The sequence below is a fragment of the Pseudooceanicola marinus genome (assembly GCF_020177265.1).
In the GTDB taxonomy this organism is placed as follows: Bacteria; Pseudomonadota; Alphaproteobacteria; order Rhodobacterales; family Rhodobacteraceae; genus Pseudooceanicola; species Pseudooceanicola marinus_A.
This window is the reverse complement of the sequence record NZ_JAIVMC010000001.1, coordinates 624,453-680,859: the sequence shown is the minus strand read 5'-3', so window position 1 is coordinate 680,859 and position 56,407 is coordinate 624,453. Positions and strand designations below refer to the sequence as shown.

The window sequence follows — 56,407 nt, the reverse complement described above, 5'->3', positions numbered from 1 at the left end:
CTGGGGAAGGGACGACATGGGATCTCCTCTCGAATCGCGTAATGATATAACATGACGTGACTTAGAGGGAGAACGCGGGACGGGCAAGTCGATTGCACTCGCCGGCCTGGCGCGGGCGGCAGGGCGTCCGTCCCGTTTCACCGGCCCGCCGGAGGGGTGGGAAAGGAAATGGACCAAGGGCGGCGCCCGGAACTGCCTGAGATCGTCCCAAGAGGGAGACAGGACCCACCATTGTGAATGGCTGCAGATTAATGTTTCCTTAATGTTCTCATTTTCTCCTTGGACAGCCGTGCTGTCTCCCCTATCTCTAGCCGCAGTGGTTTTCCCGGGGGCGAATATGGCCGAGCAGAAGTTTATCGAGGTCCGCGGCGCGCGCGAACACAACCTCAAGGGCATCGACGTGGACATCCCCCGCGACCAGCTGGTGGTGATCACCGGCCTGTCAGGGTCGGGCAAGTCGTCTTTGGCCTTCGACACGATCTATGCCGAGGGCCAGCGGCGCTACGTCGAAAGCCTGTCGGCCTACGCGCGGCAGTTCCTCGACATGATGGAAAAGCCCGACGTGGATCACATCTCGGGCCTCAGCCCGGCGATCTCGATCGAGCAGAAGACCACGTCGAAGAACCCGCGCTCCACCGTTGGCACGGTGACCGAGATCTACGACTACCTGCGCCTGCTCTTCGCCCGTTCCGGTACCCCCTACAGTCCCGCAACCGGCCTGCCCATCGAGGCGCAGCAGGTGCAGGACATGGTAGACCGGGTCATGGGCATGGAGGAGGGCACGCGCGGCTACCTGCTGGCTCCGATGATCCGCGACCGGAAGGGCGAGTACCGCAAGGAATTCCTCGACCTCCGCAAGCAGGGCTTCCAGCGGGTGAAGGTGGATGGCGCGTTTTACGAGCTGGACGAGCCGCCGACGCTGGACAAGAAATTCCGCCATGACATCGACGTGGTGGTCGACCGGATCGTGGTGCGCGAGGGCATGGAAACCCGGCTGGCCGACAGTTTCCGCACCGCGCTGGACCTGGCCAACGGCATCGCCGTGCTGGAAACTGCACCGAAGGAGGGCGAGCCGGAACGCATCACCTTCTCCGAGAACTTCGCCTGCCCGGTCTCCGGCTTCTCGATCCCGGAAATCGAACCGCGCCTGTTTTCCTTCAATGCCCCCGACGGCGCCTGCCCCCATTGCGACGGCCTGGGGATGGAGCTGTTCTTCGACGAGCGGCTGGTGGTGCCCGATGCCCAGCTGAAAGTGGCCGATGGCGCCATTGCCCCCTGGCGGAAGGGCAAGTCGCCTTATTTCCTGCAGACCATCGACGCCATCGCCCGGCATTACGAGTTCGACAAGAACAGCCGCTGGAAGGACCTGCCGAAGAAGGTGCAGAACGTCTTCCTCTACGGCTCCGGCAAGGAGGAGATCGCGTTTCGCTATGACGAGGGCGGGCGTGTCTACAACATCACCCGCGCGTTTGAGGGCGTCATCCCCAACATGGAACGGCGCTATCGCGAGACCGACAGCAACTGGGTCCGCGAGGAATTTGAACGCTATCAGAACAACCGTCCCTGCGGCGTCTGCAACGGTTACCGGCTGAAACCCGAACCGCTGGCGGTGAAGATCGACGGCCATCACATCGGCAACGTGGTGGAGAAGTCCATCCGCGAGGCGCTGGATTGGGTCGGGGCCGCAGGGGACACCCTGTCGAAACAGAAGGCGGAAATTGCCCGGCCGATCATCAAGGAGATCCGCGAGCGGCTTGGCTTCCTCAACAACGTCGGGCTGGAATACCTGACCCTGGCGCGGGCCTCGGGCACGCTGTCGGGCGGCGAAAGCCAGCGGATCCGGCTGGCCAGCCAGATCGGCTCGGGTCTGACCGGGGTGCTCTACGTGCTGGACGAACCCTCCATCGGGTTGCATCAGCGTGACAACGGGCGGCTTCTGTCCACGCTGAAGGGGCTGCGCGATCAGGGCAACTCCGTGCTGGTGGTGGAACACGACGAGGAGGCGATCCGCGAGGCCGATTACGTCTTCGACATCGGGCCCGGCGCCGGTGTGCATGGCGGCCAGGTGATCGCCAAGGGCAAGCCCGAAGAGATCGCCGCCGATGCCGCCAGCCTGACCGGCCAGTATCTGTCGGGCACCCGTGAGATCGCCGTGCCCGCCGTCCGGCGAGATGGCAATGGCAAGTCCATCCAGGTGGTGAAGGCCAGCGGCAACAACCTGAAGGATGTGACCGTGGACTTCCCGCTGGGCAAGTTCATCTGCGTCTCGGGCGTGTCGGGGGGCGGCAAGTCGACCCTGACCATCGAGACCCTGTTCAAGACGGCATCCATGCGGCTGAACGGCGCCCGCCAGACGCCCGCCCCCTGCGAGAGCATCAAGGGGCTGGAACACCTCGACAAGGTGATCGACATCGACCAGCGTCCCATCGGACGCACGCCCCGGTCGAACCCGGCCACCTATACCGGCGCGTTCACCCCGATCCGCGACTGGTTCGCTGGTCTGCCGGAATCGAAAGCGCGCGGCTACAAGCCGGGGCGCTTCAGCTTCAACATCAAGGGCGGGCGGTGTGAGGCCTGCCAGGGCGACGGCGTCATCAAGATCGAGATGCACTTCCTGCCCGACGTTTATGTCGAATGCGAAACCTGCAAGGGCCAGCGCTACAATCGCGAAACGCTGGAGATCAAGTTCAAGGGCAAGTCCATTGCCGATGTCCTCGACATGACGGTCGAGGACGCGCAGGAGTTCTTCCAGGCGGTGCCCTCGATCCGGTCGAAGATGGACGCGCTGGTGCGGGTCGGGTTGGGCTATATCAAGGTGGGTCAGCAGGCCACGACCCTGTCGGGCGGCGAGGCACAGCGGGTGAAGCTGTCGAAGGAGCTGTCGCGCCAGTCTACCGGCCGGACCCTCTATATCCTCGACGAGCCGACCACGGGTCTGCATTTCGAGGATGTTCGCAAGCTGCTGGAAGTGCTGCACGAGCTGGTCGAGCAGGGCAACACCGTGGTGGTGATCGAACATAACCTCGACGTCATCAAGACCGCCGACCACATCGTCGACATCGGCCCCGAAGGCGGCGATGGCGGTGGCGAAGTGGTGGCGATCGGCACGCCTGAGGACGTGGCCGAGGTCGAGCGCAGCCACACCGGGCGCTATCTCAAGGACATGCTGAAAGGCGCGAAGGTCGCTGCCGAATAGGGCAGGGCACGCCGCAGGGAAACAGGGGCCGGGCGGAGGCGTCCGGCCCGTCGCGTTTCAGGCGGCGGCGAAGGCCAGCGACAGGCGGTTCTCCAGCCGCTTGTACTTGCCTTGCAGGAAGGGGCTTTCGGCGTGGCGTGCCGCGTCGATGTGCAGCCAGTCGATCAGCAATTGCGCGCGCAGCAAGAACGACAGCAGGTCCTCATTCACGGGCTGTCCATAGCCCTGCAACAGCGCGGCGCGCACCTGGCGCCGCACGCCGCCGGCATCGATCTCTGCCTCTGGCGCATCGGCGCGGATGTCGCCTTTGAGGAAATCCACCATGTCGTAAACCGCCAGCTTTCGCTTCTCCTCGAAGAGATCGAGGCCCAGCAGGCGTTTCTCCTCGACCAGCAGGTTGCCGGCATGGAAGTCCCCGTGGCACAGCACGCGGGGCGCCGGGCAGCCACGCAGCCCTTCGACCTGCCGCCGCAGTGCACGGATCAGGGGCTGGAAATCGGCGGCGGGCGCCTGCGGCCCCCGCGCCCGAAGCTCCTCCAGCCGGGCGAAGATCCACTTGGGCCAGAACCGGGCCTCCTCCGCGGGGCTTTGCCCATGCAGCACGGCCAACCAGCGGCCCGCCTGGCGGCAGAGCGGCAGCGGATCGGCGCCCTCGTCCATCTGTTCCAGAAGCGTGGGCACATCGTGGAACCGCGTCACCATGAAGGTTTCACCGGGGGACAGGTAGAGGGCCTCGATCACGCCCAGGTCCGGATGCGGGGCGAAGACCCGTGCCGCCTGCCGCAGGGCCCGGTATTCCTCGGCGATGCGCCCGGCCTGCTTCGGCACCTGATTCAACTTCAGCACGAAACTGCCGCCCCCGATCTCCATCCGCAGCACGCTGCGGTCGAGGTCAGGCGCCTTCGCCCCGTCGAGGCGCAGGAAATCCGGCCGCCCCGTGGCGCCCCCGGGCAGGGCCGCGCGCCCGGCGTCGGAGGCCAGGAACTCTGCCGCGCAGGCCTCGGCCAGGTCGCGGTCGAAATCCAGAAATCTCAGCATTGTCGGTCCCTTGCCCGATCCCTTGCCCCCCGGCAAAGCCTAGTGGGGGCAGGGGAGGGAGACAAGGTCAGGCGCCGTTGAGGCGTGAGAAGCGGGGCAGCATGGCGGAGAAGTCCTTGTCGCCGCCGCCTTCCTCCTCGACGAAACGGGAATAGAGCGCCTCTGCCGCGGCCCCCATGGGCGTCTCGGCGCCGCTGCTTTGCGCCGCCAGCTGCGACAGGCGCAGGTCCTTCAGCATCAGGGCGGCGGCGAAGCCGGGGGTGTAGTCGTTGTCGGCGGGCGACTTTGGCCCGACGCCCGGCGCCGGGCAATAGGCGTTCATCGACCAGCTGTAGCCCGAGGAGGTCGAAACGACGTCGAACATCGCCTGCCGGTCCAGCCCCAGCTGATCGGCCAGGGCGAAGGCCTCGCAGGTGGCGATCATGGTCACGCCGAGGATCATGTTGTTGCAGATCTTGGCCGCCTGGCCGTTGCCGGCACCGCCGCAATGCACGGCCTTCTGGCCCATGATCTCGAAGAGCGGCGAGACGAGCGTGAAGGCTTCCTCCGGCCCGCCCGCCATGAAGGTCAGCGTGCCCGCATCGGCGCCGCCCGTGCCGCCCGAGACCGGCGCGTCCATGGCCAACAGGCCGCGGTCGCTTGCGCTGGCTGCGACGGCGCGGGCGCTGTCCACGTCGACGGTGGAACAATCCAGGTGGCAGGCGCCCGCCTTCATCGCCGGCTGGATCTGTTCCGACACCTGGCGCAGGATCTCGCCATTGGGCAGCATGGTGATCACCACCTCGGCGCCCTGGGCCGCATCCGCGGCGGTATTGGCCAGCGGAACGCCCGGCACGCGGACTGGTGACATATCATAGCCCGTGACGTCGTGGCCTGCGGCGGCCAGGTTGCGGGCCATGTGCGACCCCATGTTGCCCAGACCGATGAACCCGATCTTCATGATGTTCTCCTCCCTCTTGTCCTTGTCTCGCGGGCTCAGGGCCCGTCGAAGCTCAGTTCCGCGTCCAGCGGGGCCAGCATCGTCGAAACCTCCTCCTCGGCGATGTCGAGGCCGTGGCTCCATTTCGGCTTGCGGTCGCGGTCGATGATCTGGGCGCGGACGCCCTCGATGAAATCGCCCTCGCTCATCGAGCGGTAGGTGAAGCGATATTCCAGCGACAGCGCGGCGCGGATGTCGGCCTCGTCATGCAGGCGGCGCAGCATCTCCAGCGTGGCGGCCATCGACAAGGGACAGCCCGCGCGAATGGCCTTCAGCGCCTTGTCGGCCAGTTCCTCCCCGTCCTCGGCGGCCAGCTCCTCCACGATCTCGGGCAGGTTGTCACCGGCGAAGAGCGCATCAAGGTAGGCCTGGTTCTCCGCCAGGCGGGAGGCGGGGGCGTAATGACCGGCCTCTTCCAGGGCCTCGACGCTGCCGCTGGCGCAGAGCTCCGCCTTGGCGGCCTCCCATTCCTCCTCCGCCAGGAAGAGATCGGCAAATCCCGCGTGGATCGCGTCGCCCGGGCCCATGCGGGCGCCGGTCAGGCCAAGGTAGGCGCCAAGCCGTCCGGGTGCGCGCGCCAGCAGGAGCGATCCGCCCACGTCCGGCACCAGGCCGATGCCGCATTCGGGCATCGCAATCCGCGCGCTTTCGCCGACGACCCGGGTGGCGACATGACAGCCGACGCCCACGCCGCCGCCCATGACGAAGCCATGCAGGAAGCTGACGATGGGCTTGGGATATTCTGCCAGAAGGGCGTTCATCCGGTATTCGTCGCGCCAGAAGCGGCGACCATAGTCGAAATCGCCGGCGCGTCCGGTCACGTACATCTCGCGGATGTCGCCACCGGCACAGAAGGCCTTCTCGCCCGCGGCGTCGATCAGCACCAAGGCGACCTCGGGGTCGTCCCGCCAGGCCAGCAGCGCCTTTTCGATCTCCAGCGCCATGTCATGCGACAGCGCGTTCAACGCCTTTTCCCGCGTCAGGGTGATGCGCCCGGCGCGTCCGTCGCGCCGGATGGAAAGATCGTTCATGTGGACAGAAGGCTCCTTGCCGTGATGAGGCGCATGATCTCGTTCGTGCCTTCGAGGATCTCGTGCACGCGCAGATCCCGCACCAGTTTCTCGATTCCGTAATCGGCAAGGTAACCGTAGCCGCCGTGAAGTTGCAGGCACTGATTGACGATCTTCGATCCGGCCTCGGTGACGAATTTCTTGGCCATCGCGCAATGCTTGGTCGCATCCGGCGCGCCCTGGTCCAGTTTCCAGGCGGCCTGGCGCAGGAAGACGCGGGCGGCCTGCAACTCGATCTCCAGGTCGGCCAGGCGGAACTGCAGGGCCTGGAACTCGGACAGGGATTTGCCGAAGGCCCGGCGTTCGCCCATGTAGGCGATGGTGGCGTCCAGCGCGGCCTGGGCGGCACCCAGGGAGCACGACGCGATGTTCAGGCGTCCGCCGTCGAGGCCCATCATCGCGTAGGCGAAGCCGCGACCCTCTTCGCCCAGCAGGTTGCTGGCGGGCACCTCGCAGCCGTCGAATTGCACCTGCCGGGTCGGCTGGCTCTTCCAGCCCATCTTGCGTTCCAGCCCGCCGAAGCTGAGGCCGGGGGTGCCGTCGGGCACGTAGAGGGTGGAGATGCCCTTGGGGCCATCGCCGCCGGTGCGGGCCATCACCATGTAGCCATCGGAATAGCCCCCGCCGGAGATGAAGGCCTTGGTGCCGGTCAGGGCATAGCCCCCCTCGGTCGCCGCGGCCCGGGTTTTCAGCGCGGCGGCGTCAGATCCGCTGCCGGGTTCGGTCAGGCAGTAGGACAGGACGCGCTGCATCGACAGGACGTCGGGCAGCAGTTCGGCCTTCAGGGCGTCACTGCCGAAGGCGTCCAGCATCTTGGCGCACATGTTGTGAATCGACAGGAAGGCCGCGACGGACGGGCAGGCCATCGACAGCGCCTCGAAGACCAGCGTGGCGTCCAGCCGGGTCAGCCCCGCGCCGCCGCTCTCCTCACTGACGTAAAGCCCGCCGAAGCCCAGCTCGCCCACCTCGGGCCAGAGGTCCTTCGGGATGTCCCCGGCCTCTTCCCAGGCCAGCGCATTGGGCGCGATGCGATCCTGGCCAAAACTGCGGGCCATGTCGAAAATGGCCTGTTGTTCCTCGCTGAGCGCGAAATCCATGGGTTCTCCTCCCCCTTAGTTCCAGCCCTGTCCGCGGTTGGCGCCGCGCCTCTCCTCAGGCGCGTTGCTGCTGGATCAGGGCCTCAATCGTTCTCTGTCTCAATCCCAGGATGTCCAGCGCCTGCTCTTCATCCGGGACGATCCTGTGGGTGATGCCGGGCACCTTGTCCCAGCTCTTCACCACATAGCCTGCCACCTTTCGGGCGATCGGGGTATCCGCGAGATGCACGAACAGCCGGTCATGTTCAGACGGCGCGAAGATCTCTGCCTTGCGGGCATGCATCCGCAGAAGGTCCAGCACGTCCAGTTTCATCCCCGTCACGTCGCGCATGTCGATCAGCTGGTTCAGGTCCGGCGTGGCCTCGGGATCGCGCGCGAACCGGGTGAGGGATCGCAGGCTGTCACCGGGGCGGACGATGCCGGCCAGACGGATATAGGCCAGTCCGAAGGACGTCAGGATCGTGTAGTCACAGGACATGCAGGCTACCTCAAGTACAAGTCAGCGTGCCCGAAGTCTGTATCATCGCGGCCGTGCCCGTCTACGATGCCGCATGGTCGCATGGCGTCGATTTCGGCCGACTTGCCAACCTTGGTGGCGATTTGTGCTGGTCCTCCTCCCTGTGTCCGGCCGGGTCCGGGCCGGCAAACCAAATGGGGCGGCCCGAAAGCCGCCCCCTTGGATCAGTCCATTGCCTTGAAGTTGAACTCGCCACCTTCCTTGATGCCCGAGAACCAGCGCGCCGTGACGGTCTTGGTCTTCGTGTAGAAGCGGAAGGCGTCGGGGCCGTACTGGTTCAGGTCGCCGAAGGCCGACTTCTTCCAGCCGCCGAAGGTGAAGTAGGACAGCGGAACCGGGATCGGGAAGTTGATGCCGACCATGCCCACGTTCACCCGGTTGGCGAAGTCGCGTGCGGTGTCGCCATCGGCAGTGAAGATCGAGGTGCCGTTGCCGTACTGGTTGTCCATCGTCAGCTTCAGCGCCTCCTCGTAGGTCTCGGCGCGCACCTGGCTCAGGACGGGGCCGAAGACCTCTTCCTTGTAGATGTCCATGTCGGCGGTGACGTTGTCGAACAGCGTCGGGCCCACGTAGAAGCCGTCTTCGTAGCCCTGAAGGGAGAAGCCGCGGCCGTCCTTCACCAGGGTCGCGCCCTGGTCCACGCCGGAGGAGATCAGCCCCTCGATCCTCTCCTTCGCGGCGGCGGTGATGACGGGGCCGTAGTCCACCTCATCCTCGGAGGTGTAGGGGCCAACCTTCAGTTTTTCGATCCGCGGGATCAGCTTCTCGATCAGGGTGTCGGCGGTCTTCTCGCCCACGGGCACGGCGACGGAGATCGCCATGCAACGTTCGCCGGCCGCGCCGAAGCCCGCACCGACCAGCGCGTCGGCGGCCTTGTCCATGTCCGCGTCGGGCATGATGATCATGTGGTTCTTGGCGCCGCCGAAGCACTGGGCGCGCTTGCCGTTGGTGGCGGCCCGGCCGTAGATGTACTGGGCGATCGGGGTCGACCCGACGAAGCCGACGGCCTGCACCGTCTCGTTGTCCAGGATCGCGTCGACCACTTCCTTGTCACCGTTGACGACCTGCAGCACGCCGTCGGGCAGGCCCGCTTCCTTGATCAGCTCCGCCAGGCGCAGCGAGGTGGAGGGGCAGCGTTCCGAGGGCTTCAGGATCATCGCGTTGCCGGCGGCCAGGGCGGGCGCCATCTTCCACAGCGGGATCATGGCGGGGAAGTTGAACGGCGTGATGCCAGCCACGACGCCAAGCGGCTGACGCATCGAATAGAGGTCGATGCCCGGCCCGCCGTCGTTCATGTATTCGCCCTTCAGCATGTGCGGCGCGCCCATGCAGACCTCGACCACTTCCAGGCCACGCTGCACGTCGCCCCGGCCATCGGGCAGGGTCTTGCCGTGCTCTTTCGAGACAAGCTCGGCCAGCTCGTCCATGTGCTCGTTGATCAGGGCGCCGAACTTCATCATCACCCGGGCGCGGCGCTGCGGGTTGGTGGCGCCCCATTTGACCTGCGCCTCGGCGGCGCGTTCCACGGCGTGGTTCAGCTCTTCCACGGTGGCCAGCGGCACCTTGGCGATCACTTCGCCGGTCGCGGGGTTCATGACGTTGGTGAAGCGGCCCGAGGTGCCCTTCACATGGGCGCCGTCGATGAAATGGGTCAGTTCCTGCATAGGATCCTCCTGAGAATTTGCGGCCAGGTTACCCTTGCGCAAATGCCGGTTGAAGAGGAAAATCGGCAAAGAGGTTTTGCAGAAATGCAGGTATGAAAGGTGGGTGGCGATGAACTGGGATGATCTGCGGGTGTTCCTGGCCGTGGCCCGCCGCGAAAGCCTGTCGGCGGCGGCGCGCGGGCTGCGCATCGACCCGGCAACGGTCAGTCGCCGCATCGCCCGGCTGGAGGAGGAAACCGGCGCCGCGCTCTTTGCGAAATCACCCCAGGGCTATGCGCTGACCGAGGCGGGCGCGCGCCTAATGGCCCATGCGGTGCAGGCCGAGGCCGCGCTGCTGGCCGGGCAGGCGGAGGTGGCCGGGCAGGGGGCGCAGGGCCTGTCGGGGCAGATCCGCATCGGCGCGCCCGACGGGGTGGCGAACTTCCTGCTGCCCGATGTCTGTGCGCGCATCCTCGACGATAACCCGGACCTGGAAATCCAGATCGTCGCCCTGCCACGGCTGTTCAACCTCTCCCGCCGCGAGGCCGACATGGCGGTAACCGTCAGCGCGCCGACCGCCGGGCGGCTGCTGGTGCAGAAGGTGTCGGATTATCACCTGACGCTGGCGGCGACACGCGGCTATCTCGACCGGCATCCGCCGATCCGCAGCCTGGATGATCTGCGCGGTCACCGCATGGTCGGCTACATCCCCGACATGATCTTCGACAAGGAGTTGGACTACCTCGAAGAGATCGGGGTGGACCGGGTGAAACTGGCCTCGAACTCCGTCTCGGTGCAGTACCACTGGGTCGCGGGCGGAGCGGGCCTGGGCGTGCTGCACGACTTCTCTCTTCCGCACCACCCGGACCTCTGCCGCATCCTGCCCGATCTGACCCGCCTGACACGCAGCTTCTACCTGGTGCGGCACCAGGACGATGCGCGCCTGGAACGGCTCAACCGCTTCGCCGCACTGCTGTCCGAGCGGCTGCGGGCCGAGATTAACCGCAAGGAAGGGCTCTCTTGACAGGTTGGGGCAACCGGGGGACGCTTGAGGGTGAGGAGACAGGTTCAACCCAGGGAGGAGACCCGATGCTGGTTCAGCAGATTCTCAAGGCCAAGGACACCGAAGGCGTTTTCACTGTGAAGCCGGAGGTGACGATCAGCGAAGTGACACAGATCCTGCGGGAGAAGCGGATCGGTGGCGTGGTGGTCAGCAGCGACGGAGAGGCCGCCGAGGGGATCCTGTCGGAGCGCGACATCGTGCGGGCGCTGGCCAGCCGGGGCGAAGGCCTGATGGAACTGACGGCGGCGGACCTGATGACCAAGCATCCCATTTGCTGCTCGCTGGAGATGAACTCGGACGAGGTGCTGACCAAGATGACCGAGGGCCGGTTCCGCCACATGCCCGTGGTGCAGGACGGCATGCTGGTCGGCATCGTCACCATCGGGGATGTCGTGAAGGCGCGGCTGTCGCAGCTGGCGGCCGAGAAGGATGCGCTGGAAGGCATGATCATGGGTCACTGACGGCCGGGCACCGTTGCCGATGTTTGCGCGTGCAGCATCGGCGCGGACCGGCGTTCGGGCCAGAAATCACTTGCTTCCCGCTTGCATTCCCGGACGCAATATTGTTGCGTGCGCTGCAAGTGCAAGCGGAGGAGCAGCCACATGCGTATCGGTCTTTACCCTGGGACGTTCGACCCCGTCACGCTGGGCCATATCGACATCATCCGGCGGGCGACGCTGCTGGTCGACCGGCTGGTAATTGGCGTGGCGATCAACCGCGACAAGGGGCCGCTGTTCTCGCTGGAGGAGCGGGTGGAGATGATCGAGGCCGAGATCGGCCCGCTGGCCCGCGAAAGCGGCACCGAGATCGTGGTACATCCCTTCGAGAACCTGCTGATCCACTGCGCCCATGACGTCGGCGCCTCGCTGATCATCCGCGGCCTGCGCGCCGTCACCGATTTCGAATACGAATACCAGATGGTCGGCATGAACCGGGCGCTGGACGCCTCGGTCGAGACGGTCTTCCTGATGGCCGACGCAGGCCATCAGGCGATCGCGTCCAAGCTGGTGAAGGAGATCTGCCGGCTGGAAGGGGACGTGTCGAAATTTGTCACCCCCAACGTCAACGATAGACTTCGGGCGAAGCTCTTCTGATCGTCAGGCTGCCGCGCATCTTGTCGGAGGCGTCGCGGATAAACTCCGCGCAGACCTTCGGCTGGGTCAGCGGCAGCATATGCCCCCCCGGCACCAGTTTCAGACCCATCTGCGGGTGACGCCCGACCAGTTTGGCACCGTGGATCTGCGGATCGAGGATGCGATCCTCGGTGCCGTAGAGCAGGCGCACGGGCACGGTCAGCCCGGCATACTTGCGCGACATTTCGTCCAGGCCATCGCCGGACTGCATGTAGTCGCGGCTGGTGTTGTAGAAATGGCTGGGGCGCAGGGTCAGCATGGCGCCCCCCTGGGTGGGGGCGTTCGGCGGCATCTCCTCGGGGCCGTAAACCTGGTCGATCACGGCGTCCGCCTGGCGCAGCGATGCCGGGGTAGCGACGGTCCAGGCGGTCAGCCAGCGCAGGAAGTCCGAGCGGATCCGCAGCCCGTCGAAGACCTCGGCGGGGGTGCCAGCGCGCAGAGTCAGCGGCGCCAGAAGAGCCAGACCGCGCAGGCGCTCGGCGTCCTGCACCGCCATCGCCAGGGCGATCGCGCCGCCCAGGGAATGCCCGACGACCAGCGGGTTGTGGATCTCCAGCTTGTCCATGATCTCGAACATCAGTTCGGCGTGGTCCGCCAGGGCGCAGGGGTGCGTCATCGGCCGGTCGGAATAGCCCATGCCGGGGCGGTCGATGGCGATGACCCGGTGGTCGCGCGCCAGGTCGTCGATCAGCCCGCAATCGAAATTGCCCATCTGGCCGCCGAGGCCGTGGATCAGAAGGATCTCGGGGCCGGCGCCGACGTCGAGGTAATGCAGGCGGCCGGTGGAAATACGGGTGAAGGCCCCGCGCGGCGGCACGGTCTGCTCGGCGCGACGCTTCCACAGGAGGGTGTTCAGGGCCAGGCCCAGACCGCAAAGGATAAGAAGGCTCAGAAGCCCCAGAAAAACGTACATTTCTCAGACCCAGGTTGCGGCAGGGCCACCCATCCCCGCCGAATGCGACGCCTCAGCGCCAGAAGGCTAGCCACTCTACGAAATCTGCGAGCTTGCGCATCAGGAACAAGGTATTGTTCCCCTCTCCGACACCGTTGTCCAGCACCAGGAGCGTCACGATGATAACGCCAATGATAATCGCGATGCGGTTGGTCACGCTGGCTCCTCCGCTGCGACGACTTCGGTTTCCTATGCCCGAGGATGCCCTGCGTTTCAAGGGTTTGCGGGGCGCCTGCGGTCCACTGTGATGCCCGGGCGCGTCAGGTGGCGTTTTGTCGCCGGTGGATGCGGAAAGGGCCGCGCGGAGATCCGCGCGGCCCTTTGCCGGTCTGCTATCCTGGGGCGTGCCTCAGAGGGTCTTGCCGATGGTGGCCGCCATGTCGGCCATGCGGCTGGAGAAGCCCCATTCGTTGTCATACCAGGTCAGGATCCGGACCATGGTGCCGTCCATGACCTTGGTCTGGTCCAGCGCCATGGTGGAGCTGTGGCTGTCATGGTTGAAGTCGATCGAGACATTGGGCGCCGAGGTGTAACCCAGCACGCCCTTCATCGGGCCATCGGCGGCGGCGGTGATGGCGGCGTTGATCTCTTCCACCGTCGTCGCGCGCTTCGCCGTGAAGGTCAGGTCGACGCAGGAGACGTTGGGGGTGGGCACGCGGATCGCCACGCCATCCAGCTTGCCCTTCAGTTCCGGCAGCACCAGACCCACGGCCTTGGCGGCGCCGGTCGAGGTCGGGATCATAGACATCGCGGCGGCGCGGGCGCGGTAGAGGTCCTTGTGCAGCGTGTCCAGCGTCGGCTGGTCGCCGGTATAGCTGTGGATCGTGGTCATGAAGCCCTTCTCGATGCCGATGGCATCGTTGAGGACCTTGGCCACCGGGGACAGGCAGTTGGTGGTGCAGGACGCGTTGGAGATCACCTTGTGCTCGTCGGTGATCGCATCATGGTTCACACCGTAGACGGCGGTCACGTCCGCCTCCGCGCAGGGCGCGGAGACCAGCACGCGCGAGGAGCCGTTTTCGAGGTGGCGCGCCGCGGTTTCCCGCTTGGTGAAGATGCCGGTGCATTCCAGCGCGATGTCCACGCCGGACCAGGGCAGTTCCTCTGGGTTGCGGATCGCGGTGACCTTCATCCGGCCCATGCCCACGTCCATCCAGTCCTCGCCCGTGATCACCTCGCCGTTGTAGCGGCCATGCACGCTGTCGAAGCGGAAGAGGTGGGCGTTGGTCTCGACGGGGCCGAGATCGTTGATGGCGACGACTTCGACGTCGGTGCGACCGCTTTCGGCGATGGCACGCAGGACGTTGCGGCCGATGCGTCCGAAACCGTTGATGGCGACTGTGGTTACCATGATCCGGGATCCTTTGCTGGGAAGCGTGACGCCAGGGTCACGAAAGGTCGTTGGAGCGTCAGGAATGTTTGCGCTAACTTCCCCTGTAAACTCTACCTCCCCGTCGAAAAGGTCAAGGGAAGGGATGCGACAATGCGAAAAACCCGCCGGATTTCTCCGACGGGTTCGATGCGATGATCGCGGCCCTTGCGGGCGCCGATGTTACTTCTGCAGGCGGCCCAGGGCGGCGGCCACGTCCGCCATGCGCGCGGAGAAGCCCCATTCGTTGTCGTACCAGGCCAGCACGCGCACCAGGCGCTTGCCGGTGACCTTGGTCTGGTCGGGGGCGAAGATCGAGGACTGCTCGGTGTGGCAGAAGTCGATGGAGACCTTGGGTTCCGGATCGTAGCCCAGGACCTGCCCCATGTGACCGGCGGCGGCTTCGCGGACCACCTCGTTCACGTCCTCGACGGTCACGTCCTTCTTGGCGATGAAGGTCAGGTCGACGGCGGACACATTGGGGGTGGGGACGCGGATGGCCGAGCCGTCCAGCTTGCCCTTCAGTTCGGGCAGGACCTCTCCAAGGGCCTTGGCGGCGCCGGTGGAGGTGGGGATCTGGCTCATCGCGGCGGCACGGGCGCGGTAGAGATCGCCATGGCGCCGGTCCAGCGTCGGCTGGTCGCCGGTGTAGGAATGGATCGTGGTCATGATGCCGCTGTCGATGCCGATCCCGTCGTTCAGCACCTTGGCCAGGGGCGCCAGGCAGTTGGTGGTGCAGGACCCGTTGGAGATCATCGTGTCGCCGGCCACCAGGTCGCGGTGGTTGACGCCGTAGACGATGGTCTTCTGCACGTTCTTCGCCGGGGCGGAGATCAGCACGGCCTTGGCGCCGCGTTCCATGTGGACCTTGGCCTTCTCGCCGTCGTTGAACTTGCCGGTGCATTCCAGAACGACGTCAACGCCTTCCCAGTCCAGCTCCTGCGGATCATAGGTCGACATGACCTCCATCGGGCCGCGGCCGATGTCCATGGTGTTGCCGGCGATCTTCACCTCGTTGCCGAAGCGACCGTGCACGCTGTCGTACTTCAGGAGATGGGCATTGGTTTCGATCGGGCCGGTGGCGTTCATCTTCACGACCTGAACGTCATTGCGGGCGGCCTCGGCAATATGGGCGAGCGTGCAACGCCCGATGCGACCGAAACCGTTGATGCCGAGCGTGACCGTCATGCCGATATCTCCTGATAGAAAACCTGCGCTGTCCTTAGCCGAAGCTAGATCGCAGGGGTAGGGAGAAAAGTGTTTTCAGCCAGTATGTTAGCGAAAACATTCGGGAGCCTGCCCGTGGTTGCGCTAACCGGGGTTCGGGTTCGCGCTAACAGGTTCTGCGGTGCAGCGTCAGCCCGATGGGAGAGGGAATCGCCCGTGGGAGGACGGGGAGGGGGCGCTGCCCCCCGCGCGTGCCGCGCGTCCCCCGGAGTATTTTTGGCCAACGTATAGGATCAGAGGGCGGGAGCGCCCCGTTTTGACACCTGCACCTGGGTGTCGGGGCGGGAGCTGTCGCATGGGCAAAAAAAAGGCCGGGCGCCACGGGGGCGTCCGGCCTTCGCAATCAGTCTCGTAGGGTTCAGAGCAGCGACTTGACCTTCTCGGCCACGGCCTGGGCGGTGATGCCGAACTTCTCGTAGAGCTCGTCCGCCGGGGCGGAGCCGCCGAAGGAGGACATGCCAACGAAGCCGGCCTTGGCTTCGCGGCCACGCTCGCCAAGCAGCCACTTGTCCCAGCCCTGGCGCACGCCCGCCTCGACCGCCACGCGGACGGGGCCAGCGGGCAGGACGCGCTTGCGGATCTTCTCGTCCTGCTCCTCGAACAGCTCCCAGCAGGGCATCGAGACGACGCGGGTGCCGATGCCTTCGGCCTCCAGCAGGGCCTTGGCTTCCATCGCGATGGCAACCTCGGAGCCGGTGGCCAGCAGGATCGCCTGGCGCTTGCCCTCGGCGTCGGCCATCACGTAGGCGCCCTGGGCGACCAGGTTCTTCGACTTGTGCTCGGTCCGCAGGGTCGGCAGGCCCTGGCGGGTCAGCGACAGCACGGAGGGCGTGCCCTTCTGGCTCAGCGCAATTTCCCAGGCTTCGGCAGTTTCCACCGCGTCGGCGGGGCGGAAGACCAGGGTGTTGGGCGTGGCGCGGCACATGGCCAGGTGTTCCACCGGCTGGTGCGTCGGGCCGTCTTCACCCAGGCCGATGCTGTCATGGGTCATGACGTAGACCGGCGAGATCTGCATCAGGGCCGACAGGCGCATCGCGGGGCGGGCGTAGTCGGTGAAGCAGAAGAAGGTGCCGGAGTAGGGTTTGATCCCACCGTGCAGGGCCAGGCCGTTCATCGCGGCGGCCATGCCGTGTTCGCGGATGCCCCAGTGTACGAAGCGACCCTTGCGGTTGTCGGTGTCGAAGATGCCCAGGTCCCCGGTCAGGGTGTTGTTCGACCCGGTGAGGTCGGCCGAGCCGCCGATGGTTTCGGGCAGCACGGGGTTGATGACCTCCAGTGCCATTTCCGACGCCTTGCGTGTCGCGACCTTGGGCTGGGTTTCCGAGACCTGCTTCTTCAGCGCGCGGATCACGGCCGAGAGCTTCTTCGGCGTCTCGCCGTCGATGCGGCGCTGGAACTCCTGCTGGCGGCGTTCGCTCTGGTTGCCCAGGCGGCCTTCCCAGGCAAAGCGTTCCTCGGCGCCGCGGCGGCCGATCTCTTCCCAGGCGGATTTCACGTCTGCCGGGATCTCGAAGGCACCGTACTCCCAGCCGTAGGCGGCCTTGGCGGCGGCCAGCTGGTCGGCGTCGGTCAGGGCGCCGTGACCCTTCGAGGTGTCCTGCGCGGCGTGGCCCAGGGCGATGTGGGTCTTGCAGGCGATCATCGAGGGCTTGCCCGCCTTCTTGGCGGCGGTGATCGCCTCGTCGATGGCCGCGGGGTCGTGGCCGTCGATTTCCTGCACGTGCCAGCCGTTCGCCTTGAACCGGGCGACCTGGTCGGTGGTGGAGGACAGCTCGACCTTGCCGTCGATGGTGATGCTGTTGTTGTCCCAGAAGACGATCAGCTTCGACAGCTGGTGGCGCCCGGCGAGCGAGATCGCCTCTTCGGAGACGCCTTCCATCAGGCAGCCGTCACCGGCGATGACGTAGGTGTGGTGATCGACCAGCTTTTTGCCGAACTGGGCGCGCAGCATTTCCTCGGCCATGGCGAAGCCGACGGAGTTGGCGATGCCCTGACCCAGCGGGCCGGTGGTGGTCTCGATCCCCTTGGCGAGGAAGTTTTCCGGGTGGCCAGCGGTGCGGGCGCCCCACTGGCGGAAGTTCTTGATCTCCTCGATCGGGAACTCCTCGTAGCCGGTCAGGTGCAGCAGCGAGTAGAGCAGCATCGAGCCGTGGCCGGCCGACAGGATGAACCGATCGCGGTCGAACCAGTTGGGCTGGGTGGCATCGAATTTCAGGTGTTTCTCGAACAGCACGGTGGCGACATCGGCCATGCCCATGGGCATGCCGGAATGGCCGGAATTGGCGGCGGCCACGGCGTCGAGGGTCAGGGCCCGGATCGCGGTGGCCTTGGACCAATGGTCAGGGTGTGCAGTGCGCAGGGCGTCGATATCCACGTCGGGTTCCTCTCGCATGTCAGGCATCGGATGTTAGCGCGCTCATAGCAGCCGTCACGCGAAAGGCAAGCGTGGCAGGCGGAATGCGCCGATTTTCGCGCCGTGTTTGGGAAAGTTCGCGGGTTTCGCTACACTTGCCCCCGACACGGTTGAAACTATGATTCGCCTGTAAAGCCAATAGCCTGTGCCGAGGGGTTCACGTGAACCCGGGCACGACCGCGCCGATCTGCGCCTGAACGGGTTTTCGGGTGGACGTCGGCGGGCGGGCATGCGCAGGAAGGGGCCGCGCCGGGGTGGCACGGCTTCCGGGGCAGTAAAACGGGCCGCAAGGCGCCGCAAACGGGCAATGTGAGACGAGCTGATGAGTAATCTGGAAGACTTGCAGGGCCGGATCCTGTACGCGATGGAGCGGATCGGGGCCGGTCTGGACAGGCTGGAGCCTGCCCGCCCCGCTGAGGCCGAGGGGGAAACCCCCGAAGCCTTGCAGCGGGCGCTGGAGGATGAACGGACCGCCAATGCACAGCTGGAAGAGCGGGTGAAGGCGCTTCACCGCCGCCAGGAGGAGCTGGAACAGGCGCTGGCCGCCGCCGAAGCCGCGCCCCAGGCGTCCGGGGAGCCTGACCCGCAGGTGGCCGAGGCGATGATCCAGATGGATGAGGACATGTCGCGCCTGCGCGCCGCCAACGCGGCCCTGCGCGAGAACAACCGCCTGCTGCGCGAGGCGCAGGGCGCGGCCACCACCGAGCATCTGAACGAGGCCCTGGCCGCGGAGCTGGAGGCGCTGCGCGCCGATCATGCCGCCGCCGAAGCCGAGGCCGCGACGATCAAGGCGGCGCTGGTCGCGATGATCGAGCAGGCCCCCGACGTCGCCGCAGAAAAAGGAGAGGCCTGATGCCCGAGGTCGGAATTTCCATCGGCGGTCGCCGCTTCGAGGTGGCCTGCCAGGACGGCGAAGAACATTTCCTGGAGATGGCCGCCGGCCTTCTGGACCGTGAGGCCTCGACCCTGGTGCAGCAGACCGGGCGCATCCCCGAAAGCCGCATGTTGCTGATGGCCGGGCTGATGCTGGCCGATCGCACCGCCGGGATGGAAGACAAGCTGGACGCTCTGCAGGGCCAACTGGCCGAGATGCAGGCGGAGCTGGAGGCGCTGCGCAATGCCCCGCCGCCGGAGCCGCGCGTGGTCGAGGTGCCCGTCGTGCCCGACAGCGTCGGGGACACCCTGGCCGAACTGGCCGCCCGCGCCGAAGCCCTGGCTGATACGGTCGAGGAAAAGGCCGCCGGCCAGTCCGGCGACGACAGCTGACCACTCGCATGGCGTGATCCCGGGGCGGCGACATGCCCTGTCGCCCCTTGGATCGCGGCGGCAACTGCCCTCTGCCATTGCCCCCAAAAGAAAACCGGAGCGAAGGGTCTCCTTCGCTCCGGTTTCATTTTATATGATCGAGATCGGGACGGCCCGTCGGGGCCGCTGTCTCAGGCGTTCGCGGCGCGGATCTTGTCGGCAGCGTCCTTGTCGTAGGTGACGCCGTTCTGGTCGAACAGCCCATCCAGCTCCCCAGACAGGGTCATCTCGGTGATGATGTCGCAACCGCCAACGAACTCGCCCTTCACGTAGAGCTGGGGGATCGTCGGCCAGTCGGAGTATTCCTTGATCCCCTGGCGGATCTCGTCATCGGCCAGAACGTTCACGTCGGTGTAGTCCACCCCCATGTAGTTCAGCACGCCGGCGACGCGGCTGGAGAAGCCGCACTGCGGCATGGACTTGGTGCCCTTCATGTAAAGCACCACGTCGTTCGCCTTGACGGTGTCGTCGATACGGGTCTTCGCGTCGGTCATGTTCTGCTCCTTCGGTAGGCGCGTCGTCTTATCGCGCGCCGCACCCGCCAATATCGCGGGCCGTGTTTCAGAAAGCCGTCGACATCGGGACACCTCATCAGGGTGTCGAGCCACGGCTGCATAGGTCGGTCAGGGCGCCCGGGTGGTCAGGGCCAGGGCGTGAAGCTCTCCGGTGTCCAGCTTTGACTTGACCGCCGCGTTGACGGCGCGCTGTTGCTGCACACGGTTCATGCCGCGGAAACTCTCATCCTCGACCACGGCCGAGAAATGCTGACCGTCGTCGCCCTGGACGATGATCTTCGCGTCAGGGAAACTTTCGCGGATGAGGGCTTCGATGTCCGAGGCCTGAATCGTCATGTGTCGCTCCGTTGGTCGTTCGGCAGGAATGTATGCGAGGGGGCCCGGCCTCGCAAGAGGAGGGGTCAGGGCGCGCGCGGCGAAGGCGATGTGCGGAGGTGCCGAAAGGGGACGTAAGCATCTGAGGGGAAATGGAAAACAGAAGGCCCGAGGGCGTTCCGGCCGATCTGCATTTCAAGATGACCGGAGCCACCGGGTACACAGGCGGCTTTCGCGGTCCGGTGCGGGGCCGAGGCGATCACTCGGGCGACAGCTCCCGCAGCTTGGCCAGCAGGGCCTGCTTGTCGCGCGCAAGGGCGCGCAGCCGCGCGCGTTTCGAGAAGACCCGCACGCGGATCAGCACCCGGTCACCCAGCCCCTCGATCAGCACCAGCCGGTCGGGATCGCCGGACCAGACGATATTGCCGGCATGCAGATCCTGGGTCACCAGGCCGCTTTCGGCGATCTGGTCGAACAGCTCGTCCACCAGGCCCAGGATGTGATCGTCGATGCGACCCGCGCGGGCCAGTTCTGTCAGCGTTGGCGCCGGTTGTCCGTCGGGGCCGGAAATCCGTTCAACGGCGAAGGCGGGGCCCAGGTCGGTGCTCGAAAAGCCGAAGAGGCGGGGCAGGAAGCCGGGCAGGTCGCCGCTGCGCGCCACGGCGGCCAGGTATTCCTCGTACTCGCGATACCAGTTGATCAGCCCGCGATAGCGCCAGACGGCGTAGCGTTTCAGTCCGGGCTTGGCGAAGGCGCGGAAATGGCGGCTTTGCCGGCGCGGCACCTTCAGCAGGACGTTCAGGAACTCCGGGTGCTGATAGACGATGCTTTCCTTGCCCTCGGCCAGCGGGCGCTGGTCGGACAGGTGGATCGTCTCGGAGATGATGTCGGGCATCGGGGCACCTGGATCTGCGGGGGTGATGAAGTTTTTGTAACATCGGGGCGCGGGGGCCGAAATGCAACTGCCCCCGGGCGGGATCGCGCCGGGGGCAGTTGGAAGTATCAGGGCGCGGTCGGGGCCGCGCGTGGCGTGGCTTAGCCGAAGTGCTCTTCGAAGGCGCCGCGGTAGAGCGCCGACAGCTCGGCCAAGGGCGCGGAGACGCCGCCGATGGTCACCTGGTCGCCGCCGAACTTGCCCACCGTGGTCACGGTGACGCCGGCCTTGCCCGCGTTGACCATCAGTGCCTCGGCCTGGTCGAAGTTGCAGGCCACGAGGTAGCGCGCCTGGTCCTCGCCGAAGAGCTGGCGCTGGTCGGTCTCGTCCAGGGTGACGCCGACGCCCGCGGCTTCGGCCATCTCGAAGGCGGCCAGCGCCAGGCCGCCGTCGCTGAGGTCGGTGCAGACCTTGATCCAGTCGGTGTTGTCGCGGATGAAGTCGCCGTTGCGCTTTTCCGCCTCCAGATCGACGTGGGGGGCGTCGCCGTCGGTCCGGTTAAAAACCTCGGCCAGCAGGGCCGACTGGCCCAGGTGGCCCTCGGTGTCGCCGATCAGCAGGGCGACATGGCCCTCGCGCGCATGACCGATGATCGCATGGTCGGCGGATTTGACCAGTCCAACCGCGCCGATGGTCGGCGTGGGCAGGATGCCCGAGCCGTCGGTTTCGTTGTAGAGCGACACGTTGCCCGACACGATGGGCATGTCCAGCACGCGGCAGGCCTCTCCGATCCCCTGCAGGGCGCCGACGAACTGGCCCATGATCTCCGGCTTCTCGGGGTTGCCGAAGTTCAGGTTGTCGGTGGAGGCCAGCGGCTTCGCGCCCGAGGCGGTCAGGTTGCGGTAGGCCTCGGCCACCGCCTGCTTGCCGCCCTCGACCGGGTTCGCCTTCACGTAGCGGGGCGTCACGTCGGAGGTGAAGGCCAGCAGCTTGTCGGTGCCGTGCACGCGCAAGAGGCCGGAGCCGAAGCCCGGGCCGCGCGCGGTGTCGGCCATGACCATGCTGTCGTATTGTTCATAGACCCACTGGCGCGAGCAGTAGTTGGGCGAGGAGATCAGCGCCTTCAGCCCGTCGATGGGATCGACCGACGGGATGTCCTCATCGGTCAGCGGCTCGGGCGCCGGGGTTTCCACATGGGGACGGTCGTACTCGGGCGCCGAGGAGGACAGTTTGGACAGCGGCACATCGGCCCAGACCTTGCCGCCGTGGATGATCTCGAAGCGGTCCTCGTCGATGGTCTCGCCCACGATGGCGAAGTCGAGGTCCCACTTGTCGAAGACGGCGCGCGCCTCGGCCTCCTTCGCGGGGTCGAGCACCATGAGCATCCGCTCCTGGCTTTCCGACAGCATCATCTCGTAGGCGGTCATGTTCGGCTCGCGCTGCGGCACGTCGTCGAGGTTCAGACGAATGCCCAAGCCGCCCTTGTCGCCCATTTCCACGGCCGAACAGGTGAGGCCCGCGGCGCCCATGTCCTGGATCGAGATCACGGCGCCGGTCTGCATCAGCTCCATGCAGGCTTCCATCAGGCGCTTTTCGGTGAAGGGGTCACCGACCTGGACGGTGGGCCGCTTCTCCTCGATGGTCTCGTCGAACTCGGCCGAGGCCATGGTGGCGCCGCCGACGCCGTCGCGCCCGGTTTTCGCGCCGAGATAGACGACCGGCATGCCGACGCCGGAGGCGGCGGAGTAGAAGATCTTGTCGGTGTCCGCCAGACCGGCGGCAAAGGCGTTCACCAGGCAGTTGCCGTTGTAGGCCGGATCGAAGCGGACCTCGCCGCCCACGGTGGGCACGCCGAAACAGTTGCCGTAGCCGCCGACACCTTCGACGACGCCATGCACCAGCTGGCGGGTCTTCGGGTGGTCCTTCTCACCGAACGACAGCGAGTTCATCGCCGCGATCGGCCGGGCGCCCATGGTGAAGACGTCGCGCAGGATGCCGCCCACGCCGGTGGCCGCGCCCTGGTAGGGTTCGATGTAGGAGGGGTGGTTGTGGCTTTCCATCTTGAAGATGACGGCCTGGCCATCCCCGATGTCGACCACGCCGGCGTTCTCGCCGGGGCCACAGATCACCTGGGGGCCTTCGGTCGGCAGGGTGCGCAGCCACTTCTTCGACGACTTGTAGGAACAATGCTCGTTCCACATGGCCGAAAAGATGCCCAACTCGGTGAAGGTGGGGGCACGGTTCAGAATCCGCAGGATCTCGGCATATTCCTCGTCGTTGATGCCGTGGCTTGCGATCAGGTCTTCGGTAATGTCCGGCTCTTGCATGCTGGTCCCCCTGGGTGACGTTGGGGGGGATTTACGCGACTGTGCGGCTTTGGGGAAGGGGGGCTGCGGGATTTCGCGCGGCCCGTTGTGCATGGGGCGCGCAGGTCAGGGGGCGTCGAGCCGAGCCGGGGATCTGTGCCTTCCGTGGACGGCGAATATGGCGCTTGCCGGAGCCTTGTGGGGCGGGCGCAAAAAAAAGGCCGGACACAAGGTCCGGCCAAGTCCAACAGGGAGGTATGAAGATGATGCGCCGGTAAGCGCGATCATCATCGAGTGCTCAGATATTGGTCGGAGTTGAAACGATCAAGCCCCAAATTGCCGCGCCTTGTTCATTGCTGCTATGCAGACACTGCAGGGCCTTTCGCCTGTCACCTGCAGGCGACGCATGAGGCATTGAAAACGACGCGCCCCGCGACCTATTCGGGCGCGAGGCGGCAGTTTGAGAGACCGGCGGTGGATCGCCGGTCGCCTGTGGTCGCGGATCAGTCGGCGTCGCGGTCGCGCAATTCGCGGATGGTGCGGCGGTGCGCCATGATCTCGTCTTGGACGAAATCGCGGAAGGCGGCGACGCGTTTCGAATGGCGTAGCTCTTCGGGGAAGGCCAGGAAGACGGGCACCTCGCCCGACTCGATGTCGGGGAAGATGCGTTCCAGGGTCGGGAAATCCTCGACGATGTAGTCGGGCAGCACGCCGATGCCGAGGTTGTGGATCACCGCCTGCAGCACGCCGAAGTAGTTGTTCACCGTCAGGGTCGACCGCACGTCCGAGCTCATCAGCTGGTTTACCAGCGAGGCGCCGGCGGCCACCTGGGGCGCGGCAGGGGTCTGGCAGATCAGGCGGTGCGTCGACAGGTCGTCAAGCGACTCGGGCTTGCCATAGCGCGCGATGTAGTCGGCAGAGGCGTAGCAGCGCATGCGGATCGACATCAGTTTTTTGCGGATCAGGTCGGCCTGGCTGGGCTCCTTCATGCGCACGGCCACGTCGGCCTCGCGCATCGGCAGGTCCAGCACGCGCTCTTCCAGCATCAGGTCGATCTTCAGGTCGGGGTATTTCTCGTAGAGCTTGGGCAGGCGCGGGGCCAGCCAGAGCGTGCCGAAGCCGACGGCGGTGGTCACCCGCAGTTCACCGAAGACCTCTTCCTCGCTGTCGCGGATCCGCGCGGTCGCGGTTTCCAGGCGTTTGGCCATGGCGCGGGTGGCGTCGAACAGAAGTTCGCCCTGTTCGGTCAGGATCAGCCCGCGGGCGTGGCGGTGGAACAGCGTGGTGTTCAGGCTTTCCTCCAGCCCGCGGATCTGACGCGACACCGCCGACTGTGACAGATGCAGCGAATCCCCAGCATGGGTCAGCGACCCCGCATCGGCCACGGCGTGGAAAATTCTGAGCTTGTCCCAATCCATCGTGACCCTGCCTGCCTGTCTTTCGTGCCATGCCCCGGAAGGGCCTTTAAATAAGTGTCTGCCACGGTTTTCGTGGCGCTCGTCTTAACGTTAGCCTGTTTCGAGCGACAGGTGAAATTTGGAATCTTCCGCTGAAGGTCATAAGGTCTGACCTGATCCTGCCGTATATTGAGGCGCAAGGAGGCCCCCAATGACCCAGCCACGGATATCGCTGAACGACCGTTTTGACCTGACCAAAAGCCCGGTGTTGCTGAACGGCACCCAGGCCCTGGTGCGCCTGATGCTGGCGCAGAAGGAACGGGATAAAGCGGCGGGGCTGAACACCGCCGGTTACGTCACAGGCTATCGCGGCTCGCCCCTTGGGGCGGTCGACATGCAGATGCGGCGCGCCGGCAAGTTGTTGGCGGAGCAGTCGATTCGTTTCGAGGAGGGCCTGAACGAGGACCTCGCGGCGACCGCCCTTTGGGGCGCGCAACAGGCCGAGTTGCGCGGCGAGGGCAAGTACGACGGGGTCTTTGGCCTCTGGTACGGCAAGGGACCGGGCGTCGACCGGTCAGGCGACGCGATGAAACATGCCAACATGGCCGGCACCTCGCCCAATGGCGGCGTCCTGATGGCCATGGGGGATGACCACACGGGCGAAAGCTCCACCGTGCTGCACCAGTCGGAATGGGCGCTGGTGGATGCCTACATGCCCATCGTCAGCCCGGCGGGTGTGCAGGAGATTCTGGATCTGGGCATCTACGGCTACGCCCTCAGCCGCTATGCGGGTGTCTGGGTGGGCCTGAAGACGATGAAAGACACGGTGGAGGCCACCGCCGTCGTTGATGGCGATCCGCAGCGGATGAAGCTGGTCACGCCCAGCGATTTCGAGATGCCGGAAGGCGGTCTGAACATCCGCCTGGGCGACAGCCCGCCCGAGCAGGAAGCGCGGATGGTCGATCACAAACGCTTCGCCGCTGAGGCGTTCGCCCGGGCGAATCGCATCGACAGCCGCATGTGGGGCAAGCCGGGCGCCAAGATCGGTGTCGTCTCCGCCGGCAAGAATTACCTCGACGTGGTCCATGCCCTGTCCCTGCTGGGCATCGACGAAGCCGAGGCCGAGCGTCTGGGCATCTCTACCTACAAGGTCGCGCAGGTCTGGCCGCTGGACATGACCAGCTTCCGCGAATGGGCCGAAGGGCTCGACCTGATCGTCGTGGTCGAGGAAAAGCGCAAGCTGCTGGAAGTGCAGATCAAGGAGGCGATCTTCGACGACCGCCAGGGGCGCCGGGTCTATGGTGCGCGCAAGGGCGGCCTTGGCTCGCCCGAGCTGTTCCAGACGAAGGGTGCCCTGGATCCCGTTGAAATCGCGGAGAAACTGGGCGGTATCCTCGTGGAGGAAGGGCGCGACACCGACGGCATCAAATCCGGCATGGCGGCCCTGGGCGAAGTGCGTCGCAATGATAATGTCACCGATATCGCGGCACGTCTGCCTTATTTCTGTGCAGGCTGTCCTCACAATACCTCGACCAAGCTGCCCGAAGGCAGCCGCGCCTACGCCGGGATCGGCTGTCACTACATGGTGCAGTGGATGGATCGCGAAACCTCTGGCTACACCCACATGGGGGCCGAGGGGGCGAACTGGATCGGTGAGGCGCCGTTCTCCACCCGGGACCACGTGTTCCAGAACCTGGGCGATGGCACCTACAACCACTCGGGCATCCAGGCGATCCGCGCGGCCCAGGCCGCCGGGACGAACATCACCTACAAGATCCTGTTCAACGACGCGGTCGCCATGACCGGCGGCCAGGCGAACGAAGGCGGGCTGACCGCCTACCGCATCGCCGAGGAGCTGAAGGCCATGGGCCTGTCGAAGATCGCGGTGGTGCACGATGAGAAGGAAGAGATTGATCTTTCGCAATTCCCGCAAGGGATTGAGATTTCCGAACGTGCCGATCTGCTGTCTGTCGAGGAGAAAATGACAAAGGTCGAAGGCGTCTCGGCCATCATCTACGTGCAGACCTGCGCCGCCGAGAAGCGCCGCCGGCGCAAACGCGGCCAGTTCCCCGATCCCGACAAGCGCGTCTTCATCAACACCGATGTCTGCGAAGGCTGCGGCGATTGCGGCGTGCAGTCGAACTGCGTCGCCATCGTCCCCGAGGAGACCGAGCTGGGCCGCAAGCGCGCCATCGACCAGTCGGCTTGCAACAAGGACTTCAGCTGTCTGAAGGGGTTCTGCCCCAGCTTCGTGACCCTGGAAGGGGCCAAGCCGAAGAAGGAAAGTGGCACCCATCTGGATCTGCCGGAGGATATGCCGGCGCCTGCGCTGCCGGCGATCAAGGGCACCCATAACATCGTCATCACCGGCGTCGGCGGCACCGGCGTTGTGACCATCGGCGCCGTTCTGGCCCAGGCCGCGCAGATCGACGGCAAGGGCGCCGGCATGATGGAAATGGCGGGCCTCGCCCAGAAGGGCGGCGCGGTACATATCCATCTGCGGATCGCCGAGAAACCCGACGATATCAGCGCCATCCGCGTTGCCACCGGCGAGGCGGACGCCCTGATCGGCGGCGATCTGGTGGTCAGCGCCGGGTCCAAGACCCTGGGCCTGACCCGCGGCGGGCGCACCGGCGCGGTGGTGAACAACCACGACATCGTTACCGGTGACTTCACCCGCGACACCGAATTTGCCATTCCGTCCGACAGGTTGGAGCTGCAACTTCAGGCGCGCCTGAAGGATGATGTGGCCCTGTTCGACGCCAGCGAACTGGCCCGGGCGACCATGGGCGATTCCATCTTCTCCAACATGATGGTGCTGGGCGCGGCCTGGCAGCGCGGTTTGGTGCCGATCGCCCATGACGCGATCTACCAGGCGATCGAGCTGAATGGCGCCGCCGTGCCGAAGAACCAGCGGGCCTTCGAGATCGGTCGTTGGGCCGCGCTGAACCCGCGTGAGGTGGAGCGTCTGGTGACGCCCCAGGTCGAAGAGGCCAAGCCGCGGACCCTGGAAGAGATCATCGACTATCGCGCCGATCACCTGGCCAAGTACCAGAACAAGCGCCTGGCGAAGAAATACCGTGCCTTCGTCGATCAGTTCGAGGATCCCGCGCTGAAGGAGGCCGTGGCCAAGGGCTATCACAAGCTGCTGGCGGTGAAGGACGAGTATGAGGTCGGGCGGCTGCACCTCGACACCCGCCGCAAGGCCGCCGAGCAGTTCGATGGCGACTTCAAGATGACCTATCATCTGGCGCCGCCGATCTTCGAGAAGGAAGGCAAGGATGGCCGCCCGGTGAAGCGCAGCTTTGGCGAGTGGATGGGGCGGTCCTTCTGGCTTCTGGCCCACCTGAAGGGGATCCGTGGCACCATTCTGGACCCGTTCCGCAATCTGTCCGAACGCAAGATGGAACGCGCGCTCCTGGCTCAGTATGAGGCGGATATGGGAGAGATCGCAAAGGGTTACGACCCGGAATTGATCGAAACAGTGATCGCCCTGGCGGAGCTGCCCCTGTCCATTCGCGGCTTCGGCCCGGTCAAGGTCGAGAACGAGGCGAAGGCCGCCAAGCAGCGCGAGGCCTACCTGGCGGTGCTGCGCGACGGCCCTGTGCGTGCCGCGGCTGAATAAGCACAGCAGCATCGGGGCGGCGCGAAAACACGCGCCTCCCGGCACCTCTTCGGCAGGTTGCCGCTCTGTCGGCCCGGGTTCCTTTGGGATCCGGGCCTTTTGCTCTTAACTGGATGGCAAGGCCGCCGCGCTTGGATGCGGGCGGCGTCGCGCGCAGGACACTGTCTGGCGCGACAGGCGCGCCGCCGGCGCAAGGCTCTGGATCGAATCCGGGGGCGTAGCTAAGGAGGCGCAACACCGGGGACCCTTGCCATGACTGCCGATATCCTGCCGTCTCAGCACAATCCGCTGCCGCCCAGCCGGCGGCAGATCGCGCGCGACATCTCCTATGCCTCCAGCGCGCAGACCCGCTCGGGTCGGATGGTGATCCGGCTGATGGAAAATGCCCTGGGGCGTCCGGCGCTGATCCGGCGGGCCGACGGGTATGACGAAGATGTCGGCGCGGGGCGCGATTTCTGGTCGGTCATCGTCAAACGCTACGGACTGGAGCTGTCGGTTGTCGGCGGCAGCCTCGGCAACTTGCCGAAGGAGGGGCCGTTGGTGGTGGTGGCCAATCATCCCTACGGCATCCTCGACGGGCTGATGCTGGGCCATATCCTGCAGGAACGGCGCGGCGATTTCCGTATCCTGGCCAACCGGGTCTTCCGCAAGGCCAGCGATCTGGACCGGGTGATCTTGCCGATCAGCTTTGACACCACGCGCGAAGCTGTTGAAACGAATATAGAAACCCGTCGTGAGGCGCTGCGCTACCTGCGCGACGGCGGCTGCATCGGGGTCTTCCCGGGCGGTACGGTGTCGACCTCCGCCACGCCATTTTCGCACCCGATGGACCCCGGCTGGCGCGGCTTCACCGCGCGGATGATCGCCAAGTCAGGGGCGACCGTGGTGCCGATCTTCTTCGACGGCACGACCTCGCGCCTGTTCCAACTGGCCAGCCATTTGCATCAGACCCTTCGCATGGGTCTGCTGCTGAAGGAGTTCCGCGGCCGCGTCGATGGCCCGGTCCGCGTGGTGGTGGGCGAGCCGGTTGCCGCCGACGCCCTAGCCGCGCGCGCGGGCGATACCAAAGCAATGATGGATTTCCTGCGAAAAGCGACGTATGAGCTTTCCCCGAAGCCGTTGAAATCCTACGATTACGGCTACGAGTTTGATGCAAAGCACCGGGGCTGACCCGGCGGCATGAGGGGCGGGCACCCGGATCGGGGCCCGAAAGGCCATGGCGGTTGGAATTTTCGATTCAGGTCTGGGTGGGCTGACGGTGCTGGATGCCTGCACCAAGCGTCTGCCCGACGTGCCCTTCGTCTACCTGGGTGACAACGCCCATGCCCCCTATGGCGTGCGCGATGCCGAAGACATCTTCGAACTGACCAAGACCGGTACGCAACGCCTGTTTGATGCGGGCTGCGACCTGGTGATCCTGGCCTGCAACACCGCCAGCGCGGCGGCTCTGCGGCGCATGCAGGAAAGCTGGGTGCCGGCGGACAAGCGGGTGCTGGGGGTCTTCGTGCCGCTGATCGAGGCGCTGACCGAACGCCAGTGGGGGGACAATTCGCCGCCCCGTGAAGTGGCCGTGAAACACGTGGCACTGTTCGCCACCCCCGCCACGGTGGCCAGCCGGGCCTTTCAGCGCGAACTGGCCTTCCGCGCCATCGGCGTCGATGTCGAGGCGCAGGCCTGTGGCGGTGTCGTCGATGCGATCGAGGACGGCGACATGATCCTGGCCGAGGCGCTGGTGCGGTCGCATGTCGAGGCGCTGAAGCGCAAGATGCCGCACCCCGAGGCCGCGATCCTGGGCTGCACCCACTACCCGCTGATGGAAGAGGCCTTTCAGAAGGCCCTGGGGGAGGATGTGACTGTCTATTCCCAAGCCAATCTCGTGGCCGCCTCGCTGGAGCACTACCTGGGCCGTCATCCGGAAAAACGTGGCCCCGGCGAGGTGCCGATGTTCCTGACGACGGGCGATCCCGGGCGCGTGTCGGACCACGCCACGCAGTTCCTGCGACGACGCATCGATTTCCACGCCGCCTGATCCCGGTCGGGCCGCGGCGGGTCAGCGCACCCGCGACAATTTGATCTCGCTCATTCCGGAAATGGGCCATCTTCCTTAGATAGACAGACGGGCGGGCGCGCGACCCCGACGAAAGGACGCATATGACCAAGAAAATCGCCATCATCGGGGCCTCGGGCTACACCGGGGCGGAGCTGATCCGGCTGATCTCGACCCATGGTCAGATCGAGATCGCCGCGCTTGCCGCCAATTCCAAGGCCGGCCAGTCCATGGCCGAGGTCTTTCCCTTCCTGCGCCATCTCGACCTGCCGGACCTGGTGACGGTCGATCAGATCGACTTCTCCCAGATCGACCTGGCCTTCTGCGCCCTGCCGCACAAGACCAGCCAGGAGGTCATCAGCACGCTGCCGAAGGACCTGAAGATCGTTGATCTGTCGGCCGATTTCCGGCTGCGCGATCCGGCGGAATACAAGAAATGGTACGGAAATGACCATGCCGCGGTCGAGATGCAGGCGGAAGCCGTTTACGGATTGACCGAATTCTACAGGGACGAAATCGCCGCGGCACGGCTGGTGGCGGGCACGGGCTGCAACGCGGCCACCGGGCAGTTCACCCTGCGCCCGCTGATCGCCGCGGGCGTCATCGGTCTCGACGACATCATCCTGGACATGAAATGCGCCGTCTCCGGCGCGGGCCGGTCGCTGAAGGAAAACCTGCTGCATGCCGAGTTGAGTGAAGGCTACAACGCCTATGCCGTCGGCGGCACGCACCGGCACCAGGGGGAGTTCGATCAGGAGTTCAGCGCCCTCGCAGGCCGTGAGGTGAAGATCCAGTTCACCCCGCATCTGGTGCCGGCGAACCGGGGCATCCTGTCCACGGGGTATGTGTCGGGCGATGCGGCCGAGATCCACGCGACGCTGGCCGAGGCCTATTCGGGCGAGCCCTTCGTTGAGGTGCTGCCCTTCGGCGAGACGCCCTCCACCCACCATGTGCGGGGCTCGAACTTCGTCCATATCGGGGTGACGGGCGACCGCATTGCCGGGCGTGCCATCGTCATCACGGCGCTGGACAATCTGTGCAAGGGCTCTTCGGGGCAGGCGTTGCAGAACGCCAACCTGATGCTGGGCCTGGAGGAAACCACCGGGTTGATGGGCGCGCCCGTCTTCCCGTGATGCTTGAGGTTTAGGGGGTAAGGTCATGAAAGGCCTTAAGAAAAAGAGACGCATCCAGATCATCGTCCTGGCCTTCGCGGCGCTTGCGCTGTCTGCTGGGCTGATCGGCTATGCCTTCCAGGACGGGATCAATTTCTTCCGTTCCCCCAGCCAGGTGGCCGAGGAACCCCCGGGCCCGGACGAGGTCTTTCGCCTGGGCGGGCTGGTCGAGGAAGGCTCGCTGGAGCGGGGTGACATGATCCGCTTCGTCGTGACCGACGGCGGCGCCTCCGTGCCGGTGACCTTCGTCGGCATCCTGCCGGACCTCTTCGCCGAAAACCAGGGCATGATCGGCACGGGCCGCTACGTGAATGGTGTTTTTGAAGCCTCTGAAATTCTTGCAAAACATGACGAGAATTACATGCCGAAGGAGGTTATGGACGCGCTGAAGGAACAGGGCGTCTACGAAGCCCCCGAAAGCTGATCGTCCTCCTTCGAGACGACCCACAAGAGGCTGCGTTCGGTCCCCGAGCGCAGCCTTAATCTTTTGCCCGGCAGGCTTCCTCCTGAGCAGCAGCATCAGGAGGCAGGCATATGGCGTTGAACGTGCGGCAGATCGCCGAAGAAATCGTGGCCCGCGAAGGTGGCTACGTGAATGACCCCGACGACCCGGGCGGGGCGACGAACCACGGGGTGACGATCCACACGATGCGGCGTCTGGGGTTGGACCTGGACGGGGATGGCGACGTGGATGCCGGTGACGTGAAGCGGCTGAGCCGGGCACAGGCTCTCGATATCTTTCTCGAACACTACTTCCACGGTCCGCGTATCGCGGACCTGCCGGAACCGCTCTGGTCGACGGTCTTCGACATGTATGTGAATTCCGGCAACAGCGCGGTGAAAATTCTGCAGCGCCTGCTCTGCGACATGGGCTGGTCGGTCAGCGTCGATGGTGCCATCGGGCCCCAGACCATCGGCGCCACGGCGGAGGCCTTCGCCTCGGCGGCGGACCACATGGTTGATGCCTACGGGATCGCGCGGCGCAACTACTACTTCCGCCTGGCTGACGGACGGGTGCAAAGCCGGAAATACGTGCGCACCCGGGCGGGCGGCAAGGGTGGCTGGATCCGCCGCGCGGAGGAGTTCATCGCGCCGCGCTACCACCTGACCGAGGCGGAGTTTGAAGAGAGGGTTGCGGCATGGGGCTGATCACCGGGTTCTTGGAAGCGATCTTTGGCGGCGGTCGCAACGTGATCCGCGAAACGGCGGAGGTCTTTCGCGTCAATGCCGAGGCCACGGATCAGCGTGACCTGGCCGCCTACCAGGCGGCGCTGGCTCAGCACGGGGCCGAGTTTCGCGACAACCGCTCGGGGTTTGATCGGGTGATCGACGGGCTGAACCGTCTGCCGCGGCCCGCCATGGCCCTGGGGGCGATCGGGCTCTTCGTTGCGGCCATGACCGACCCGATCTGGTTCTCGGAACGCATGCAGGGCTTGGCCCTGGTGCCAGAGGCGCTTTGGTGGCTTCTTGGCGCTGTCGTTAGCTTCTATTTCGGGGCGCGGCACCAGGTGAAAGGGCAGGAGTTTCAGCGCGAGATCGCCCGCACCATGGCACAGACTCCGCAGGTGGTCGCCAACCTGCGCGACCTGCGCAGCCTGGATCCGAAGGCAGCCGGGGCAGGGGACGCGGCGGTGACAGAGGGCCGGGAGGCCAATCCGGCGCTGGAGGACTGGCGCCGGGCCGGATGATCGGCCACGGGGCCGAAAACACGTCGAATGGGGGCGCGGCAAATCTGTCGCGCCCTCTTTGCATTCATTTGAATTGAGCCGCCCCGGACCCTTCCCCTATAACCGGGCCATGATTACTGAACTCGGTCACTTCTGCCTCATCCTGGCCTTCGCGGTCGCCCTGTTCCAGACGGTGGTGCCGCTTGTCGGTGCCTGGAGGCGCTGGCCCGGCTGGATGGCCGCCGCCGAACCGGCCGCTCTGGTGCAGGCGGTGTTGGTCGGCGTCTCCTTCGCCGCGCTGACATGGGCCTTCGTGACCTCGGACTTCTCGCTGCGCCTGGTCTGGGCCAACAGCCATTCCGCCAAGCCGATGTTGTACAAAATCACCGGTGTTTGGGGGAATCACGAGGGCTCGATGCTGCTGTGGATCCTGATCGTAGCGCTGTTCGGCGGTGCGGCGGCGCTTTTCGGGACGAACCTGCCGCCCAGCTTGCGGGCGCGGGTGCTGGGGGTCCAGGGGATGATCGGCGCGGCCTTCCTGGCCTTCCTGCTGTTCACCTCGAACCCCTTCCTGCGCCTTGCGGTGCCGCCCTTCGACGGGCAGGATCTGAACCCGCTGCTGCAGGACCCGGGCCTCGCCTTCCATCCGCCCTTCCTCTACCTGGGCTACGTGGGCCTTTCTATGTCCTTCAGCTTTGCCATCGCCGCGCTGCTGGAAGGCCGGGTCGACGCCGCCTGGGGTCGCTGGGTGCGGCCCTGGACGCTGGCCGCCTGGGTCTTCCTGACCATCGGCATCGCGCTCGGCTCCTGGTGGGCCTATTACGAGCTGGGCTGGGGCGGCTTCTGGTTCTGGGATCCGGTGGAAAACGCCTCGTTCATGCCCTGGCTGGTGGCCGCTGCACTGCTGCATTCGGCCATCGTGGTGGAAAAACGCGAGAGCCTCAAAAGCTGGACCATCCTGCTGGCGATCATCGCTTTCGGCTTCTCCCTGATCGGCGCCTTCATCACCCGCTCGGGCATCATCACCTCGGTCCATGCCTTCGCCACCGACCCGGAACGCGGCGTCTTCCTGCTGGCGATCACCGCGGCCTTCATGGGGGGCGGGCTGACCCTCTTCGCGGCCCGGTCCGAGATCATGGCGTCGAAGGGGGTCTTCGGCCTGATCAGCCGCGAATCCGCGCTGGTGTTCAACAACATCCTGCTGGGCGTCGCGGCCTTCGTGGTCTTCGTGGGCACGATCTGGCCGCTGGTGTCGGAGATGGCCTTTGATCGGAAGCTGTCGGTCGGCGCGCCCTTCTTCAACATGGCTTTCACTCCCTTCATGGTGGCCCTGGGGGTCATCCTGCCGCTCGGCGCCATGCTGCCGTGGAAACGGGCCAAGCTGGGTCGGATCGCGCGCAAGCTGGTGCCGGCGGCGGTGCTGGCGGTGGCCGTGGGCGCACTGATCTGGGCGATGGAAGAGGGGCGCTCGGCCCTTGGTCCCGTCGGTCTGATGCTGGGCACCTGGCTGGTTGCCGGCAGTGTCGTCGACCTGTGGAGCCGTACGGGTAACAGCGGCTTTGCCCGCCTGGGGCGGCTGCCGCGCGCCGACTGGGGTCGGGTCGTCGCCCATGCCGGGCTGGGCGTGACCATGGCCGGGATCGCCGGCATGCTGGCCTGGCAGAGCGAGGACATCCGCGTGGTACAGATCGGCGACACGGTCGAATTGTCGGGCTACGAGATCACGCTGGAGGCGGTGAACCAGGTGCAGGGACCGAACTACGTCTCCACCATGGCCGACGTGCGGCTGTCGAAGGACGGGCGCGAGATCGGGACGATGCATCCGGAAAAACGCGTCTACCCGGTGGCCGGGATGCCGACGACCGAGGCGGCGCTGGACAACGGATTCCTGCGCGATATCTACATCGCCCTTGGTGATCCGCAGCAGGGCGGGGGCTGGGCCATGCGCAGCTACGTCAAACCGCTGGCAAACTGGATCTGGGGCGGGGCCCTCCTGATGGCCCTGGGCGGCGCTCTGTCCCTCAGCGACCGACGCTACCGGGTTGCGGCAGGCGCGGCGAAACAGGCCCGCGTGCAGCAGGGGGTGCCGGCGGAATGAGACGGATCGTGCAACCCCTGCGGGCGCTCCTCTGCCTGTCGCTGCTGGCGCTGGCATTGCCCGCCCAGGCCGTGCAACCGGACGAGATCCTGGAGGATCCCGCACTGGAGGAACGCGCGCGGGACATCTCCACCGGGCTGCGCTGCCTGGTCTGCCGGAACGAGAATATCGACGACAGCAACGCCGACCTGGCCCGCGATCTGCGCCTGCTGGTGCGCGAACGCCTGGTGGCTGGGGACAGCGACGAGGAGGTCGTTGATTTCATCGTTGCCCGCTACGGCGAATATGTTCTTTTGCAGCCCCGCGCGGGGGGCTCGAACCTGGTTCTGTGGCTGGCGGGGCCGGCCATGCTCCTGCTGGGGGGGGGCATCGGCCTGGGCTATATCCGCCGGCGCGGTCGCGCACGCGCGGCGGGCGAGGCCGACACGCTTTCGGCGGAGGAAGAGGCCCGGCTGAAGGAAATTCTGAAGAACTGACGTGATGTTCCCCTTTGACGGCGGGGCCGCCTTCGTCTTCTGTTGGGCCAACGGAAGACTGGAGGAGGCCACGCCGTGAGCTATGAGACGATCACGCTGGAGATCGAGGACGGCATCGCCGTATTGCGGCTGAACCGCCCCGATGTGATGAACGCCCTGAACACCCGCATGCGCGCCGAGATAGCGGATGCGGTGCGCGAGGCCGGGGGCAAGGCCCGGGTGTTGGTGCTGACCGCCGACGGGCGGGCCTTCTGTTCGGGCCAGGACCTGAGCGACCGGGCCTCCGCCGCGCTGCCCGACATGGAACGCACGCTGCGCGAGGAATACGTGCCGATGCTGAAGGCCATCGTCGATTGCCCGATCCCGACGATCAGCGCGGTCAACGGGGCGGCGGCCGGGGCCGGGGCCAACCTGGCGCTTTGTGCCGACGTGGTGATCGCCACCGAAAGCGCCTATTTCCTGCAGGCCTTCACCCGTATCGGTCTGGTGCCCGACGCCGGCGGCACCTATTTCCTGCCGCGCACCATCGGCAGCCAGAAGGCCATGGGCGCCGCCCTTTTCGCCGAGAAGATCACCGCCGCCCAGGCCGATGCCTGGGGCATGATCTGGGAGGCCGTGCCCGATGACGCCTTCGAGGCGACCTGGAAGGCACGCGCGGCGCATCTGGCCCAGGGACCGACGGCCAGCTACGCCGAGGTCAAGGCGCTGATCCGTGGATCCTGGGAACAGCCGGATCTGGACGGCCAGCTGGACGCCGAGGGCAAGGCCCAGGGCCGCTGCGGCCAAAGCCGCGATTTCCGCGAGGGCGTGGTGGCCTTCCTGGAAAAGCGCCCGCCGCATTTCGAGGGCCGCTGAGACCGGCGACGGCCTCTGGCACTTGTCGTCGGGGAAGGATAGCAGGGGCGCCGGAGGGCGCCCTTTTCGCGTTCGCCCTGGGCAACGGAGCTGACGCCAATGGAACGACATTCCCCGCAGGTCGAAACGGGTCCGCAGGCGGATGGCCAGGACCGGACGCAGACCGCTGCGGGGCAGGGGGGGCGGCGCCCCGACTGGCCGCTGATAGGCTGGTTCGGGGCCTCGTCGATGCTGCTGATGCCCCAGGCGGCCGCCCCGGTGGCCTTCGGCCTGTTGTCGCTGTCGCTGACCGGCGCGGCTCAGGGGGGCGCGGCGATGATGATGGTCATGACCGTGGCGCAGATCCTCTGTGCCGTGCCGATCACCCGGGCCACGGCGCACCTGTCGCCCGTCCGGGTAATCCGCTGGCTGATCCTGGCGCGGACCCTGGCCTTCGCCGGTGTGACCGCGCTGGCCCTGACCGGCGCGCCCTTCCTGTGGCTGATCCTGCTGGCGGTGCCGGCAGGGGCGGTGAACGGCGCGGCCTATGGCTACCTGCGGGCCCTGCTGGGCAGCCTGGTGCCCGAGACGCGTTTCCCCCGGGCGCTCGGCATTGCCTCGACCCTGAACGAGCTGACCTTTGTCACCGGTCCCGTCGCGGCCTCGGCCTTGGGGGCGATCGACCCGGTCTGGGCGGTGCTGGCGCTGACCCTGGCCGGCGCGCTGCCGGCGCTGCTGGTGCCCAACGTCGAGGTCGAGACGCCCGAGATGCCCGAGGGCGGCGCGCGGTTGCTGACCGGGCGGGTCCAGCTGTGGCTGGCCTGCGCGGCGGCCGGCGGGGCGACGGTGGCGGCGCTGGAGGTGGGGGCGGTGGCCCTGGCCCTGCGGTTCGAGCAGGCGCCGACCATGGCCGTGCTGTTTACCGTGCCGCTCTGTGCGGCGTCGGTTTGCGGCGGGCTCTGGGTCAGTTTCCGGAACCGCATGGCGCGGCATCCGGTGGTGGTGGCCCAGCTCTGCGTCATGGCGGCGGGCATCGGGCTGGTGGCCGCGGGCCTGTCCCTGCCCCTGACCATCCTGGGCGCCATGCTGGTCGGCGCGGTGTTGCCGCCCCTCGGGACGACCTACATGCTGGTCGTCGACCGCCTGGTGCCCCGGCACCGCCGCGCGGAGGCTTTTGCCATGATCCGGACGGCCAATGCCATCGGCGTGATCTTCGCCAGCGGCCTCTTGGCGCTGACGTCGCTGCCTCTGGCCTTGCTGGCGGTGGCCGTGGTCATGGCCGCGATGGCGGCTCTGGTCGCGGTGAACCCGCGTGCCATGGGCGATGCGGTCTGATCCGGCACAGCACCCGGCGACAAACGGAAAAGGGCGGCTCCGAGGAGCCGCCCTTTCGCATCTCGCAAGATCCGCCGCTCAGCGGTTCTCGACATCCACGTAGTCGCGTGCGGTCTCGCCAACGTAAAGCTGACGCGGACGACCGATGCGCATGCCCGGATCCTCGATCTGTTCCTTCCACTGCGAGATCCAGCCGACGGTCCGCGACAGGGCGAAGATCGGGGTGAACATCGAGGTGGGGAAGCCCATGGCCTCCAGGATGACGCCGGAATAGAAATCGACGTTCGGGAACAGCTTCTTCTCGGCGAAGTAGGGATCGGCGAGGGCCTGCTTTTCCAGTTCCTTGGCGGTAGCCAGGATCGGGTTGTCCTCGACGCCCAGCAGTTCCAGCACCTCGTCGGCGGATTCCTTCATCACCGTCGCGCGGGGATCGAAGTTCTTGTAGACGCGGTGGCCGAAGCCCATCAGGCGGAACGGGTCGTTCTTGTCCTTGGCGCGGGCAATGAACTCGGGGATGCGATCGGGGGTGCCGATTTCTTTCAGCATCTCCAGGCAGGCCTGGTTGGCGCCACCGTGGGCGGGGCCCCAGAGGCAGGCGATGCCGGCGGCGATGCAAGCAAACGGGTTCGCACCCGAGGACGACGCCAGACGCACGGTCGAGGTCGAGGCGTTCTGCTCGTGGTCCGCATGCAGGGTGAAGATACGGTCCATGGCGCGGGCCAGGATCGGGTTCACCTGATAGTCCTCGGCCGGAACGGCAAAGCACATGCGCAGGAAGTTGGACGCATAGTCCAGGTCGTTGCGCGGATACACGAAGGGCTGGCCGATCGTGTACTTGTAGGCCATGGCGGCGATGGTCGGCATCTTGGCGATCAGGCGGATCGAGGCGACCTCGCGCTGCCAGGGATCGTTGATGTCGGTGCTGTCATGGTAGAAGGCGGACATGGCACCGACGACGCCGACCATGATGGCCATCGGGTGCGCGTCGCGGCGGAAGCCGGTGAAGAAGCGGTGCATCTGTTCATGCACCATGGTGTGCTTGGTGACGCGGCTTTCGAAATCTTCCAGCTGGGCGGCATCGGGCAGCGCGCCGTAGAGCAGCAGGTAGCAGACTTCGAGGTAATGCGACTTCGAGGCCAGCTGGTCGATCGGATAGCCGCGGTGCAGCAGCTCACCCTTTTCACCGTCGATGTAGGTGATGGTGGAGTCGCAGGACGCGGTGGAGGTGAAGCTCGGGTCATAGGTGAACATGCCCGTGGTGCCGTAAAGCTTGCGGATGTCGATGACATCGGGTCCGGCGGAGGGCGAAAGCACCGGGAATTCGTAGCTTTGGCCGTCGACAGTCAGAGTCGCCGTCTTGGTAGGTTCAGACATTATATATCCCTTCCTCTGTTCCCGCACCGGCCCGCGTCAGCCGCCCGGCGCCCCTTCTTTTCACGGTGCTTCTCAACGAAGGGTTAATCGGCACCTTTGCTGGCATCCTGCAGCCGGAGGACCGTTTCCTCCTGGCCCAGAACCAGCATCATGTCATAGACGCTCGGGGTTGCGGTGCGCCCGGCCAGGGCTGCGCGCAGGGGCGCTGCCAGCTGGCCGAATTTCATCTCACGATCCTCGGCGAATACGGTCAGTATCCCCTCCAGATCCTGACGGGTCCAGCTAGCACTTTGCAAGTGCGGCGTCAATTCAGTCAGTATACCGATGGATACTGCGTCCAGGTTCTTGGCCGCTTTCTCCTCGATCTCCAGGGGGCGTTCTGCCAGGCAGAAATGAGCCTTTTCAAGGAGTTCGGGGAAGGTCTTGGCTCGCTCCTTCAGGAAGGGCATGGCCTGTTCCAGAAGGTAAAATTTTTGTTCCGTCAGAGGTTCGGCCCCGGTGGCGGCCAGGAAACCCTGCAGTTCTTGCAGCAGTGCAGCATCTTCCGCTGCGGCAATATGCTGACCGCAGATATTGGCCAGTTTCTTGAAGTCGAACCGGGCCGGTGCCTTGTTCATCCCGTCGAAGCCGAACCACTCCATCGCTTGGGCATCGGTGAAGAATTCGTCGTCGCCGTGGGACCAGCCGAGGCGGGCCAGGTAGTTGCGAACGCCCGCGGCCGGGTAACCCATATCGCGGTATTCCTCGACGCCCAGTGCGCCGTGGCGCTTCGACAGTTTCTTGCCGTCTGGGCCGTGGATCAGCGGGATATGGGCATAGGTCGGCAGGGGCCATCCCATGGCGGTGTAGATGCCCATCTGGCGGGCGGCGTTGTTCAGGTGGTCATCGCCCCGGATCACCGTGTTGACGCCCATGTCGTGGTCATCCACGACCACCGCCAGCATGTAGACCGGCGTGCCGTCCGAGCGCAGAAGGATCATGTCGTCCAGCTGATCGTTGCGGATCTTCACTGGCCCCTGCACCTGGTCGTCGATCACCGTTTGGCCGTCCAGCGGGGTCTTCAGGCGGATGACGTAGGGCGCGTCCGGGTGCGTGGCCGGATCGGCATCGCGCCAGGGGCTCTGGAACAGGGTGGAGCGTTTCTCGGCCCGGGCCGCCTCGCGAAAGGCCTCGATCTCCTCCTGGGTGGAGAAGCACTTGTAGGCCTGGCCCTTCTCCAGCATCTCCAGCGCCACCTCGCGGTGGCGGTCGGCGCGGTCGAACTGGCTGACGATCTCGCCGTCGTGGTCCAGACCCAGCCAGGTCATGCCGTCGATGATCGCCTGGGTCGCCTCGGGGGTCGAGCGGGCGCGGTCCGTGTCCTCGATCCGCAGCAGGAATTTGCCGCCGCGACCGCGGGCGTAAAGCCAGTTGAACAGCGCGGTACGCGCGCCGCCGATGTGCAGGAAACCCGTGGGCGAAGGGGCAAAGCGGGTGACGATCTGGTCGGACAAGACGACGATCCTAACGTTTGATTAACCATGCGCTGTGTAGCGTTCCGGGCATTGTCTATCGGTGGGCCGGAGGCGAGACAAGTGCGGCAGCTTGGCGAAATCCTCAGCGGCGCAGCCCTGGCGCAGCGCGGGCACCTGTTTCACTGGGCGCCGGTGGCCCTTGCCTGCGGGATCGGGGCCTATTTCGCCCTGCGGATCGAACCCGCGCCGGGTCTGCGCGCAGGCCTCTGGGCGCTGGCGGCGGTGCTCTGTCTTCTCGGGATCCGGGCGGGCCGTCGCGGCCGTGCCCTGCTGCAGCCGGCCTGTTTCGGGCTGGCCCTACTGGCGGGGGGCGTGGCGCTGGCCTCGGTCCGGGCGCAGACGGTCGCCGGGCCGGTCCTGGGCTGGCGCTACTACGGGCCTGTGGAGGGTCGCATCGTCGGGATTGACCGTTCCGCCTCCGATGCGCCCCGGCTGACGCTGGATCGGGTCAGGCTGGACCGCATGGCGCCGGAGGAGATACCGGCGCGGGTTCGGATTTCCCTGCACGGGCCCGAGGGCACCCTGCCGCGCCCCGGCGCACGGGTGATGACCACGGCCTTTCTCTCGCCGCCCGGCGGTCCGGTGGAACCCGGCGGCTTCGACTTCCGTCGTCATGCCTGGTTCCAGCGCCTCGGCGGCGTCGGCTATACCCGCGTCCCGCTGTTGTCCGTCGCCCCGCCGGAACCAGGCGAGGCGCGGGTCTTTCGTGCGCGCATGGCCATCTCGGCGGCTTTCCGGGCGCGGCTTCCGGGCGAGACGGGGGCCTTTGCCGCCGCCATCACCGCCGGCGACCGCTCGGCCATGGGCCAGGAAACGTTGCAGGATCTGCGGGTGTCGAACCTGGCACACCTGCTGGCGATCTCGGGTCTGCACATGGGGCTGTTGACGGGGTTCGTCTTCATGGCGGTGCGGAGGGTGCTGGTGCTGTCGCGCCATGCCGCGCTCTACTGGCCGGTGCGCAGCATGGCGGCGGCTGCGGCGCTGGCGGTGGCCTGTGTCTACTTGGCGCTGTCGGGCGGTTCGATCGCCACGGAACGGGCCTTCGTCATGGTCGCCGTGGCGCTGGTCGCCGCCATGGCGCTCCGCCGGGCACTGACCCTGCGGGCCGTGGCCCTGGCGGCGCTGGTGGTGCTGGGGCTTCGGCCGGAGGCGCTCTTGTCGCCGGGCTTCCAGATGTCCTTTGCCGCCACCCTGTCGCTGGTCTGGGTCTTCTCCCTGCTTAAGGGTCGCGACTGGCCGGGACGCGGCTGGAAGGGCCGGGCGATCACCCTGGTGCTCTCCTCGGCGGTCGCGGGGCTGGCCACGGCGCCGGTGGCGGCGGCACAGTTCAACCAGGTGGCGCACTACGGGCTGATCGCCAACCTTCTGTCGGTGCCGATCATGGGCACCTTCGTCATGCCGGCGGCGCTGATCGCGGTCCTGCTCATGCCCCTGGGGTTGGAGGCGCTGCCGCTCCTCGTCATGGGCTGGGGCCTCGACTGGATCCTCTGGGTGGCACAGATGGTCGCCGGGCTGGAGGGCGCGCGCGGCACCGTCCCCACGCCGCCCCCGGCAACGCTGCCGCTGCTGGCGCTCGGGGCGCTGACAGTCATGCTCTGGGTCGGGCGCGGGCGATGGCTCGGCCTGGCGCCGATGGCGCTGGCGGCGCTGCTGTGGGTCCGGGCGGAGCGGCCCCAGGTCCTGATCGCGGAAACCGGCGGTTTGGTCGGCGTGCTGACGGAGGCGGGACGGGCGCTATCCCGTGAACGCTCGGAAAGCTTCGCCGCCCGGGTCTGGCTGGAGAATGATGGCGATGCCGCCCCGCAGGAGGACGCTGCGGCGCGCTGGTCGGCACCACCTGGGATCCGCCATGCGACCGGCAAGCGGGCGGCGGCGGCCGAAGGTCCCTGTGGGGCCGGAGAGATCCTGGTGCTGAACGTGCCCTCTGCGGAGGCTCCGGACGCGTCGGGCTGCGACATCTACGATCCCGCGCGCCTCCGGCGAACCGGTTCGGTGGCAGTCCTGGGCATGGGCGCTGACAGTCGCGTCGTCACGGCGCGGGAGCGGAGCGGGGCGCGTTTGTGGAACACCGAAGCCCTGCGCCGCGCGGCGCTGGAGCGGCCTCGCTGGGACATCCGCGCTGTCTGGCGTGGCAAGGGTGACGGCTTCGGGCCCGTCAACTCCTCGGATTGAAGATCGCTGCAGGGGCGCGTGCGCCGGGCCCGTCGATGGTTTCACAGAGGCCGATGGACAAAGACCCCACCGTTGCCGGCGGGGCCTGTGCTGCATCTCAGAGACGTCGAGCCGGATCAGTAGGTGCGGATCAGGCCGACGAGGCGGCCCTGCACGCGGACCTGATTGGCGGGCAGGGTGCGGGTGGCATAGGCGGGGTTCGCCGCCACCAGATCCACCGACCCGGACTTGCGATAGATCTTCTTCAGCGTCGCTTCCTGGTCTTCGACCAGGGCCACGACGATGTCACCGTCATCCGCGGTCGCGCCTTCGCGGATGATGACCACGTCGCCGTCGTTGATCCCGGCATCGATCATCGAGTCGCCGTTCACCTCCAGCGCGAAATGGCTGTCGCCGCGGGCCAGCATGGCCTGGGGCACGGCGATATGCGACGAGATCTCGGAGATCGCCTCGATCGGGACACCGGCGGCGATGCGGCCCATGACGGGCAGTTCCATCGCATGCATCACCTCCATCGCGGCGCTGGCGGCGGGGCGTGCGGCGGCGGCCGGTTCGGCGCCGCTCTCAATCGGCTTGGGCTTGGATGCGCTGCTGCCGGCGGCCTCCTTGGCGGCGAGGCTGTCGGGCAGTTTCACGATCTCGATCGCCCGGGCGCGGTGCGCCAGACGGCGGATGAACCCGCGTTCTTCCAGCGCCGTGATCAGCCGGTGGATGCCGGACTTCGACCGCAGGTCCAGCGCCTCCTTCATCTCGTCGAAGGAAGGCGGCACGCCATCCTGCTGCATCCGCTTGTGGATGAATTCCAACAGGTCGAGCTGTTTCCGGGTCAGCATGGGGCGCTCCTGCACAATATCTTGGGGTGTGTTCTACTGCTGTTCCCGTTTTGTGTCAACAGCTGCCCGGCAGGAGAACAAAACCGAAGATCCGTCAGATCGGCAGGTAGGGCAGGATCTCGCCGGCCTGGGCGGCAGGGGCGTGCGGCGGGCGCTGGATCAGCGCACCGGCCTCCGACAAGATCGACAGGAGCGAGCTGTCCTGGCTGTCGAAGGCGCGCAGCCCCTCGGGCGACAGGCGGGCCCGCATGTAGTGCATGCGCGGGCCATTGGCGGGCAGGGGCGCCAGCAGCGGGGCATGCGCCAGCGGCGCTGGCTCCCGGGCCAGACCCTGGAAGGCGCGCAGGACGGGGGCTGCGAAAACATGGCCGCAGACCATGGCCGAGACGGGATTGCCGGGCAGGCCGATCATCATCGCGCCGCCCAGGTCGGCCCACATGCGTCCCGCCATCAGCGGTTTTCCGGGCCGCATCGCCACCTTGTAGAAGCTCTGCTCCATGCCCAGCTCGCCCGCCACGCGGCCCACCAGGTCATGATCTCCCACCGAGGCGCCGCCTATGGTCACCACCAGGTCGGCGTCGGCCGCCAGGTGGAAGGCGCTTTCCAGAGACGCCCGGGTGTCGCGGGCAATGGGCAGGATGCGGGGGCGCGCGCCGAGGGTGCGGAACAGCGCCTCCAGCCCGAAGGTGTTGGAGGCGACGATCTGGTCGGGGCCGGGATCCTCGCCCGGCAGGACCAGCTCATCCCCGGTGGAAATCAGCGCGACCGTGGGCTGGCGCGAGACCGTTACGGTGGGCTGGTTCATCGCCGCCAGCAGGGCCACGTCGGCGGGGCGCAGCAGGCGCGGCGCGGCGAAGGTGTCGCCCTGGCGGAAATCGACCCCGGCGGGGCGAATATGCGGGCCGGCGTCCAGCGGATCGGTCAGGGTGATGATGTCGCCGGTGCGGGTCACGTCCTCCTGCAGGACGACACGTGTCGCGCCCTCGGGCACCGGGGCGCCGGTGAAGATGCGCACGGCCTGGCCCGGTTTCACCTGGCCCTCGAACCGGCGGCCGGCGGCGCTTTCGCCTATGACGCGGAACATGGCGTGGGGCTGGGCCTCCTCGGCGATCACCGCGTAGCCGTCCATGGCCGACCCGGGGAAGGGCGGCTGGTCGCGGAAGGCGTGGACATCAGCGCGCATGACGCGGCCCGCGGCCTCGCGCAGGGGCACCTCTTCGGTGCCAAGCGGACGGACGAGGGCGAAAAGGGCGTCCAGCGCCGCTTCGACGGAGATCATTGCGCCTCGAAGCGGCCGGATTTGCCGCCGTCCTTCAGCACGACCCGAAGGCCACCGATTTCCATGCCGCGATCTGCGGCCTTGACCATGTCGTAGACGGTCAGCGCGGCGGTGGAGGCGGCGGTCAGCGCCTCCATCTCCACGCCGGTCTGGCCGGAGGTCTTCACCGTTGCCTCGATGCGCAGGCCGGGCAGGGTGTCATCCGGGGTGATCTCCACGCTCGCCTTGGTGATCGGCAGCGGGTGACACAGCGGGATCAGATCGGAGGTCTTCTTCGCCCCCATGATCCCCGCGAGCCGAGCGATGCCGGCCACGTCGCCCTTCTTGGTCTCGCCGGAAGTGATCAGGCGCAGCGTTTCGGGCTGCATCTTCACCCAGGCGGCGGCGGTGGCGATCCGTGCCGTCACCGCCTTGTCGGAGACATCGACCATATGGGCGTCGCCCTTGCCGTCGAAATGGGTCAGAGCCATCGGCGCGGTTCCTCTCGTGGGTCGTTGGTCAGGCCGTCGGCCCGACGGGTCCGGGGAGGGGCTTACAGCCCGCCGCCGGCAGGTTGCGCCAGCAGCCGCCGGGTGGCCGAGGCTACGTCGTCTTCGCGCATCAGGCTTTCGCCGATCAGGAAGCAGCGCGCGCCGAAGCGGGCCAGGTCGGCCAGGTCGTCGGGTCCGGTCAGCCCGCTTTCGGCCACCAGGATACGATCCTCCGGGGCCAGGCGCGAAAGCTTGCGGGTGGTGTCCAGCGAGGTCTCGAAGGTTTTTAGATCGCGGTTGTTGATCCCCAGAAGGCGGCTTTTCAGCGAAGAGGCGCGGGTCAGCTCTTCTTCGTTGTGCACCTCGATCAGCGCATCCATGCCCCAGTGATGGGCGGCATCTTCCAGCTCCAGCGCCTGGGCGTCGCTGACAGAGGCCATGATGATCAGGATGCAGTCCGCGCCCAGGGCGCGGGCCTCGGCCACCTGGTAGGTGTCATACATGAAATCCTTGCGCAGGACGGGCAGGTCGCAGGCCTCGCGCGCCTGCACGAGGAATTCCTTGGCGCCCTGGAACGACGGCGTGTCGGTCAGCACCGAAAGGCAGGCCGCGCCGCCTTCGGCATAGGCGGCAGCGATGCTGGCCGGGTCGAAATCCTCGCGGATCAGACCCTTCGACGGCGAGGCCTTCTTGACCTCCGCGATCAGGCCATAGCCCGAGCGTGAGGCCTCGTGCAGCGCGTCGGCGAAGCCGCGCACGGCGGGGGCGTCCTTGGCCTCGGCCTCGACCTCCGCCAGGGGCTTGGCCTCCTTGTCGGCGGCGATTTCGTCCAGCTTGTAGGCCTTGATGCGGTCCAGCACGGTATCGCTCATCTCTGGGCTCCCTCGGTCGCGGACCTGGCGCCGGTCCAATCAATTTCGCCTTCCCCTCTCGCTCTAAGCCACTTGTTCACGCTTGAAAATGGGCGTGAGCCGAAAAAACCCCGGCGTGCGGAGAGCGGTGACGGGTGCGGAGACATCACGATCAAATGATCGTCCCCGGCAATATAACGCGCAAACCCCTGCGCAGGTTTCCCCCACAACAGGAAGGCGCGCGGGCGGTCCGACAGCCGCTCCAGCACCTGTTGCGTCAGGCGGGACCAGCCGAGTTTCGCATGCGCCCCGGCCTCGCCCGCCGGGACAGAAAGCGCGGTGTTCAGCAGCAGCACGCCCTGGGCGGCGAGGAACCGCAGGTCGGCGCTGTCCGGGCAGCCGCCCAGATCCGCCTGCATTTCCTTGTAGATATTGCCCAGAGATCGCGGCAGCGGGCGCACATGGGGCTCCGCCGAGAAGGCAAGGCCGTGGGCATGGCCAGGGGTCGGGTAGGGGTCCTGGCCCAGGATGACCACGCGCGTCGCGTCGGGCGGGCAGGCCGCCAGCGCGGCGAAACGCTGTGGCGCGGGGGGCAGGATCTGCCGCGTCTCCGCCGCCAAGGCGGTGGCGATGCGCGGGTAGTCGTCGGCGAAGAAGGGCAGATCGGCCCAGGGGCCGGGCGGGGTGGGCTGGCTGTCGGGGAGGGTGTCGCTCATGCGGCGGAGGTCAGTCGGGCCAGCGCCTCGACCTTGGCCAGGGCCGCGCCGCTGTCGATGCTTTCGGCGGCGATGCCGGTCGCCTCCTTCAGGTCGTCTGTGCGGCCCGAGACGACCAGGGCGGCAGCGGCGTTCAGCAGCACCGCGTCGCGGTAGGCCGATTGCGCGCCGTTCAGCAGCGCGCGGAAGGCGGCGGCGTTATGGGCGGGCGTGCCGCCGATGATCTCCTCGAAGGGATGGATGGGCAGGCCGGCCTCTTCGGGGTGCAGCTCGAACTCGCGCACGGTGCCGTCCGTCTCCAGCCCCGCGACCCAGGAGATGCCGGAGATTGCCAGCTCGTCCGTGCCGTCCGAGCCATGCACCAGCCAGGCCTTCTCGGAGCCGAGGGCGCCCAGGGTTTCGGCCATCGGGCGGATCACCTCGCGGGAATAGGCGCCGGTCAGCTGGCGGGTGACGCCCGCCGGGTTGGTCAGCGGCCCGAGGATGTTGAAGATCGTGCGCGTGCCCAGCTCGACTCGCGCCGGGCCGACGTGCGCCATGGCCGGGTGATGCATCGGCGCCATCATGAAGGCGATGCCGGTCTCGGTCAGCGCCTTTTCCACCACCTCGGGGCCGACCATCACCTGCACGCCCATCTGCGACAGCGCGTCGGCCGCGCCGGATTTCGAGCTGAGGTTGCGGTTGCCGTGCTTGGCCACCGGCACGCCCGCGCCCGCCACCACGAAGGCCGTGGCGGTGGAGATGTTCAGCGTGCCCTTGCCGTCACCGCCGGTGCCGACGATGTCCATGGCGCCGGCCGGCGCAGTCACCTTGTGGCATTTCGAGCGCATCACGGCGGCGGCGGCGGTATATTCCTCCACCGTCTCGCCCCGGGTGCGCAACGCCATCAGGAAGCCGCCGATCTGGGCCGGTGTCGCCTCGCCGTCGAAAAGGATCTGGAAGGCCTGTCCGGCCTCCTCCCGGCTCAGGGCGCGGTCTGCGGCGGCGGAGATGAGGGGCTTCAGGGCGTCGGACATTCGGGCTCTCCTCACCCCCTTTCCGAGGGCGGATATGGTGGTATAGTTTCGGCGGGCCCCAAGGGACGGGGCCCTGCATAGATCCCGCGCCAGCCCGGCAGCGTCAAGAGCCGTTCGGGGCCGACGTGCGGGGCAAGCAACAGGGCAGGGGCCCGTGACGGTAGGGGCCCGTGAGGTAGGGGCCCGTGACGGCGGTCCGACAGAGGCCCGGGCGCAAGACCCGGAGAGAGCGAGAGAGACAACGTGGCACGCGGCACGATTTCGGGGTTTGTCTGGGGCACCTTGCTCTCGGGCATGGCATTGGCAACCGCATCGCTGACGGCGCCGCCGCCGGGTTGGTCGCCGCCGGCGGCCCCGGCCAGCCCGGCCACCACGCCTGATCCCGCGCCGGCGCCTGCCCCGGACGACAGCGGGTCGGAAGAGGCGCCGGCGGACGATCCGCAGGAGACGGCCACCGAGGCCCCCGACAGCAGCGCCGCGCCGGCCGAGACCGGCGCCGCCACCGACACCCCGTCGGTCGAGGACGCCCCGTCCCCCGACAGCGCCGAGGCCGCCGCGCCGGAGGCCGGGGCCGCCGAGATCCCGGCAGAGTCCGAGTTCAACCGGGGCGCCGGGGATGTGCTGCCCGATCTGCCGCGTGGCGAGCCGGCCACGTCCGGCGCACCGGCCGCCCCGCGTCCCGCCGCCGATGCGGGCGGTGCCGCCCCGGCCACGCAATCCGACAGCGCCCCGGCGCCCGATGTGGCCCAGGCCCTGTCGCAACCCCGTGTCGAGGACGGCGCGGGCGAGGTGGCCCCGGCGCTGGATGGGGCTGCCGATCCGGCCCGCCCCGAAGGCGAGGCCCCAGAGGTGTCCGCTCCTGTCGCCGAAGTGGAGCCCGAGGCGCCGACGACGCCGACCGTCGCAGCCCCGGCGGAGACGCAGGCAGAGCAGGGCGCCGATCAACCCGCCGCGGGTGAGGCGATCGACCTGCCTGCCGCAGGCTTCCCGCAGGGGGATCTGGACGCGATCGGCGCAGCGCCCCAGGGGGCGGGCACCCTCCCGCCGGAGAGTCTTCCGACCCCGGCAGAGGAGCCTGCCGCACGCCCCCGGCTGCCGCAAATCGGGGCGGAGGAGGAGGCAGTCGAGTCGACCGATCCGAGCGACGTGGCCCCCGAGGTCGCCACCACCGCCCCGCGCCTGCCGGGGCAGGGCAGCACCGGCCCGCTGACCGAGCGCGGTGCGCAGAGCGCCACCGCGCCGGAGGCCGCCACGCCCGACCTGCCGCCGATCGAGGCCTTTGCCGCCGACTACGACGCCGACGACCCGCGACCGCGGATGGCCATCGTGCTGATCGACGAGGGCGATGACCGGGTCAGCATGAACTCCCTGCGCAGCTTCCCCTATCCGCTGAGCTTTGCCGTGGATGCCAGCCGTCCCGACGCGGCGCTGGCGATGCAGGCCTACCGCGCCGCCGGGTTCGAGGTGCTGCTGCGCGCCGACCTGCCCGAGGGCTCGACCCCCGGCGACGTGGAAACCGCCGCCCAGACCTGGTTCGCCGAGGTGCCCGAGGCGGTGGCGGTGATGGAAGAGGGGCCGGGCCTGCTGCAACGGGGCAGCGAGACCTCGGAACAGCTGGCCGAGGTGCTGGCCGACAGTGGTCATGGCCTGCTGCTCTACCCGGAGGGGCTCGACACTGCGCGCAAGCTGGCCGTGCGAGAAGGCGTGCCGGCTGTCACATTGTTCCGCGACTTTGACGCGCAGGGGGAGGACGCGCGGGTGATCCGACGCTTCCTCGACTACGCCGCGCTGAAATCCGAACAGGAGGGCGGGGTCATCATGGTGGGCCGTCTGCGCCCCGAGACCGTCTCGGCGCTGCTGGTCTGGGGGCTGGCGGAGCGCGCCAACCAGGTGCACCTGGTCCCGGCCTCGGCGGTCCTGACCGACGCCCTGCCAGAGTAGGCACCCGGCGCGGCCTCCAAGGCATGACCCCGAAACGCCAGGTGCAGGCAACGCGAGGCTGGTAGCAGCCCCTCGGAGATACGAAAAAGGCGGAGGCCAACCGGCCCCCGCCTTTTTTCGTTGCAGCCTTTGTGCCCCGGAGGGGGCGCCCCGCCTCAGCGGAACTGGGCGTGGATCGCGTTCAGCGCATCCTGGTCGATCCGCACGTCCTTGCTGTTGCGCACATCGGTCATGTAGGCGCTGTAGATCTCCTGCGACAGCGCGTTGGAGACCTGGGCCGTGACCTGCTGGCGCAGCTCGGTGGCGCGGGGATCATCCTCTGCCGGGGGGGTGATCGCATCGAGGCGGGCCAGGATCACGGCGCCGAAGCCCTGCGACACGGTCAGCGCGCCCTCTTCCATCTCGAAGACCTCGGCGTTGAAGCCGCGCGGCGTGCCCAGCACGGCGCCGTTGCGGGTCACCTGGGGCTCGACCATGACGGTCAGGCCCATGTCGGTGGCCGCGTCCTCCAGCGTTTCGCCGGCTTCCACACGGTCGATGATCGCCTGGGCCTTCTCGGTCAGCGCGTCATCGGTCTGGGCGGCTTCCCAGTTGTCGGCCACGCGCTCCGCCACGTCCTCGAAGGGCTCGGGGGCGGGGGGCAGGACCTCGTCCAGGCGCATGGCGTAGATGCCGCCATCGTCCAGCTGCAGGATCTCCGGGTAGTCGTCCGACGACAGGGCGGTGGCCGCGTCCTCGAAATCGGCATAGGCGGCGATTCCCTCGGACAGGCCCGGGTACCAGTCGACCGTGCCCAGCTCCATCTCGGTTTCCGCGGCCAGGTCTTCCAGCGTGGCGCCGCCGGCCAACAGGTCTTCGGCGGGTTCGGCCTGGGCCTGCACGGCGCGGCGCGCGGCGTCGGCGGCCAGCTCCTCGCGGATCATCAGAGAGGCGGTGCCGTAGTCGACCGAGGTGGCCGCCAGAACGCCGTTGACGCGGAAGAGCGCGGGGCCGAGGTCGCTGTCGACCGGGCCCACGATGGCGCCGCTGTTGGCCTCGAAGACGGTCTCGGCAGCGGTGCCGAGGTCATCACGCGACACGTCGCCCAGGTCCACGTCGTTCAGGGTCAGGCCGCGATCCTCGACCAGGGTCTCGAAATCGGTCTCGCCTGCCTCAATCTGGTCCCGCGCCGCCTGGGCGGCGGCCTCGTCGACGAAGGGCAGGCGTTCGACCAGGCGCCGCTCGGGCTGTTCGAACTGGTCGATCCGGTCCTCATAGACCTGGCGAATGGCGCTGTCATCGACGGGCACCGTGTCCACCAGCGCATCGGGCGACAGAAGCGCATAAGTGATGCGCTTCTTCTCCGGCGCGGTGTAGTCGTCGATGTTTTCCTCGTAGAAGGCGCGCAGCTCCTGCTCGGTCGGATCCGGGATCGGCGCGTCCAGCTGATCGACGCCCATGCGGATCATGCTGACCTGACGGGTTTCGGCGAGGAAAGCGACCAGCGTGTCGGAGTAGGTCGCGGGCATCTCGGTGGCCGACACAACGGCGGCCTGCAGGATCGAGCGGGCAGTTTCGGCGCGCAGGTCGCTCTCGAACTCCTCCTCCGTCAGGCCGGCGTTATCCAGCGCGAAGGTGTAGCTGTCGCGGGAGAAGCTGCCGTCGGGGCCCTGGAAGGCCTGGATCTGCAGGATCTGGTCGCGCAGGGTGCCATCGCCCACCGACAGGCCCAGCCGGTCGGCCTCGGCGTCCAGCGCGCGGTTCGACACCAGCCGCGCCAGAACCCCTTCGGGCAGACCGAAGGCCTGGGCCTGTTCGAAGGTCATCGCCTGGCCCATCTGCTGCCCCAGCTGGTTCATCTGGTTCTGCAGCTCGCGCGAGTAGCTGTCGATGCGCACGGGCTTGCCCTCCACCGTCGCCACCCGGCTGACGGAGCCGGTGAAGCTGGTGGCGCCGAAGCCCCCGAGCCCGAGAATGAGCAGGGCCATGATGATCCACATGGCCCCCTTGGATTTCTTGCTCGCCATGCGGCAACCTCCGGTTTTTGCTGCGCGCGCAAGGCTTTGCGCGGGCGTGCGGAAATGGGGCTCCGGGCGTGCGCCCGAAGCGTTGCGGCCTTGTTAAAGACTTGCCTCGCAAGGGGCAAGCATGGCCCTCAGGCGCTGGCGAAGGCGCTTACGCGGTCGAGAAAGGTGGTGATCCCGGCCTGGTCGAGATTGGCGACGGCGACGCGCATCTGGCGCATACCGGGCCCGTCGCCGGGGGGCGTGAACATGGTGCCGGGCAGCATCAGCAGACCTGCATCGCGCACCAGGCGTGGCGCCAGTGCGGCAGAGCTTTCGGCGAAGGGATGCGACAGGTAGGCGAAATAGGCCCCCGCCGAATGCAGGGTCCAGCCCGCCGCGGCCAGCTGTTCGGCCCCGGCCAGCATCGCGGCGCGCCGGGCCAGGATCTCCGCCCGTTCGCCGGCGAGCCATTGGCCGAGGTTCTCCATCCCCCAAAGCGCCGCGATCTGGCCCAGTTGCGGGGCGCAGATGGCGACGCAATCCTGGAACTTCTCCATCTCCTCCAGCAGCTTGACCGAGGCGACGATGGCGCCGGTGCGATGGCCGGTCAGGCGGTAGGCCTTGGAGAAAGAGTAGAGGTGGATCAGCACGTCATCCCAGTCGGGATCGGTGAACAGATCATGCGGCGCCGCGTCCGAGCTGTGGAAGTCGCGGTAGGTCTCGTCGAGGATCAGCTTGATCCCCCGGGCGCGGGCCAGGTCGCGGAAGGCCGCGATCAGCTCGGGCGGATACTCGGTGCCCGCGGGGTTGTTGGGCGTGACCAGGACGATGGCGCGGGTGAGCTCCGTGATCAGGGTCGCTGCGCGGTCGGGATCGGGCAGCATGTCGGCCTCGCAGGGCAGGGGCACGGCGCGCACACCCTGCATGTCCAGCCACATCTTGTGATTGAAGTACCAGGGCGTGGGCAGGATCACCTCGTCCCCCTCACCGGTCAGCGCGGCGATGGTGGCGCAGAAGGCCTGGTTGCAGCCGGCGGTGATCGCCACCTGCGCGTCCGAAACCTCACCGCCGTAGGCCGCCGACCAGTCGGCGGCGATGCGGGCGCGCAGGCCCGGCAGGCCTAGCACGGGACCGTAGAGGTGCGTCTCGGGCCGGTCCATCGCCTCTTTCATCGCCGCGATCAGGGGCGGCGGCGGCGGCGCGACGGGCGCGGCCTGCGAGACATTGATCAGCGGGCGGTCGGCGGGAAAATCGACGCCGTCGAGCCAGCGCCTTGCCTCCATCACGGGGGGCAGGAAGGTGGCCTTGGTGCGCGTGGTGGATGACATCTGGGCCCCTCCGGTCGGACGTGTCAGGCACGTCGGCAATGATCAAGGATGATGTGCCCTGCGGAGGGCGCATGGTTCGCGCGGACGCTAGCAGGGCTGGCCCAGCAGGGGAAGTGGCTGGCGGGGTTGCGCCGGTTCCCTGCGCTGGCGTCTTGCCGCGTCGCGGCAAAAGGCGCTAAGTGGAAAGTAACTCGATTAGGTGACCTAGGGGAATCTGGCATGCTTGTGCCGTTTGGTCGTGGTCTTTGGACGGACGAGGGGCCGGTCGCCCCGGCGCTCGCCGGGTTCGTCTATCCCACGCGCATGGCCGTGGCACAGCTGGCCGACGGCAGTCTCTGGGTCTGGTCGCCGACGCCGATGACCGACAAGATGCGCCGCGAGGTCGACCGGTTGGGAGAGGTGCGCGCCTTGGTGTCGCCGAACCATTTTCACGAACGCTGGATGGCGGAATGGGCGCAGGTCTATCCGCAGGCAGAGCTCTACATGGCTCCGGGCATGGCCCGGCGCCACCCCGATCTGCCCCGGAATCATGAGCTGTCCGCTGACCCGCCGCCGCTTTGGGCCGGGCAGATCGACCAGGTGCCCGTGCCGGGCAATATCTACACCACCGAGGTGCTGTTCTTTCATCGCCTCAGCCGGACGGTGCTGGTCGCGGACCTGATGCAGCAGTTGCCGGCGGGCTGGTTCGGCGGTTGGCGGGAACAGATCGCCCGGCTGGACGGGATCCTGGGCGAGGAACCTCGCGTGCCCTGGCGGTTTCGTCTGTCCTTTATGGACCGCAAGGCGGCGCGCTGTGCGGTCACGGACGTGCTGGATTGGCGCGCCGATCAGTTGCTGATGGCCCATGGGCCGCTGATCAGCCAGGGCGCGCGCGGGTTGCTACACCGGTCCTTCGCCTGGCTGATGGACTAGGCCCGCAGGGGCCGGAGGGTCAGCCTGCCTCGGCGTCGTAGCGCAGGCGCGCGGCGCGGATGTCGTCATGTGCACCGGCAGCCCAGTCCAGCAGCGCGGCGATCGGCACCAGCGCGGCCTCGCCAAGCGCGGTCAGCGCATATTCCACCGAGGGCGGTTTCGTCGGGAAAACATGGCGCGAGACCAGCCCGTCGCGTTCCAGCATGCGCAGCGATTGTGTCAGCATCCGTTTGGAAATGTCGCCGACCTGGCGCTGCAGGGCCGAGAACCTGTGCGGCTGCTGCGACAGGGCCACGAGGATCAGCAGGCTCCACTTGTCGCCCACGCGGGCCAGCACGTCACGGACCGGGCAATTGTCCATGTCCGGCGCAGGTGCCTCGGGTGCGAAAAGCGCCGCGGATTTCTCCGAGAAGACCTGCAGCACCTGGCGCGCGGTGGCGTCCAGCACGACGGGGTTACCCGGATGTTCCCTTGTCATTTATTAGTGCCTCCTTCACGGGCTGCAGTCGTCGGTCTACATTTGAGACCATACCCCGACAGGAGACCGGTGGAAAGGCCATCGGCAGGGGATCGAGACACTGGAGAACGACATGAGCGACAAGATTCTTGTGACCGGCGCATCGGGCCAACTGGGCGCCCTGGTGGTGGACAGCCTGCTGGCGAAGGTGCCGGCGGAGCGGGTGGTGGCCATGGTGCGCCGGGCCGAAGCGGCCGCGCCCCTGGAGGCGAAGGGCGTCGAGGTTCGCCTGGCCAGCTACGGCGATGCGGACGCCCTGGCGCGTGCCATGTCGGGGATCTCTCGGGTGCTGCTGATCTCCTCCAGCGAGGTTGGCAATGACCGTGCCGCGCAGCACAAGAGCGTGATCGACGCCGCCAAGGACGCGGGCGTGGAGCTGATTGCCTATACCTCGATCCTGCGCGCCGACGAGAGCGGGCTGTGGCTGGGCGTGGATCACCGCGCGACCGAGGCGATGCTGGCCGATAGCGGCCTGCCGGTCGCCCTGCTGCGCAACGGTTGGTACACCGAGAACCTGACCGGCAGCCTGGGCCAGGCGCTTGAAGCGGGCGCGATCATCGGCGCCAGCGGCGCGGGCCGCTACAGCCCCGCCACGCGTGCCGACTACGCCGAGGCCGCAGCCGCCGTGCTGGTGAAGGACGACGCCGCTGGCACCTACGAGCTGGCGGGCAGCGAGAGCTTCGACATGACCGAGTTCGCCGCTGAGGTCAGCCGCGTCGCGGGGCGCGAGGTGGTCTATGCCGATATGCCCGAGGCCGAGCTGAAGGCGGTCTACATGGACGCGGGCCTGCCGGAGGTCGTGGCGCATATGCTGGCCGACAGTTCCGCCCATGCCGCCAAGGGCGATCTGGAAGGCAGTGGCGCCGACCTGGAGGCGCTGATCGGGCGCAAGTCGACGCCCTGGCAGGAGACGGTCAAGGCCGCGCTGGCCTGAGCCGGGCAGGAAGGGGGCACCGCCCCCCGGAGTTTTTTCACGAGGTAAAGAGGAGCCGGGTCGCGATGATCCGGCCCTTCGCCGCGGCGGCATATGGAAAACGGGCGCCCGCATGGGCGCCCGTCGTCGTATGCGGGAACGTCTGCGCCGGGGCCGCCCGGCGTGCGGATCACTCGGTGCCGCGATAGGGTTCGACGTATTGCAGCGCCATGTCCCAGGGGAAGAAGATCCAGGTGTCCTGGGAAACCTCGGTGATGAAGGTTTCGACCTGCGGACGCCCCTGCGGTTTGGCGTAGACCGTGGCGACATGGGCCTTGGGGTAGAGGGTGCGGACCAGTTCCAGCGTCTTGCCGGTGTCCACCAGATCGTCGATGATCAGGATGCCGGTCCCGTCGCCCATCATCTCCGGGTCGGGGGATTTCAGCACCTCGGCCTCGCGGCGCTGGTCGGCCTTGCCGCCGCCCGAGTGGTAGGATTTCACCGAGATCGTGTCGACGGTGCGGATGTCCAGTTCGCGCGCGACGATCATCGCCGGGGCCATGCCGCCGCGGGTGATGGCCACCACGGCCTTCCATGCGCCGCCTTCGAGGGGGCCGTGGTTGTCCAGCCGCCAGGCCAGGGCCCGGGAGTCGCGGTGGATCTGGTCCCAGGAAACGTGGAAGCCCTTTTCATGCGGCAGGCGGTTGTCGACCATCGGTGATCCTTTCGTCTTGGGCTCCGGCGGACCGGGGCGCGCGTGTTCTCAGAAGGCGGCGACCTTGATGCCGAGCGCCGCCAGGGCGGTGCCGAGCACGCGGTCGATCGCGGATTTTAGTCGTGTATAGCCTGCGCGCGCGCGATCAAGCGAGAAAATCCGCGCCACCGCCAGGTTCCACAGGGTTTCATTGGCAAAGACCACGCCG

The 56,407-nt window shown here is 67.1% G+C and carries 51 protein-coding genes (2 of these 51 only partly in view); 21 read left to right on the top strand and 30 right to left on the bottom strand.

What is annotated here, in order from left to right; translation table 11 throughout:
* Positions 1–18, bottom strand: partial view of a ZinT family metal-binding protein gene (locus LC066_RS03115; RefSeq protein WP_224896494.1) — the 5' portion only. The gene continues 681 nt to the left of window position 1, outside the view; the window shows 18 of its 699 coding nt (coding positions 1–18); it begins with the start codon at positions 16–18; its stop codon lies off the left edge, out of view.
* A 319-nt stretch (positions 19–337) separates the two neighbouring features.
* On the opposite strand from LC066_RS03115, the gene uvrA reads away from it, so the two are divergent.
* On the top strand, positions 338–3,196 hold the full coding sequence (gene uvrA / locus LC066_RS03110; protein ID WP_224896493.1) for an excinuclease ABC subunit UvrA: 2,859 nt from the start codon (positions 338–340) through the stop codon (positions 3,194–3,196).
* A 57-nt stretch (positions 3,197–3,253) separates the two neighbouring features.
* Here the strand turns inward: uvrA and LC066_RS03105 are convergent, their stop codons facing one another.
* From LC066_RS03105 to LC066_RS03080, 6 genes are all read right to left on the bottom strand, one after another.
* Positions 3,254–4,234 (bottom strand): phosphotransferase, encoded by a 981-nt coding sequence (locus tag LC066_RS03105; protein ID WP_224896492.1) that lies wholly within the window; start codon positions 4,232–4,234, stop codon positions 3,254–3,256.
* 67 nt (positions 4,235–4,301) lie between these two features.
* On the bottom strand, positions 4,302–5,174 hold the full coding sequence (gene mmsB / locus LC066_RS03100) for a 3-hydroxyisobutyrate dehydrogenase (protein WP_224896491.1): 873 nt from the start codon (positions 5,172–5,174) through the stop codon (positions 4,302–4,304).
* Positions 5,175–5,209: 35 nt separating this feature from the next.
* Positions 5,210–6,244 (bottom strand): enoyl-CoA hydratase/isomerase family protein, encoded by a 1,035-nt coding sequence (locus LC066_RS03095; RefSeq protein WP_224896490.1) that lies wholly within the window; start codon positions 6,242–6,244, stop codon positions 5,210–5,212.
* The gene (locus LC066_RS03090; RefSeq protein ID WP_224896489.1) at positions 6,241–7,380 is read right to left on the bottom strand and encodes an acyl-CoA dehydrogenase family protein; all 1,140 of its coding nucleotides are present in this window, start codon (positions 7,378–7,380) and stop codon (positions 6,241–6,243) included. Before LC066_RS03090 ends, LC066_RS03095 begins: the two co-directional genes overlap by 4 nt.
* Positions 7,381–7,435: 55 nt before the next feature.
* Entirely contained in the window at positions 7,436–7,858 is a 423-nt protein-coding gene (locus LC066_RS03085) for a hypothetical protein (protein ID WP_222474622.1), read from the bottom strand.
* A 203-nt stretch (positions 7,859–8,061) separates the two neighbouring features.
* Positions 8,062–9,561: a CoA-acylating methylmalonate-semialdehyde dehydrogenase gene (locus LC066_RS03080; protein ID WP_224896488.1), complete on the bottom strand. Its 1,500-nt coding sequence runs from the start codon at positions 9,559–9,561 to the stop codon at positions 8,062–8,064.
* 109 nt (positions 9,562–9,670) lie between these two features.
* Here LC066_RS03080 and LC066_RS03075 point away from each other — a divergent pair, with 109 nt between their 5' ends.
* The 3 genes from LC066_RS03075 (at position 9,671) to coaD (ending at position 11,697) form a co-directional block, all read left to right on the top strand.
* Positions 9,671–10,564: a LysR family transcriptional regulator gene (locus LC066_RS03075; protein WP_224896487.1), complete on the top strand. Its 894-nt coding sequence runs from the start codon at positions 9,671–9,673 to the stop codon at positions 10,562–10,564.
* Positions 10,565–10,629: 65 nt separating this feature from the next.
* Entirely contained in the window at positions 10,630–11,064 is a 435-nt protein-coding gene (locus LC066_RS03070) for a CBS domain-containing protein (protein WP_224896486.1), read from the top strand.
* Between the two features lie 141 nt (positions 11,065–11,205).
* Positions 11,206–11,697, top strand: a complete 492-nt coding sequence (gene coaD / locus LC066_RS03065) for a pantetheine-phosphate adenylyltransferase (RefSeq protein WP_222474618.1) — start codon at positions 11,206–11,208, stop codon at positions 11,695–11,697.
* Here coaD and LC066_RS03060 read toward each other — a convergent pair.
* The 5 genes from LC066_RS03060 to tkt form a co-directional block, all read right to left on the bottom strand.
* Positions 11,666–12,649 (bottom strand): alpha/beta fold hydrolase, encoded by a 984-nt coding sequence (locus tag LC066_RS03060; protein WP_224896485.1) that lies wholly within the window; start codon positions 12,647–12,649, stop codon positions 11,666–11,668. The two genes, coaD and LC066_RS03060, sit on opposite strands and share 32 nt — an antisense overlap.
* 52 nt (positions 12,650–12,701) lie before the next feature.
* A complete protein-coding gene (locus tag LC066_RS03055) occupies positions 12,702–12,845 on the bottom strand; it encodes a hypothetical protein (RefSeq protein WP_222474616.1) in 144 nt (47 codons plus the stop codon).
* 192 nt (positions 12,846–13,037) lie between these two features.
* The gene (gap, locus tag LC066_RS03050; protein WP_224896484.1) at positions 13,038–14,039 is read right to left on the bottom strand and encodes a type I glyceraldehyde-3-phosphate dehydrogenase; all 1,002 of its coding nucleotides are present in this window, start codon (positions 14,037–14,039) and stop codon (positions 13,038–13,040) included.
* Positions 14,040–14,240: 201 nt separating this feature from the next.
* Positions 14,241–15,245 (bottom strand): type I glyceraldehyde-3-phosphate dehydrogenase, encoded by a 1,005-nt coding sequence (gene gap / locus LC066_RS03045; protein ID WP_085886929.1) that lies wholly within the window; start codon positions 15,243–15,245, stop codon positions 14,241–14,243.
* Positions 15,246–15,642: 397 nt separating this feature from the next.
* On the bottom strand, positions 15,643–17,658 hold the full coding sequence (gene tkt, locus LC066_RS03040) for a transketolase (protein WP_224896483.1): 2,016 nt from the start codon (positions 17,656–17,658) through the stop codon (positions 15,643–15,645).
* A gap of 361 nt (positions 17,659–18,019) precedes the next feature.
* Between tkt and LC066_RS03035 the strand changes: the two genes are divergently transcribed.
* Complete coding sequence (locus LC066_RS03035; RefSeq protein ID WP_224896482.1) at positions 18,020–18,550, top strand: hypothetical protein; 531 nt, start codon at positions 18,020–18,022, stop codon at positions 18,548–18,550.
* On the top strand, positions 18,550–18,963 hold the full coding sequence (locus tag LC066_RS03030) for a cell division protein ZapA (RefSeq protein WP_224896481.1): 414 nt from the start codon (positions 18,550–18,552) through the stop codon (positions 18,961–18,963). The genes LC066_RS03035 and LC066_RS03030 overlap by 1 nt, the downstream gene beginning before the upstream one ends.
* Positions 18,964–19,133: 170 nt before the next feature.
* On the opposite strand, the gene grxD is transcribed toward LC066_RS03030, so the two are convergent.
* The 5 genes from grxD to LC066_RS03005 form a co-directional block, all read right to left on the bottom strand.
* Entirely contained in the window at positions 19,134–19,496 is a 363-nt protein-coding gene (gene grxD, locus LC066_RS03025) for a Grx4 family monothiol glutaredoxin (RefSeq protein ID WP_222474611.1), read from the bottom strand.
* 129 nt (positions 19,497–19,625) lie between these two features.
* Positions 19,626–19,853 (bottom strand): BolA/IbaG family iron-sulfur metabolism protein, encoded by a 228-nt coding sequence (locus tag LC066_RS03020; protein WP_222474610.1) that lies wholly within the window; start codon positions 19,851–19,853, stop codon positions 19,626–19,628.
* Positions 19,854–20,091: 238 nt separating this feature from the next.
* Entirely contained in the window at positions 20,092–20,727 is a 636-nt protein-coding gene (locus LC066_RS03015; protein WP_222474609.1) for a YrbL family protein, read from the bottom strand.
* A 140-nt stretch (positions 20,728–20,867) separates the two neighbouring features.
* The gene (purL, locus tag LC066_RS03010; protein WP_224896480.1) at positions 20,868–23,033 is read right to left on the bottom strand and encodes a phosphoribosylformylglycinamidine synthase subunit PurL; all 2,166 of its coding nucleotides are present in this window, start codon (positions 23,031–23,033) and stop codon (positions 20,868–20,870) included.
* Positions 23,034–23,515: 482 nt separating this feature from the next.
* Positions 23,516–24,430 carry a LysR family transcriptional regulator gene (locus tag LC066_RS03005; RefSeq protein WP_085886921.1) on the bottom strand — a complete coding sequence of 305 codons (915 nt, stop codon included), beginning with the start codon at positions 24,428–24,430 and terminating at the stop codon, positions 23,516–23,518.
* Between the two features lie 190 nt (positions 24,431–24,620).
* On the opposite strand from LC066_RS03005, the gene LC066_RS03000 reads away from it, so the two are divergent.
* From LC066_RS03000 to LC066_RS02950, 11 genes are all read left to right on the top strand, one after another.
* Positions 24,621–28,034, top strand: coding sequence for an indolepyruvate ferredoxin oxidoreductase family protein (locus tag LC066_RS03000; protein WP_224896479.1), 3,414 nt, complete (start codon positions 24,621–24,623; stop codon positions 28,032–28,034).
* 252 nt (positions 28,035–28,286) lie between these two features.
* Positions 28,287–29,204: a lysophospholipid acyltransferase family protein gene (locus LC066_RS02995; RefSeq protein WP_224896478.1), complete on the top strand. Its 918-nt coding sequence runs from the start codon at positions 28,287–28,289 to the stop codon at positions 29,202–29,204.
* Between the two features lie 46 nt (positions 29,205–29,250).
* Positions 29,251–30,063, top strand: coding sequence for a glutamate racemase (locus LC066_RS02990; RefSeq protein ID WP_224896477.1), 813 nt, complete (start codon positions 29,251–29,253; stop codon positions 30,061–30,063).
* Between the two features lie 122 nt (positions 30,064–30,185).
* On the top strand, positions 30,186–31,214 hold the full coding sequence (gene argC / locus LC066_RS02985) for an N-acetyl-gamma-glutamyl-phosphate reductase (protein ID WP_224896476.1): 1,029 nt from the start codon (positions 30,186–30,188) through the stop codon (positions 31,212–31,214).
* 25 nt (positions 31,215–31,239) lie between these two features.
* Positions 31,240–31,677, top strand: coding sequence for a cytochrome c maturation protein CcmE (ccmE, locus tag LC066_RS02980; protein WP_224896475.1), 438 nt, complete (start codon positions 31,240–31,242; stop codon positions 31,675–31,677).
* Positions 31,678–31,787: 110 nt separating this feature from the next.
* Positions 31,788–32,402, top strand: coding sequence for a holin-associated N-acetylmuramidase (locus tag LC066_RS02975; RefSeq protein WP_224896474.1), 615 nt, complete (start codon positions 31,788–31,790; stop codon positions 32,400–32,402).
* On the top strand, positions 32,393–32,941 hold the full coding sequence (locus tag LC066_RS02970; protein WP_224896473.1) for a holin family protein: 549 nt from the start codon (positions 32,393–32,395) through the stop codon (positions 32,939–32,941). The genes LC066_RS02975 and LC066_RS02970 overlap by 10 nt, the downstream gene beginning before the upstream one ends.
* Before the next feature lie 109 nt (positions 32,942–33,050).
* Positions 33,051–35,018, top strand: a complete 1,968-nt coding sequence (locus LC066_RS02965) for a heme lyase CcmF/NrfE family subunit (protein ID WP_224896472.1) — start codon at positions 33,051–33,053, stop codon at positions 35,016–35,018.
* On the top strand, positions 35,015–35,494 hold the full coding sequence (locus LC066_RS02960) for a cytochrome c-type biogenesis protein (RefSeq protein WP_224896471.1): 480 nt from the start codon (positions 35,015–35,017) through the stop codon (positions 35,492–35,494). Before LC066_RS02965 ends, LC066_RS02960 begins: the two co-directional genes overlap by 4 nt.
* A gap of 75 nt (positions 35,495–35,569) precedes the next feature.
* Positions 35,570–36,349: an enoyl-CoA hydratase-related protein gene (locus LC066_RS02955; protein WP_224896470.1), complete on the top strand. Its 780-nt coding sequence runs from the start codon at positions 35,570–35,572 to the stop codon at positions 36,347–36,349.
* A gap of 99 nt (positions 36,350–36,448) precedes the next feature.
* Positions 36,449–37,663: an MFS transporter gene (locus LC066_RS02950; RefSeq protein WP_224896469.1), complete on the top strand. Its 1,215-nt coding sequence runs from the start codon at positions 36,449–36,451 to the stop codon at positions 37,661–37,663.
* 78 nt (positions 37,664–37,741) lie between these two features.
* Here LC066_RS02950 and LC066_RS02945 read toward each other — a convergent pair whose 3' ends face one another.
* A complete protein-coding gene (locus tag LC066_RS02945) occupies positions 37,742–39,037 on the bottom strand; it encodes a citrate synthase (RefSeq protein WP_085886909.1) in 1,296 nt (431 codons plus the stop codon).
* An 83-nt stretch (positions 39,038–39,120) separates the two neighbouring features.
* Positions 39,121–40,530: a glutamate--tRNA ligase gene (gene gltX / locus LC066_RS02940; RefSeq protein ID WP_224896468.1), complete on the bottom strand. Its 1,410-nt coding sequence runs from the start codon at positions 40,528–40,530 to the stop codon at positions 39,121–39,123.
* Positions 40,531–40,611: 81 nt separating this feature from the next.
* Here gltX and LC066_RS02935 point away from each other — a divergent pair, with 81 nt between their 5' ends.
* Positions 40,612–42,723 (top strand): ComEC/Rec2 family competence protein, encoded by a 2,112-nt coding sequence (locus tag LC066_RS02935; RefSeq protein ID WP_224896467.1) that lies wholly within the window; start codon positions 40,612–40,614, stop codon positions 42,721–42,723.
* A gap of 116 nt (positions 42,724–42,839) precedes the next feature.
* Here the strand turns inward: LC066_RS02935 and lexA are convergent, their stop codons facing one another.
* The 6 genes from lexA to trpD all read right to left on the bottom strand — a co-directional run bounded on the left by lexA (position 42,840) and on the right by trpD (position 47,888).
* Positions 42,840–43,556: a transcriptional repressor LexA gene (gene lexA, locus LC066_RS02930; RefSeq protein WP_222474594.1), complete on the bottom strand. Its 717-nt coding sequence runs from the start codon at positions 43,554–43,556 to the stop codon at positions 42,840–42,842.
* 94 nt (positions 43,557–43,650) lie between these two features.
* Positions 43,651–44,835, bottom strand: coding sequence for a gephyrin-like molybdotransferase Glp (gene glp / locus LC066_RS02925; protein WP_224896466.1), 1,185 nt, complete (start codon positions 44,833–44,835; stop codon positions 43,651–43,653).
* Complete coding sequence (moaC, locus tag LC066_RS02920) at positions 44,832–45,305, bottom strand: cyclic pyranopterin monophosphate synthase MoaC (RefSeq protein ID WP_224896465.1); 474 nt, start codon at positions 45,303–45,305, stop codon at positions 44,832–44,834. Before moaC ends, glp begins: the two co-directional genes overlap by 4 nt.
* A 62-nt stretch (positions 45,306–45,367) precedes the next feature.
* On the bottom strand, positions 45,368–46,177 hold the full coding sequence (gene trpC / locus LC066_RS02915; RefSeq protein ID WP_222474591.1) for an indole-3-glycerol phosphate synthase TrpC: 810 nt from the start codon (positions 46,175–46,177) through the stop codon (positions 45,368–45,370).
* On the bottom strand, positions 46,174–46,872 hold the full coding sequence (locus LC066_RS02910) for a uracil-DNA glycosylase (RefSeq protein ID WP_224896464.1): 699 nt from the start codon (positions 46,870–46,872) through the stop codon (positions 46,174–46,176). The genes trpC and LC066_RS02910 overlap by 4 nt, the downstream gene beginning before the upstream one ends.
* A complete protein-coding gene (gene trpD, locus LC066_RS02905; protein WP_224896463.1) occupies positions 46,869–47,888 on the bottom strand; it encodes an anthranilate phosphoribosyltransferase in 1,020 nt (339 codons plus the stop codon). Before trpD ends, LC066_RS02910 begins: the two co-directional genes overlap by 4 nt.
* Positions 47,889–48,182: 294 nt before the next feature.
* On the opposite strand from trpD, the gene LC066_RS02900 reads away from it, so the two are divergent.
* Complete coding sequence (locus tag LC066_RS02900; protein ID WP_224896462.1) at positions 48,183–49,829, top strand: divergent polysaccharide deacteylase family protein; 1,647 nt, start codon at positions 48,183–48,185, stop codon at positions 49,827–49,829.
* A 155-nt stretch (positions 49,830–49,984) separates the two neighbouring features.
* Here the strand turns inward: LC066_RS02900 and LC066_RS02895 are convergent, their stop codons facing one another.
* Complete coding sequence (locus LC066_RS02895) at positions 49,985–51,835, bottom strand: SurA N-terminal domain-containing protein (RefSeq protein WP_224896461.1); 1,851 nt, start codon at positions 51,833–51,835, stop codon at positions 49,985–49,987.
* A 128-nt stretch (positions 51,836–51,963) separates the two neighbouring features.
* Positions 51,964–53,142, bottom strand: coding sequence for an aminotransferase (locus tag LC066_RS02890; protein WP_224896460.1), 1,179 nt, complete (start codon positions 53,140–53,142; stop codon positions 51,964–51,966).
* 219 nt (positions 53,143–53,361) lie between these two features.
* Here LC066_RS02890 and LC066_RS02885 point away from each other — a divergent pair, with 219 nt between their 5' ends.
* Entirely contained in the window at positions 53,362–54,054 is a 693-nt protein-coding gene (locus tag LC066_RS02885; RefSeq protein ID WP_224896459.1) for a DUF4336 domain-containing protein, read from the top strand.
* Between the two features lie 19 nt (positions 54,055–54,073).
* Here the strand turns inward: LC066_RS02885 and LC066_RS02880 are convergent, their stop codons facing one another.
* Complete coding sequence (locus LC066_RS02880) at positions 54,074–54,532, bottom strand: winged helix-turn-helix transcriptional regulator (RefSeq protein WP_412103224.1); 459 nt, start codon at positions 54,530–54,532, stop codon at positions 54,074–54,076.
* Between the two features lie 112 nt (positions 54,533–54,644).
* Between LC066_RS02880 and LC066_RS02875 the strand changes: the two genes are divergently transcribed.
* The gene (locus tag LC066_RS02875; RefSeq protein ID WP_224896458.1) at positions 54,645–55,505 is read left to right on the top strand and encodes an SDR family oxidoreductase; all 861 of its coding nucleotides are present in this window, start codon (positions 54,645–54,647) and stop codon (positions 55,503–55,505) included.
* Positions 55,506–55,674: 169 nt separating this feature from the next.
* Here LC066_RS02875 and gpt read toward each other — a convergent pair whose 3' ends face one another.
* Positions 55,675–56,199 (bottom strand): xanthine phosphoribosyltransferase, encoded by a 525-nt coding sequence (gene gpt / locus LC066_RS02870; protein WP_085886895.1) that lies wholly within the window; start codon positions 56,197–56,199, stop codon positions 55,675–55,677.
* Positions 56,200–56,247: 48 nt separating this feature from the next.
* Positions 56,248–56,407 carry the end of a LysE family translocator gene (locus LC066_RS02865; RefSeq protein WP_224896457.1) on the bottom strand. Its footprint extends 485 nt past the window's final position, so the window shows 160 of its 645 coding nt (coding positions 486–645); its start codon lies off the right edge, out of view; its stop codon occupies positions 56,248–56,250.

Excerpts from the sequence above, each read along its gene's own strand:
- uvrA (WP_224896493.1), top strand. The coding sequence starts at position 338 with ATGGCCGAGCAGAAGTTTATCGAGGTCCGCGGCGCGCGCGAACACAAC.
- LC066_RS03105 (WP_224896492.1), bottom strand. The coding sequence starts at position 4,234 with ATGCTGAGATTTCTGGATTTCGACCGCGACCTGGCCGAGGCCTGCGCG.
- mmsB (WP_224896491.1), bottom strand. The coding sequence starts at position 5,174 with ATGAAGATCGGGTTCATCGGTCTGGGCAACATGGGGTCGCACATGGCC.
- LC066_RS03095 (WP_224896490.1), bottom strand. The coding sequence starts at position 6,244 with ATGAACGATCTTTCCATCCGGCGCGACGGACGCGCCGGGCGCATCACC.
- LC066_RS03090 (WP_224896489.1), bottom strand. The coding sequence starts at position 7,380 with ATGGATTTCGCGCTCAGCGAGGAACAACAGGCCATTTTCGACATGGCC.
- LC066_RS03085 (WP_222474622.1), bottom strand. The coding sequence starts at position 7,858 with ATGTCCTGTGACTACACGATCCTGACGTCCTTCGGACTGGCCTATATC.
- LC066_RS03080 (WP_224896488.1), bottom strand. The coding sequence starts at position 9,561 with ATGCAGGAACTGACCCATTTCATCGACGGCGCCCATGTGAAGGGCACC.
- LC066_RS03075 (WP_224896487.1), top strand. The coding sequence starts at position 9,671 with ATGAACTGGGATGATCTGCGGGTGTTCCTGGCCGTGGCCCGCCGCGAA.
- LC066_RS03070 (WP_224896486.1), top strand. The coding sequence starts at position 10,630 with ATGCTGGTTCAGCAGATTCTCAAGGCCAAGGACACCGAAGGCGTTTTC.
- coaD (WP_222474618.1), top strand. The coding sequence starts at position 11,206 with ATGCGTATCGGTCTTTACCCTGGGACGTTCGACCCCGTCACGCTGGGC.
- LC066_RS03060 (WP_224896485.1), bottom strand. The coding sequence starts at position 12,649 with ATGTACGTTTTTCTGGGGCTTCTGAGCCTTCTTATCCTTTGCGGTCTG.
- gap (WP_224896484.1), bottom strand. The coding sequence starts at position 14,039 with ATGGTAACCACAGTCGCCATCAACGGTTTCGGACGCATCGGCCGCAAC.
- gap (WP_085886929.1), bottom strand. The coding sequence starts at position 15,245 with ATGACGGTCACGCTCGGCATCAACGGTTTCGGTCGCATCGGGCGTTGC.
- LC066_RS03035 (WP_224896482.1), top strand. The coding sequence starts at position 18,020 with ATGAGTAATCTGGAAGACTTGCAGGGCCGGATCCTGTACGCGATGGAG.
- LC066_RS03030 (WP_224896481.1), top strand. The coding sequence starts at position 18,550 with ATGCCCGAGGTCGGAATTTCCATCGGCGGTCGCCGCTTCGAGGTGGCC.
- grxD (WP_222474611.1), bottom strand. The coding sequence starts at position 19,496 with ATGACCGACGCGAAGACCCGTATCGACGACACCGTCAAGGCGAACGAC.
- LC066_RS03020 (WP_222474610.1), bottom strand. The coding sequence starts at position 19,853 with ATGACGATTCAGGCCTCGGACATCGAAGCCCTCATCCGCGAAAGTTTC.
- LC066_RS03015 (WP_222474609.1), bottom strand. The coding sequence starts at position 20,727 with ATGCCCGACATCATCTCCGAGACGATCCACCTGTCCGACCAGCGCCCG.
- purL (WP_224896480.1), bottom strand. The coding sequence starts at position 23,033 with ATGCAAGAGCCGGACATTACCGAAGACCTGATCGCAAGCCACGGCATC.
- LC066_RS03005 (WP_085886921.1), bottom strand. The coding sequence starts at position 24,430 with ATGGATTGGGACAAGCTCAGAATTTTCCACGCCGTGGCCGATGCGGGG.
- LC066_RS03000 (WP_224896479.1), top strand. The coding sequence starts at position 24,621 with ATGACCCAGCCACGGATATCGCTGAACGACCGTTTTGACCTGACCAAA.
- LC066_RS02995 (WP_224896478.1), top strand. The coding sequence starts at position 28,287 with ATGACTGCCGATATCCTGCCGTCTCAGCACAATCCGCTGCCGCCCAGC.
- LC066_RS02990 (WP_224896477.1), top strand. The coding sequence starts at position 29,251 with ATGGCGGTTGGAATTTTCGATTCAGGTCTGGGTGGGCTGACGGTGCTG.
- argC (WP_224896476.1), top strand. The coding sequence starts at position 30,186 with ATGACCAAGAAAATCGCCATCATCGGGGCCTCGGGCTACACCGGGGCG.
- ccmE (WP_224896475.1), top strand. The coding sequence starts at position 31,240 with ATGAAAGGCCTTAAGAAAAAGAGACGCATCCAGATCATCGTCCTGGCC.
- LC066_RS02975 (WP_224896474.1), top strand. The coding sequence starts at position 31,788 with ATGGCGTTGAACGTGCGGCAGATCGCCGAAGAAATCGTGGCCCGCGAA.
- LC066_RS02970 (WP_224896473.1), top strand. The coding sequence starts at position 32,393 with ATGGGGCTGATCACCGGGTTCTTGGAAGCGATCTTTGGCGGCGGTCGC.
- LC066_RS02965 (WP_224896472.1), top strand. The coding sequence starts at position 33,051 with ATGATTACTGAACTCGGTCACTTCTGCCTCATCCTGGCCTTCGCGGTC.
- LC066_RS02960 (WP_224896471.1), top strand. The coding sequence starts at position 35,015 with ATGAGACGGATCGTGCAACCCCTGCGGGCGCTCCTCTGCCTGTCGCTG.
- LC066_RS02950 (WP_224896469.1), top strand. The coding sequence starts at position 36,449 with ATGGAACGACATTCCCCGCAGGTCGAAACGGGTCCGCAGGCGGATGGC.
- LC066_RS02945 (WP_085886909.1), bottom strand. The coding sequence starts at position 39,037 with ATGTCTGAACCTACCAAGACGGCGACTCTGACTGTCGACGGCCAAAGC.
- lexA (WP_222474594.1), bottom strand. The coding sequence starts at position 43,556 with ATGCTGACCCGGAAACAGCTCGACCTGTTGGAATTCATCCACAAGCGG.
- glp (WP_224896466.1), bottom strand. The coding sequence starts at position 44,835 with ATGATCTCCGTCGAAGCGGCGCTGGACGCCCTTTTCGCCCTCGTCCGT.
- moaC (WP_224896465.1), bottom strand. The coding sequence starts at position 45,305 with ATGGCTCTGACCCATTTCGACGGCAAGGGCGACGCCCATATGGTCGAT.
- trpC (WP_222474591.1), bottom strand. The coding sequence starts at position 46,177 with ATGAGCGATACCGTGCTGGACCGCATCAAGGCCTACAAGCTGGACGAA.
- LC066_RS02910 (WP_224896464.1), bottom strand. The coding sequence starts at position 46,872 with ATGAGCGACACCCTCCCCGACAGCCAGCCCACCCCGCCCGGCCCCTGG.
- trpD (WP_224896463.1), bottom strand. The coding sequence starts at position 47,888 with ATGTCCGACGCCCTGAAGCCCCTCATCTCCGCCGCCGCAGACCGCGCC.
- LC066_RS02900 (WP_224896462.1), top strand. The coding sequence starts at position 48,183 with ATGGCATTGGCAACCGCATCGCTGACGGCGCCGCCGCCGGGTTGGTCG.
- LC066_RS02895 (WP_224896461.1), bottom strand. The coding sequence starts at position 51,835 with ATGGCGAGCAAGAAATCCAAGGGGGCCATGTGGATCATCATGGCCCTG.
- LC066_RS02890 (WP_224896460.1), bottom strand. The coding sequence starts at position 53,142 with ATGTCATCCACCACGCGCACCAAGGCCACCTTCCTGCCCCCCGTGATG.
- LC066_RS02885 (WP_224896459.1), top strand. The coding sequence starts at position 53,362 with ATGCTTGTGCCGTTTGGTCGTGGTCTTTGGACGGACGAGGGGCCGGTC.
- LC066_RS02880 (WP_412103224.1), bottom strand. The coding sequence starts at position 54,532 with ATGACAAGGGAACATCCGGGTAACCCCGTCGTGCTGGACGCCACCGCG.
- LC066_RS02875 (WP_224896458.1), top strand. The coding sequence starts at position 54,645 with ATGAGCGACAAGATTCTTGTGACCGGCGCATCGGGCCAACTGGGCGCC.
- gpt (WP_085886895.1), bottom strand. The coding sequence starts at position 56,199 with ATGGTCGACAACCGCCTGCCGCATGAAAAGGGCTTCCACGTTTCCTGG.